44 protein-coding genes and 1 pseudogene (1 of these 45 running past the window's edge) are annotated in these 46998 nt (G+C 71.5%); 20 read left to right on the forward strand and 25 right to left on the reverse strand.

All coding sequences use genetic code 11. From position 1 onward, the window contains the following. A protein-coding gene (locus AC6EI4_RS17725) for a flavin reductase family protein (RefSeq protein WP_498424735.1) crosses the window boundary here: on the forward strand, positions 1-297 show its final stretch. 324 nt of this gene lie to the left of the window's left edge; only the last 297 of its 621 coding nucleotides appear in the window; the start codon falls outside the window, past its left edge; its stop codon occupies positions 295-297. 352 nt (positions 298-649) lie between these two features. Beyond that, complete coding sequence (locus AC6EI4_RS17730; protein WP_498452263.1) at positions 650-1609, forward strand: type IV toxin-antitoxin system AbiEi family antitoxin; 960 nt, start codon at positions 650-652, stop codon at positions 1607-1609. Between the two features lie 267 nt (positions 1610-1876). Here the strand turns inward: AC6EI4_RS17730 and AC6EI4_RS17735 are convergent. Both AC6EI4_RS17735 and AC6EI4_RS17740 read right to left on the reverse strand, forming a co-directional pair. Beyond that, positions 1877-2251: pseudogene (locus AC6EI4_RS17735) on the reverse strand (RNA polymerase sigma factor); the annotation flags it as partial. 257 nt (positions 2252-2508) lie between these two features. Next, positions 2509-3087, reverse strand: coding sequence for a TetR/AcrR family transcriptional regulator (locus tag AC6EI4_RS17740; RefSeq protein ID WP_498424743.1), 579 nt, complete (start codon positions 3085-3087; stop codon positions 2509-2511). A 155-nt stretch (positions 3088-3242) separates the two neighbouring features. On the opposite strand from AC6EI4_RS17740, the gene AC6EI4_RS17745 reads away from it, so the two are divergent. Together AC6EI4_RS17745 and AC6EI4_RS17750 are read left to right on the forward strand one after the other, a co-directional pair. Further along, the gene (locus AC6EI4_RS17745; RefSeq protein WP_498452264.1) at positions 3243-4931 is read left to right on the forward strand and encodes an FAD-dependent oxidoreductase; all 1689 of its coding nucleotides are present in this window, start codon (positions 3243-3245) and stop codon (positions 4929-4931) included. Between the two features lie 76 nt (positions 4932-5007). After that, the gene (locus AC6EI4_RS17750) at positions 5008-6621 is read left to right on the forward strand and encodes an ABC transporter substrate-binding protein (RefSeq protein ID WP_498452265.1); all 1614 of its coding nucleotides are present in this window, start codon (positions 5008-5010) and stop codon (positions 6619-6621) included. Positions 6622-7259: 638 nt separating this feature from the next. On the opposite strand, the gene AC6EI4_RS17755 is transcribed toward AC6EI4_RS17750, so the two are convergent. The 5 genes from AC6EI4_RS17755 to AC6EI4_RS17775 are packed head-to-tail and all read right to left on the reverse strand — an operon-like array spanning position 7260 to position 13029. Then, positions 7260-8327, reverse strand: coding sequence for an acyl-CoA dehydrogenase family protein (locus tag AC6EI4_RS17755; RefSeq protein ID WP_498452266.1), 1068 nt, complete (start codon positions 8325-8327; stop codon positions 7260-7262). 1 nt (position 8328) lies between these two features. Next, entirely contained in the window at positions 8329-9345 is a 1017-nt protein-coding gene (locus AC6EI4_RS17760) for an acyl-CoA dehydrogenase family protein (RefSeq protein ID WP_498452267.1), read from the reverse strand. Beyond that, the gene (locus AC6EI4_RS17765) at positions 9342-10523 is read right to left on the reverse strand and encodes an acyl-CoA dehydrogenase family protein (protein WP_498452268.1); all 1182 of its coding nucleotides are present in this window, start codon (positions 10521-10523) and stop codon (positions 9342-9344) included. Before AC6EI4_RS17765 ends, AC6EI4_RS17760 begins: the two co-directional genes overlap by 4 nt. Then, on the reverse strand, positions 10523-11416 hold the full coding sequence (locus AC6EI4_RS17770; RefSeq protein ID WP_498452269.1) for an enoyl-CoA hydratase: 894 nt from the start codon (positions 11414-11416) through the stop codon (positions 10523-10525). Before AC6EI4_RS17770 ends, AC6EI4_RS17765 begins: the two co-directional genes overlap by 1 nt. After that, positions 11413-13029 (reverse strand): FadD3 family acyl-CoA ligase, encoded by a 1617-nt coding sequence (locus AC6EI4_RS17775; RefSeq protein WP_498452270.1) that lies wholly within the window; start codon positions 13027-13029, stop codon positions 11413-11415. The genes AC6EI4_RS17770 and AC6EI4_RS17775 overlap by 4 nt, the downstream gene beginning before the upstream one ends. Before the next feature lie 101 nt (positions 13030-13130). On the opposite strand from AC6EI4_RS17775, the gene AC6EI4_RS17780 reads away from it, so the two are divergent. From AC6EI4_RS17780 to AC6EI4_RS17795, 4 genes are read left to right on the forward strand one after another with little or no spacing between them, the layout of a single operon-like run. Next, complete coding sequence (locus AC6EI4_RS17780) at positions 13131-14348, forward strand: acyl-CoA dehydrogenase family protein (protein WP_498452271.1); 1218 nt, start codon at positions 13131-13133, stop codon at positions 14346-14348. Next, entirely contained in the window at positions 14345-15148 is an 804-nt protein-coding gene (locus AC6EI4_RS17785; RefSeq protein ID WP_498424759.1) for an SDR family oxidoreductase, read from the forward strand. The genes AC6EI4_RS17780 and AC6EI4_RS17785 overlap by 4 nt, the downstream gene beginning before the upstream one ends. Positions 15149-15168: 20 nt before the next feature. After that, the gene (locus AC6EI4_RS17790; protein ID WP_498452272.1) at positions 15169-15765 is read left to right on the forward strand and encodes a TetR/AcrR family transcriptional regulator; all 597 of its coding nucleotides are present in this window, start codon (positions 15169-15171) and stop codon (positions 15763-15765) included. A 28-nt stretch (positions 15766-15793) separates the two neighbouring features. Further along, positions 15794-16957, forward strand: coding sequence for an acetyl-CoA C-acetyltransferase (locus AC6EI4_RS17795; protein ID WP_498424764.1), 1164 nt, complete (start codon positions 15794-15796; stop codon positions 16955-16957). A gap of 140 nt (positions 16958-17097) precedes the next feature. Here AC6EI4_RS17795 and AC6EI4_RS17800 read toward each other — a convergent pair whose 3' ends face one another. From AC6EI4_RS17800 to AC6EI4_RS17820, 5 genes are all read right to left on the reverse strand, one after another. Continuing rightward, positions 17098-17643: a hypothetical protein gene (locus AC6EI4_RS17800; protein WP_498452273.1), complete on the reverse strand. Its 546-nt coding sequence runs from the start codon at positions 17641-17643 to the stop codon at positions 17098-17100. A 157-nt stretch (positions 17644-17800) separates the two neighbouring features. Next, on the reverse strand, positions 17801-19465 hold the full coding sequence (locus AC6EI4_RS17805; RefSeq protein WP_498452274.1) for a hypothetical protein: 1665 nt from the start codon (positions 19463-19465) through the stop codon (positions 17801-17803). Between the two features lie 84 nt (positions 19466-19549). Continuing rightward, positions 19550-20521: a YihY/virulence factor BrkB family protein gene (locus AC6EI4_RS17810; protein ID WP_498452275.1), complete on the reverse strand. Its 972-nt coding sequence runs from the start codon at positions 20519-20521 to the stop codon at positions 19550-19552. Positions 20522-20564: 43 nt separating this feature from the next. After that, positions 20565-21521, reverse strand: a complete 957-nt coding sequence (locus tag AC6EI4_RS17815; protein WP_498452276.1) for a hypothetical protein — start codon at positions 21519-21521, stop codon at positions 20565-20567. A gap of 98 nt (positions 21522-21619) precedes the next feature. Next, on the reverse strand, positions 21620-22144 hold the full coding sequence (locus tag AC6EI4_RS17820; RefSeq protein WP_498452277.1) for a superinfection immunity protein: 525 nt from the start codon (positions 22142-22144) through the stop codon (positions 21620-21622). Between the two features lie 196 nt (positions 22145-22340). Here AC6EI4_RS17820 and AC6EI4_RS17825 point away from each other — a divergent pair, with 196 nt between their 5' ends. From AC6EI4_RS17825 to AC6EI4_RS17835, 3 genes are all read left to right on the forward strand, one after another. Beyond that, on the forward strand, positions 22341-22523 hold the full coding sequence (locus AC6EI4_RS17825) for a hypothetical protein (protein WP_498424774.1): 183 nt from the start codon (positions 22341-22343) through the stop codon (positions 22521-22523). Between the two features lie 88 nt (positions 22524-22611). Beyond that, positions 22612-23325 carry a hypothetical protein gene (locus AC6EI4_RS17830; protein WP_498452278.1) on the forward strand — a complete coding sequence of 238 codons (714 nt, stop codon included), beginning with the start codon at positions 22612-22614 and terminating at the stop codon, positions 23323-23325. 89 nt (positions 23326-23414) lie between these two features. Then, positions 23415-24500 carry an ABC transporter permease gene (locus AC6EI4_RS17835; RefSeq protein WP_498452279.1) on the forward strand — a complete coding sequence of 362 codons (1086 nt, stop codon included), beginning with the start codon at positions 23415-23417 and terminating at the stop codon, positions 24498-24500. Between the two features lie 37 nt (positions 24501-24537). Here AC6EI4_RS17835 and AC6EI4_RS17840 read toward each other — a convergent pair whose 3' ends face one another. Continuing rightward, positions 24538-26097 (reverse strand): peroxidase family protein, encoded by a 1560-nt coding sequence (locus tag AC6EI4_RS17840; RefSeq protein WP_498452280.1) that lies wholly within the window; start codon positions 26095-26097, stop codon positions 24538-24540. Positions 26098-26400: 303 nt separating this feature from the next. Beyond that, positions 26401-26787 (reverse strand): hypothetical protein, encoded by a 387-nt coding sequence (locus AC6EI4_RS17845; RefSeq protein WP_498452281.1) that lies wholly within the window; start codon positions 26785-26787, stop codon positions 26401-26403. Between the two features lie 814 nt (positions 26788-27601). On the opposite strand from AC6EI4_RS17845, the gene AC6EI4_RS17850 reads away from it, so the two are divergent. Then, positions 27602-29197, forward strand: coding sequence for an adenylate/guanylate cyclase domain-containing protein (locus AC6EI4_RS17850; protein WP_498452282.1), 1596 nt, complete (start codon positions 27602-27604; stop codon positions 29195-29197). A gap of 256 nt (positions 29198-29453) precedes the next feature. Here AC6EI4_RS17850 and AC6EI4_RS17855 read toward each other — a convergent pair whose 3' ends face one another. Next, the gene (locus tag AC6EI4_RS17855; protein WP_498452283.1) at positions 29454-29831 is read right to left on the reverse strand and encodes a hypothetical protein; all 378 of its coding nucleotides are present in this window, start codon (positions 29829-29831) and stop codon (positions 29454-29456) included. 126 nt (positions 29832-29957) lie between these two features. On the opposite strand from AC6EI4_RS17855, the gene AC6EI4_RS17860 reads away from it, so the two are divergent. After that, positions 29958-30359, forward strand: a complete 402-nt coding sequence (locus AC6EI4_RS17860) for a hypothetical protein (RefSeq protein ID WP_498424784.1) — start codon at positions 29958-29960, stop codon at positions 30357-30359. Between the two features lie 58 nt (positions 30360-30417). Here AC6EI4_RS17860 and AC6EI4_RS17865 read toward each other — a convergent pair whose 3' ends face one another. Beyond that, a complete protein-coding gene (locus AC6EI4_RS17865) occupies positions 30418-31131 on the reverse strand; it encodes a VOC family protein (protein ID WP_498452284.1) in 714 nt (237 codons plus the stop codon). Between the two features lie 271 nt (positions 31132-31402). Between AC6EI4_RS17865 and AC6EI4_RS17870 the strand changes: the two genes are divergently transcribed. Next, complete coding sequence (locus AC6EI4_RS17870) at positions 31403-31606, forward strand: cold-shock protein (protein ID WP_344150762.1); 204 nt, start codon at positions 31403-31405, stop codon at positions 31604-31606. A 73-nt stretch (positions 31607-31679) separates the two neighbouring features. On the opposite strand, the gene AC6EI4_RS17875 is transcribed toward AC6EI4_RS17870, so the two are convergent. Further along, the gene (locus AC6EI4_RS17875; protein WP_498452285.1) at positions 31680-32123 is read right to left on the reverse strand and encodes a VOC family protein; all 444 of its coding nucleotides are present in this window, start codon (positions 32121-32123) and stop codon (positions 31680-31682) included. 64 nt (positions 32124-32187) lie between these two features. Next, positions 32188-32541, reverse strand: coding sequence for an MmcQ/YjbR family DNA-binding protein (locus tag AC6EI4_RS17880; RefSeq protein WP_498452286.1), 354 nt, complete (start codon positions 32539-32541; stop codon positions 32188-32190). A gap of 89 nt (positions 32542-32630) precedes the next feature. Here AC6EI4_RS17880 and AC6EI4_RS17885 point away from each other — a divergent pair, with 89 nt between their 5' ends. Further along, a complete protein-coding gene (locus AC6EI4_RS17885; protein WP_498424793.1) occupies positions 32631-33617 on the forward strand; it encodes a GNAT family N-acetyltransferase in 987 nt (328 codons plus the stop codon). Between the two features lie 52 nt (positions 33618-33669). Beyond that, positions 33670-34056, forward strand: a complete 387-nt coding sequence (locus AC6EI4_RS17890) for a VOC family protein (protein ID WP_498424795.1) — start codon at positions 33670-33672, stop codon at positions 34054-34056. Between the two features lie 48 nt (positions 34057-34104). Here AC6EI4_RS17890 and AC6EI4_RS17895 read toward each other — a convergent pair whose 3' ends face one another. Genes AC6EI4_RS17895 through AC6EI4_RS17910 form a run of 4 tightly spaced genes read right to left on the reverse strand, consistent with a single transcriptional unit; the run spans position 34105 to position 37596 of the window. Beyond that, positions 34105-35175, reverse strand: coding sequence for an NAD(P)H-dependent flavin oxidoreductase (locus AC6EI4_RS17895; protein ID WP_498424797.1), 1071 nt, complete (start codon positions 35173-35175; stop codon positions 34105-34107). Then, positions 35172-35948: a CoA-transferase subunit beta gene (locus tag AC6EI4_RS17900; protein WP_498424799.1), complete on the reverse strand. Its 777-nt coding sequence runs from the start codon at positions 35946-35948 to the stop codon at positions 35172-35174. Before AC6EI4_RS17900 ends, AC6EI4_RS17895 begins: the two co-directional genes overlap by 4 nt. A gap of 2 nt (positions 35949-35950) precedes the next feature. Then, positions 35951-36841: a CoA transferase subunit A gene (locus tag AC6EI4_RS17905; RefSeq protein ID WP_498452287.1), complete on the reverse strand. Its 891-nt coding sequence runs from the start codon at positions 36839-36841 to the stop codon at positions 35951-35953. Next, a complete protein-coding gene (locus tag AC6EI4_RS17910; RefSeq protein ID WP_498452288.1) occupies positions 36838-37596 on the reverse strand; it encodes an enoyl-CoA hydratase family protein in 759 nt (252 codons plus the stop codon). Before AC6EI4_RS17910 ends, AC6EI4_RS17905 begins: the two co-directional genes overlap by 4 nt. Positions 37597-37697: 101 nt before the next feature. Between AC6EI4_RS17910 and AC6EI4_RS17915 the strand changes: the two genes are divergently transcribed. Both AC6EI4_RS17915 and AC6EI4_RS17920 read left to right on the forward strand, forming a co-directional pair. Then, positions 37698-38456: an SDR family oxidoreductase gene (locus tag AC6EI4_RS17915; protein WP_498452289.1), complete on the forward strand. Its 759-nt coding sequence runs from the start codon at positions 37698-37700 to the stop codon at positions 38454-38456. Next, positions 38453-39364 (forward strand): SDR family oxidoreductase, encoded by a 912-nt coding sequence (locus tag AC6EI4_RS17920; protein WP_498452290.1) that lies wholly within the window; start codon positions 38453-38455, stop codon positions 39362-39364. Before AC6EI4_RS17915 ends, AC6EI4_RS17920 begins: the two co-directional genes overlap by 4 nt. 94 nt (positions 39365-39458) lie before the next feature. On the opposite strand, the gene AC6EI4_RS17925 is transcribed toward AC6EI4_RS17920, so the two are convergent. From AC6EI4_RS17925 to AC6EI4_RS17935, 3 genes are all read right to left on the reverse strand, one after another. Further along, the gene (locus AC6EI4_RS17925) at positions 39459-40400 is read right to left on the reverse strand and encodes a type IV toxin-antitoxin system AbiEi family antitoxin domain-containing protein (protein ID WP_498452291.1); all 942 of its coding nucleotides are present in this window, start codon (positions 40398-40400) and stop codon (positions 39459-39461) included. Positions 40401-40621: 221 nt separating this feature from the next. After that, positions 40622-41842 (reverse strand): acyl-CoA dehydrogenase family protein, encoded by a 1221-nt coding sequence (locus AC6EI4_RS17930; RefSeq protein WP_498423125.1) that lies wholly within the window; start codon positions 41840-41842, stop codon positions 40622-40624. Beyond that, positions 41842-43005 carry a steroid 3-ketoacyl-CoA thiolase gene (locus AC6EI4_RS17935; RefSeq protein WP_498452292.1) on the reverse strand — a complete coding sequence of 388 codons (1164 nt, stop codon included), beginning with the start codon at positions 43003-43005 and terminating at the stop codon, positions 41842-41844. Before AC6EI4_RS17935 ends, AC6EI4_RS17930 begins: the two co-directional genes overlap by 1 nt. Positions 43006-43212: 207 nt before the next feature. On the opposite strand from AC6EI4_RS17935, the gene AC6EI4_RS17940 reads away from it, so the two are divergent. Further along, the gene (locus AC6EI4_RS17940) at positions 43213-44448 is read left to right on the forward strand and encodes a cytochrome P450 (protein WP_498452293.1); all 1236 of its coding nucleotides are present in this window, start codon (positions 43213-43215) and stop codon (positions 44446-44448) included. Positions 44449-44609: 161 nt separating this feature from the next. Further along, the gene (locus tag AC6EI4_RS17945) at positions 44610-46853 is read left to right on the forward strand and encodes a SpoIIE family protein phosphatase (RefSeq protein ID WP_498452294.1); all 2244 of its coding nucleotides are present in this window, start codon (positions 44610-44612) and stop codon (positions 46851-46853) included. Positions 46854-46998 lie beyond the last annotated feature (145 nt).

The raw sequence follows: 46998 nt of genomic DNA on the forward strand, positions 1-46998 counted from the left end.
GCGGCGATCCGCAACGCGGGCCGGTTCTGCGTGAACTTCCTGGCCGCCGACCAGGCCGAGGTCTCCAACGCGATGGCCAGCCGCGCCGAGGACAAGTTCGCCGGCGTCAGCTGGGCTCCGTCGCAGACGGGGTCGCCGCTGCTCGAGGGGATCGTCGGCTACGTCGACTGCACCGTGCACGCGATCCACGAGGCCGGCGACCACTACATCGTGGTCGGCCGCGTCCAGGACCTCGACGTCGCCGAAGCGCAGGACCCGCTGCTCTTCTACCAGGGCAAGTACCGCACCACCACCTGACCCGGGCCGGGCCCCAGGGGCAGGGGCCCAACCCTGCCCCAGGGGCAGGGGGCATAGCCCAGGGGCAGGGACAGGGGCACAACCCATGCCCCAGGGGCAGGGGACAGGGGCATAACCCATGCCCCAGGGGCAAGGACACAGCACAGGGGCAGGGCAGTGGACCACAGCCCAGGCCCAAGGGGAGGGCACAGCCCAGGCCCAAGGGCAGGGCAGGGCCCAGCCCAGCCCCAAAGCCTCGCGACCCGTCACTCCCTCGACCATTTCCGCGGTGTGTCGCGGCGGGAGTGACGGGTCGATCCGCGCCTGTGGATGAGCTCGGCGAGGTCCGCCTTGGGTCCGGCACGCTGCTGGGATGCACGCGTACGACGAGCTCCCGCTGGCGCTGCCGGACTCGCACCCTCGGCTGCCGCTGTCGCAGCCCTTCACCCTGGCGCAGGCGCGTGACGTCGGGGTCAGTCGCGATGAGCTCACCACGCTGTGTGCGCACGGCGTGCTGCGGCGACCGCTACTCGGTGTCTATGTCGACAATGCCGTGCCCGACACGACGCTGACGCGAGTCCAGGCGCTCTCGCTGGTGCTCCCCGAGGATGCGGTGGTGACCGAGGAGACGGCGTGCTGGGTCTACGGCCTCGACCTCGACCCACCGGGCGCACGCTGGGTGGCGGCGCCCCTTCGGGTCTTCCGGTCACCGGGCTCGACCCGCGTGCGGAAGCTCGGGTGCTCCGGGGGCGAGCGGACGCTGCGTCCCGACGACGTCGTGACGGTGGCCGGCATCCGGGTGCTGTCGCCGGTGCGGCTCGCGCTCGACCTGGCCCGCCTGAGACCGCGCGATCCGGCGCTGGCCGCGCTCGATCAGATCCGTCGCCACCTGGGAGTGCGGCTCGAGGAGCTGGTGGAGCGGCTGCCGGAGTTCAAGGGGGCGCGTGGCGTGGTCCAGGCGCGCGACCTGGTGCCGCTGTCGGACCCGCGCGCGGAGTCGCAGGCGGAGTCGTTCGTGCGGATCCGATGCCGAGACGCCGGGCTGGTCCTCGAACCGCAGTTGGAGGTGCGACGCCACGACGGCTGGCTGGAGCGGGCCTACCTCGACCTGGCGGATCGGGCGAGGCGCTTCGCGGTGGAGTACGACGGGCGCGCCTGGCACGAGAACGAGGACCAGCGGGCCCACGACCGGCGCCGGCGCGCCTGGGTCCGCGAGGAGCACGGCTTCGGCATTTGCGTGCTCACCGACGCCGACGTGTACGGCGTGCCGCGCGAACGCACCGCGCACGTCGTACGCCAGGCCCTGGAGAGGCATCTGAGAGGCCACCCCTGACCGCCGACCCGTCACTGGCTCGACCAGACACGCCGGGTACGGCGGCGCGAGTGACGGGTCGAGCCGGGCCCTAGTCCGCGCACCAAGCGGGCGCGCTGTAGCCGCCCCCGTCGTCACCCACTGCGGTGCACGAGCGCGCGGCGCGGCAGCTCGTCGACGGCCCCATCGGTCTCCTCCGTTGTGGTCGCTGTCCCGGGCGCCGAGATCATCCCTCAATCGGCCGCGGGCTCGGTGCAGGCGGGACTTGACCGTCCCCACCGGAATGCCCAGCGCGGTGGACACCTCGTTCTGATTTGGGCCGGCCCACGCCGTCAGCAGCAGTACGTCGCGGTCCCCGGTCGTGAGGGCGGCGAGCGCGCCGGCGAGACGTCGTACGGCGCAGCCGGCGTCGACCCGCGCGGCCGCTGCCTCCTCGAACCGGGCCCCGTCGGTCCGCTCGCCTCGCTCAAGGGTGCGCAGATGCCGCGTCTCGTCGCGGTGGCGGCGCGCGACCAGGTTGCTGGCGATGCCGAACAGCCAGGGGCGGGCGCTGGCGGCGGCGCCCGCATCGAAGGTCGCCCGGCGCTCGAGGACGACCACGAACACGTCGTTGAGCAGATCCTCCGCGTCCGCGGCGCGGATTCGCCTCGTCAGATAGCGCAACAGCCGCCGGGGTGAGGATCGCGTCGAGTGAAGTCACACTGGTAGTGGTCCGATCGGGCCCATGGGGTTCACGCGTGTCAGGGCACGGTAGGGCATCGGTCTCCTGCGGATGCGGGTTCGCGGTGCCGGGCTGCCGCGGCGCGACCCGTCGATGGCGCCGACGAGTACGGCGTGTCTGGTCGAGGGAGTGACGGGTCGGCGGGCTTGGGGGCTGGGCTGGGCTGGACTGGGGAGGGCTGGGCTTGGGGGGAGGGGGCTCAGGGGTGGGGGCGGGTGGCGTCGAGGACTAGATCCACCAGCTGGTCGACGAGGGCGGGGGAGAGGGGTTCGCCGCCGGTGAGGGGGGCCAGGAACAGCGGGGAGACCAGGGTGTGGATCACCGTCCGAGGGTCGTGGGTGGTGCTCGCCTCGCCACGGGCGATGGCGCGGGCGAGCATCTCGTACCACCCGGCCATCACCGGATCGAAGTGCTCGACCACGGCGGCGTTGAAGGCCGGGTGCAGCCCTGAGGCCATGATCCGCGACAGCGTCAGGTCCACGGGGTCGGCCGCGAACACCGCGATCCGATGGGCGAACTGGCGCACGTCCGCGGCCCAGCTGCCGGTGTCGGGGACGGCGACGGTTCGCACGTGGTGGGGCAGCGCCTCGGCGAGCAGGTCGTCCTGAGTGGGCCACCACCGGTAGATGGTCCGCCGGTTGACCGCGGCCCGCTCGGCAACCTCGACGGTGGTGAACGGGTAGCGCCCCTCCGTGAGCAGATCGAGCACGGCGCGGCCGACGGCGAGGCGCACCTGCTCGCTGCGGCCGCCGCTGCGCTGACGTGTCTGGACGCTCATGGTCGGGCCAGCCTAGGCCAGACGGTCCGCGGTGCTGTCTAGACGTCCGCCGCCCGCGCGCCCGGTCCTTGACCCTTAAAGCAACAAAGTGTTGCTTTAAGCCGGCAGGCCATGGATGCTGTGGCTCCGCCTTCCCCTCGTTCCCGGAGACGCCTGTGCCCGACCCCCTCGACGCCCCTGACGCCCCCGACCCCACGCCGTACGACCTCGCCGTGATCGGGGCCGGCCCGCTCGGTACGGCGACCGCGCGCCACGCCGCCGAGTCCGGGGCGCGGGTGCTGCTGATCGGACCCGAGGAGCCGGAGGACACCGCGTCGCACGAGGGCACCTGGGCGGGCTACTACGACCAGGGTCGGCTGTGCCACGTCCTCGAGGTGCCGCTGGCGACCTCGCTGCTCACGATGCGCAGCCGGCGCCGGTTCGATGGGCTGATCGCGCGCACGGGGGTCGACTTCCTGACGCCCACGCACTCGGTGACGGTGCTGCCGGACGGCGCCACCTCCTCGCTCTGGTTCGACCGTGAGCTGCTGGCCCGCAACGCGGCCGACCTGGGCGTCGCCGTCGACCACCTCGACGCCGATCAGCTCGCCGCGGCGTACCCGAGCCTGGCCTTCCCGCCCGGCCACGTCGCGCTGCGCGAGCAGGACGCCTTCATCCTCAACCCGCGCGCGCTGGTCCGCGCGGAGCTGACGGCGGCCCTCGCGGCCGGTGCCGAGCTGGTGCGCGACGAGGTGGTCGCCACCACCCGCGTCGCCGGCGGCGTCCGGGTGACCTCGCGCGGCGGGGCCTCGTGGACCGCCGACCGGGTGGTCCTGGCCACCGGCGCCGCGACGAACGCGACCGGGCTGCTGGAGCGATCGCTGAGGACGACCACCTACGGGGCCACCGTGGTGCTGGCCGAGGTCAGCGGACCCGACGCCGTCCAGATGCCGACGATGATGATGATGAAGGTCCGCGAGGGCGCGATGGCCTACGGCGGCATCGTGATGGCGCCCGTGCAGTACCCCGACGGCCGCTGGTACCTGAAGACCTCCGGGAGCAGCCTGCTGGCCAACCCGCTGACCGGCCGCGACGAGATCGCCGCCTGGGTGCGCACCGGCGGTCGGGCCGCGGACGTCGAGGAGGCGCGCGAGCTGCTGAGCGAGCTGCTGCCCGGCGTGGAGATCCTCTCCATGCGGACGCGGCCGTGCCTGGTCTGCGCCACCCACTCCGACCGCCCCTACATCGACTGGGCCGACGACCGGACCGTGGTGCTCGTCGAGGGCGAGCGCGGCGCCATGGCCGCCGACGAGATCGGCCGGCTGGGCGCCGAACTGGTTCTGTCGGGGCAGTGGCGCGACTCGATCCCGCACGAAGTCTTCGCGGCGGCGTGGGACGAGGCCGCCCCGACGACCTCCGAGGCTCCCGCCGTCGAGAGCCGGTACGACGAGGGCTCGGCCCCCGCGGCGTTCGTCCCGGTGATCCCCGCGGGCCAGGAGGAGACCTACGCCACCTGGCACCTGGCGCCGGCCGTGCGCGCCGGGGACACGCTGCACTGCTCCGGCGTCCTGGGCACCCGCGCCGACGGCTCGGTGCCCGACGACCTGGCCGAGGAGATCGACCTGGCCTTCACCAACCTGGCCCAGGTCCTCGAGGCCGGTGGCGCGCGCCTGGCCGACGTGGTGGACCTGTTGACCTTCCACCTGGACATGGCCTCGCAGGTACAGACGTTCATGCGCGTGCGCGACCTGCGCCTCAGCGCGCCCTGGCCCGCGTGGACCGCGATCGGCGCGGCCCAGATCGGCGGCGGCCGGCCCGGTCCGCGCCTGGAGATCAAGGCCACCGCACGCGTCGTACCCGACTGAGCACGCATCACCCCCCGCTTGCCTGTCTGACTGTCTGACTGTCTACCTGTCTGAATCCTGACCTGGAGGAACCCCCGTGAACTCGACCCCTGGCGTCCGTCTCGCCGTCGCTGCCGTCGTCAGCGCCCTGTTGTTGTCCGCATGCGCGTCGTCGGAGGACGACGACGCCGACGAGAAGAAGGGCGCCTCGGTGGACCGCGGGCGCTACTCGTTCGGCGTGATCGGCGAGCAGCCCGAGGCCGGCGACCCGGTCGACGGCGGGACGCTGAACTTCGCCGACTACGGCGAGATCCGCAGCCTCAGCCCCGCCGCCAGCTACGCCACCGGAGCCTCCGGCGGCGGCGCGATGGTCGCGGTCTACGACACCCTGATGACCCTCGACACCGAGACGCAGCAGTTCGAGCCGAAGCTGGCCGAGTCGCTGGAGAGCAGCGAGGACCTGAAGACCTGGACGCTGACCCTGCGCGAGGGCGTGAAGTTCTCCGACGGCACGCCGCTGGACGCCAAGGCCGTGGTCGGCAGCATCAACTGGTACATGAAGAACCAGGGCGTGGACACCGCGATGCTCGCGCCGAACCTGGCCGGGATGGACGTGAAGGACGAGCACACGGTCGTCTTCAACCTCAACAACGCCTGGGCGCGGTTCCCGGCCATGCTGTCCCAGGCGGTGGGGATGATCGTCGCCCCGGCGTCGTACGCGGGCGCGGAGTTCAAGCCGATCGGCGCCGGCGCGTTCATGCTCGACGAGTACAAGCCGGCCGAGGAGCTCACCCTGGTCGCTAACAAGGACTACTGGGACGGCGCCCCGCACCTCGACGGCATCCGGATCTTCTGGCCGCTCGCCGACGAGGCCAAGCTGGACGCGCTCGAGGACGGCAGCGCGGACGTGGCGTTCATCCGTGACCCGAAGGTGGTCCACGAGGTGGTCGATGCCGACATGGCCGGCCATCTGACGCTGACCAGCCTGGGCAACAACCTCTCGATCAATCACCGCGAGGGCTACCCGGGCTCCGACCCGCGCGTGCGCAAGGCGATCGCACTGGCCTACGACCCCGAGCTCGACTACAAGCGCTCTTACGACGGCAAGGGCATGGCGGGCACGGAGATGTTCCCGCCGGAGTCCAAGTGGGACACCAGCGACGCCGCGCTCGAGGGTGACCTGGAGGAGGCCAAGAAGCTGGTCGAAGAGGCCAAGGCCGACGGCTTCGACGGTGTGATCAGCTACCTCGACGGCACCGACCCGACCTCGCGCACCCAGGCGGTGGCGATGAAGGCGATGCTTGAGCGGGTCGGCTTCACCGTGAAGACCGACCTGGTCGCCTCGATCGCCGACCAGACAAACCGGGTCTTCGTCGACCACGACTTCGACATCGCCCGCGGCGCGCTCAGCGTCTCGGAGTCCGACCCCTACCACCGTCTGGTCGGCAGCCTGAGCTCGACGAGCTACGGCAACGAGACCGGCTACGCCTCCGAGGAGATGGACGCCGCGCTCGCGGATCTGCAGGCCGCCGACACCGACGAGGAGATCCAGGCCGTCCTCGACGAGATCCAGGACCTCTTCAACCAGGACGTGCCGCTCGTCGTCACCGGCGCCAATGCGGCCGTGCACGCCTGGAACGAGAACGTGCACGGCGTGGAGCTGGGCGCGGAGTACATGCCTGACTTCGCCGACGCCTGGCTCGCCAAGTAACCAGCCCAGCCCCCAGCCCAGCCCCCAGCCCAGCCCCCAGCCCAGCCCCCAGCCCAGCCCCCAGCCTCAGCCCCAGCCCCCAGGGCCCGCCCACCCCGCCCCACGCCGACCCGTCACTCCCTCGACCAAACACGCCGAGCTCGGCGGAGCGAGTGACGGGTCGGCGCGGGCGGATGCGGGCGGATGGGGTGGCGCCCGTCCGTCGCTGCGTGGCGGGACCCAGCTCTCCGCGAAACGGGCGTGGGGCGCGGAGCCTCTATCGGATGAGGGCCGGCGCCGTCCGGCCAGCGGAAACTCGTGGTGACCGGCAGGTAACTGGAGCATCCCAGGCACCAGGTGCGTGAGGATCTCCAGTTACCTGCCACTTGGGACGTGCGCGCCGCCATACCGGGGGAGTTGGCGTCGTGTGAGGTCTGTCGGGCGACGACGATCAGCGAGGGAATCTCAGGCGCCGTGCCAGCCGCGTCGACGCATCGGAGTCCCGGTACGGCGCGCCGCGGCGTGCGTCGTACGAACCGGGATGAGCCGTCCCCCACCCGCCGACCCGTCACTGGCTCCGCCGTACACGGCGTGTCTGGTCGAGCGAGTGACGGGTCGGCAAGCGGGGGGGAGGGGAGAGGGGGTGGAGATGGGTGGGGTTAGAGGGGGAGGAGGGCGCGGTGCTGGTGGGGGCGGCCGTAGAGCTGGGTGAGGGCGTGGGCGCGCTTGAAGACCAGCTGCGCGTCGTGCTCCCAGGTGATCGCGATCCCGCCGTGCAGCTGCACGGTCTCGGCGGCGATGCGGCCCACCGCATCCCCCGTGTACGACGCGGCGACAGCCGCGAGGCGAGCGGAGTCCTCCGAGCCGAGCGAGACGGCGTGCCCGGCGGCCAGCGAGGCCGAGCGGGACATCTCCAGCAGCATCAGCATGTCGGCCATCCGGTGCTTGAGCGCCTGGAAGGACCCGATCGGGCGGCCGAACTGCTCGCGCTCCTTGGCGTAGGCCACGGTCATCTCCAGCGCCCGCTGGCCGCAGCCGACGGCGAGCACCGAGACCGCCGCGGCGCCGACCACGTGCGCGCGGGCGAGCGCGGCGTCGGCCGAGCCGCCCAGGCGGACAGCCGGGGTCTCCTCGAAGGTCAGCGTGGCCAGCCGCACGGTGGTGTCCATCGCCTGGGTGCGGGTCCGGGTCACCGCCGCCGGGTCGACCTCGAACAGCGCGACGCCGTCCTCGGCCTGGGCCGCGACCACCAGCACAGTGGCGACGTCCCCGTCGAGGACGCAGGGGACGCTCCCGCTCAGCAGGTCACCCGTGGCCCGCACCGGCTCCGCGCCGGGCAGGCTCGCGGTCCCCGACCAGGCCAGCGTGGCCGGCTCGCCGGCCGCGACCCGCGGCAGCAGCCGCGCGCAGGCGTCGGCGTCGCCGGTGGCCAGCAGCGCCTCCGCGGCGACCAGCGAGGCCAGCAGGGGGGAGGGCGCCAGCGCCCGGCCCAGCTCCTCGAGCACCACGAACGTCTCGAACAGCGAGAACCCGGCGCCGTCGTACTCCTCGGGGATGCCCAGCGCTACGGCGCCGATCTGCTCGCACAGCGTCGCCCACAGCGCCTCGTCGTACCCGCTCGGCGACTCGGCCGCCGACCGGACGGCCTGGCTGTCGGCGCGCCGCTCCAGCAGCGACCGCACGGTCGAGGCCAGCTCCTGCTGCTCCTCGGAGAGCCCGAACTCCATCTCAGGCCCCCTGCCCAACGGACGAAGCGGACGAAGCGGACGAGGCGGACGAAGCGGCCGAAGCCGACGAGGCGACCAGCGAGTCCAGGATCCGCGCCCGGTGGTACGCCGTGGTGCCCCAGGCGGCGACCAGCGCGCGCACCTTGGTGATCCACAGGCTCAGGTCGAACTCAGAGGTGTAGCCGATCGCGCCGTGCACCTGCAGCGCGGTGCGCGAGGCGCGGTAGGCGGCGTCCGCGGCGGCGACCTTCGCCGCCGACACGTCGCGCGAGAAGTCCTCCGAGCCGTCCGACAGCGCGGCCCCGAAGACCAGCGGCCGGGCGAAGTCCAGCGCGATCCGGACGTCGGCGAGCTGGTGCTTGATGGCCTGGTAGGACCCGATCTCGCGCCCGAACTGCTTGCGCTGCTTGACGTAGGAGACGCTGTCGGCGAGCAGCCGCTCCCCGGCGCCGAGCAGCTGCGCGGCGCAGGCCAGCACGGCGAGGTCGAAGGCCCGCTCGAGGTCGCCACCGGCGACCGAGGCGTCCGGCGTCACCGAGAACAGCCGCCGCGTCCCGTCCACCGAGCGGTGCAGCTCACCGGCGCTCGCGCCCGCGGGCGCGCCGTCGGTGACGGCGTACAGGTGCTCGGCGACGTCCGCGTCCAGCGCGTACGGCGTGTGCGGCGCGACCGCGACGCTCCCGACCGCGCCCTCGGCGAGCGCGGCCACGACCGATTCGTCAGCCAGCGCGACCGGCAGGTACGCCGCGGACTCCACCCAGGGACCGGGCACGGCGTGGCGGCCCAGCGTCTCCAGGGCGATCGCCAGCTCGACGGCGCTGGCCCCCATGCCGCCGGACTCCTCGGGCACCAGCAGCGCGTTCACGCCCTGCTCGGCCAGCCGCGACCACAGCTTGAGCCCGGGCGCGGTGTCGTCGGCGGCCCAGGCGCGGGCCACCGCGACGGTGTCGGACGCGTTCAGCAGCGCGTCGAGGGAGGAGGCGAAGTCCTCCTGGTCGGACGTGAGCACGAACCTCATCGGGTCGCTCCCTTCGACTCGCTCTTCACGGTGCTTCCCTTCGGCTCGCGGGGCAGACCCAGGATCCGCTCCGCCACGATGTTGCGTTGGATCTCGTTGGTCCCGGCGTAGATCGGCCCGGACAGCGAGAACAGGTACCCGTCGGTCCATGCCGACTCGAGCTCGGACTCCGCGCCCAGCAGGTCGAGCGCGGTCTCGTGCAGCGCGATGTCGAGCTCGGACCAGAAGACCTTGTTGACCGACCCGGCCGCGCCCATCTCGCCGCCGCCGGCGAGCCGGGTGACGGTGCCCCAGGTGTAGAAGCGGTAGGCCTGCGCCTTGAGCCACGCGTCCACCACCCCGTCGGCGGCCGACGGCACCGACGATCCGTGCGTCTGCCACAGCGACACCAGCCGGTCCGCGGCGGCGCAGAAGCGGCCCGGGGAGCGCAGCGAGAGCCCGCGCTCGTTGCCGGCGGTGCTCATCGCCACCCGCCAGCCGTCGCCGGGCGCGCCGAGCACGTCGGCGTCGGGCACGAAGACGTCCTCGAAGAAGATCTCCGCGAACCCGGCCTCGCCGTCGAGCTGGGCGATCGGGCGCACGGTGATGCCGGGCGCGTCGAGCGGGAAGAGGAAGTAGGTGAGCCCGTTGTGGCGCGCCGCCTCGGGGTCGGAGCGGAACAGCCCGAAGCCCCAGTCGGCGTACGACGCCCGCGAGGACCAGGTCTTCTGCCCGTTCAGCACCCAGCCGCCGCGCGCCTCGTCGCGGCGCGCGGTCGAGCGCAGCGACGCCAGGTCGGAGCCCGCCTCGGGCTCGGACCAGGCCTGCGCCCAGACCTTCTCGCCGGTGGCCATCGAGGGCAGGAAGCGGTCCTGCTGCTCGGGGGTGCCGTGGTCGAAGATGATCGGGGCGAGCAGGAAGATGCCGTTCTGGGAGACCCGGCCGGGCGCGCCGGCGCGGTAGTACTCCTCCTCGAAGATCACCCACTCGACCAGCGAGGCCTCACGGCCGTGGTAGGCCTTCGGCCAGGAGACCACCGACCAGCGGGCCTCGGCCAGCTTGGCCTCCCACTCCTGGTGGGCGCGGAAGCCGGCCTCGGTGTCCATCGAGGGCAGCGGCGTGCTGGGCACGTTGGCGGCCAGCCAGGCGCGGGCCTCGGCCTGGAACTCGAGCTCGGCGGGGGAGAGGGTCAGATCCATCAGCGGGTGCCTGCCTGCTTCGTGTCGTCGTCTGCGTGCGTCCTGTTGTGCGCGGCCATCGCCTTGGCGTCGAGGCCACCGAGGGAGTCGCGTGACACCTCGGCGTTGTGGGCGTGGGCGAAGTGGTGCAGCCCGAACACCGAGTCCATCCCGGCGCGCAGGCCCTGGAGGTCCTCGGCCTGGTTGACCGCCTTCTTGGTCAGCGCCAGCCCGAACCGCGGCATCGCCGCGATCCGCTCGGCCATCGCCAGCACGGTCTCCTCGAGCTCCGCGCGGGCCACCACCTGGTTGACCATGCCGAGCTCGCGGGCGCGCTCGGCGCTGAACCGGTCGCCGGTGTAGAGCAGCTCCTTGGCGGCGCGCGGGTTCATCACCCACGGGTGCGCGAAGTACTCCACCCCGGGGATCCCCATCCGCACCACCGGGTCGGCGAAGAACGCGTCGTCGGAGGCGACGATGAAGTCGCACGACCAGGCCAGCATCAGCCCGCCGGCGATACAGGCGCCGTGCACCATCGCGATCACCGGCTTGGGGATCTCGCGCCAGCGCCGGCACATGCCGAGGTAGACCTCGGACTCGCGGGCGAAGCGGGAGTCGCCGCCCTCCTTGTCGGTGTGGTCCCACCAGATCACCGCGCGGCGCTCGAAGCTCTGGTCGACGTCACGCCCCGGGGTGCCGATGTCGTGGCCGGCGGAGAAGTGCTCGCCGTTGCCGGACAGCACGATCACCTTGACCGTGTCGTCGTCGACGGCGCGGGTGAACGCCGCGTCGAGGGCGTAGGTCATCGCGCTGTTCTGCGCGTTGCGGTACTCGGGCCGGTTCAGCCGGATCCGCGCGACCGCGCCCTCGACGTCGTAGGTGACGACCTCGGGGGCCGTGGGGGTGGCGCTCAACTGCCGCTCCTCAGCTCGTTCTTCAGGATCTTGCCGGACAGGTTGCGCGGCAGCTCGTCGACGAAGACGACCTCGCGCGGCACCTTGAACTTGGCCAGCCGCTCGCGCAGCCCGTCCAGGACCTGCCCGGCGGTGAGGGTGCTGCCCGGGCGGCGTACGACGTGGGCCAGGCCCACCTCGCCCATCCGCTCGTCGGGCACACCGACCACGGCGGCGTCCAGGACGCCCTCGACGCGGGTCAGCGCCTGCTCGATCTCGGCCGGGTAGACGTTGAAGCCGCCGGAGATGTACATGTCCTTGAGCCGGTCGGTGATCGCGAGGTAGCCGCGCTCGTCGACCTTGCCGACGTCGCCGGTGCGCAGCCAGCCGTCGGGGTCGATGGCCTCGGCGGTCGCCTTCGGGTCGTCGAGGTAGCCCTGCATCACCATCGGGCCGCGCAGCTGGACCTCGCCCTCCTCGCCCGGGCCGCGCTGGACACCGCTCTCGGGGTCGACGATGCGCAGCTCGAGACTCTCGACCGGCAGGCCGCAGGTCGCGGCGACCAGCTCGGCGGGGTCGCCGGGGCGGCACATGGTGGCCACGACGCACTCGGTCATCCCGAAGGCGGTGACCACGGTCTCGATGGCGAGGTCGCGCTGCATCATCTCGATCACCGAGACCGGAACCGTCGCGGCGCCGGTGACCGCGACCCGCAGCGAGCTCAGGTCGCGCCGGCCGATGCCGGGGGAGGTGCCGATCGAGTGGAAGATCGTCGGTGCTCCGGCCAGGACGGTGATCCGCTCCTCCTCGATGAGCCGGATGGTCTCGGCGACGTCGAAGGTGGCCTGCGGGTGCATGGTCGCGCCGTTGAGCAGGCAGACCAGGATCCCGGCCTTGTAGCCGAACGAGTGGAAGAACGGGTTCACCAGCAGGTAGCTGTCGCCCTCGGTGACGGCGACGGTCTCGCCCCACACCTGGGCGGCGCTGATCGTCTGGCGGTGCGCGGTGAGCACGCCCTTGGAGCGGCCGGTGGTGCCGGAGGTGAACAGGATGTCGGCGATGTCGTCGGGGGAGACCGCCCCCGCGCGCTCGTCTACGGCGGCGAGGTCGCCGGCGAGCCCGGCCAGCGCGTCGTACGGCGTGATGTGGGCGGGTGTGGCGCCCTCGCCGATCCGCACGACCGCGCGCAGGTGGGGCAGGCCGGGGACGAGGTCCTCGTCGGCGTGGGCGCGGTGGGCGTTCGGCAGCGCCTCGGCGGCCCGGACGACCTCGCGGAGCTGCCCGCGCCCGAGGAACCCGTCGGCCAGCACCAGCAGCGAGGCGCGCGTGCGCTCGGCGATCTCGACGACCTCGTGGCCGGTGTAGCGGGTGTTGGCGGGCACCAGCGTGGCGCCGGCGTAGCTGACGGCCAGCGCGGCGACGATCCACTCGCGGCTGTTCGGCGCCCAGACCACCACCCGGTCGCCGGGGCGCACGCCGAGCGCGACGTACCCGCCGGCGGTGGCGCGGACCTGGTCGAGCAGCTCGGCGTACGACGTGCGGTCGCCGGCGTCGACCACCGCCGCGCGGGCGCCGAAGGACTGCGCGGCTCGGCGCAGAGCGGCGGGCAGCGTGAGTGGCTGGTCCGATGACATCGCGGTCCTCCCTGGTCGGGCCGGGGACCGACGACACGGTTCCCAAGCAAGTGCTTGGTAGGCTACCTTAGCCCGACCCGATGCCGAGAGGAACCCATGCCGTGGATCTGAGCTACTCCGCCGAGGACCAGGCCTTCCGGGCCGAGGTCCGGGCGTGGCTGGACGAGCACCTGGTCGGTGACTTCGCCGCCCTGAAGGGACTGGGCGGCCCCGGCCGCGACCACGAGGCCCACGAGGAGCGACTCGCCTGGAACCGGCACCTGGCCGCGCACGGCTGGACCGCGCTGGGCTGGCCCACCGAGTACGGCGGGCGCGGGCTGAGCCTGATGCAGCAGGTGATCTTCTACGAGGAGTACGCCCGCGCTGACGCGCCGGCCACCGTGAACCACCTGGGCGAGCAGCTGCTCGGCCCCACCCTGATCGCGTTCGGCACCGAGGAGCAGAAGAAGCGCTTCCTGCCCGGCATCGTCGCGGTCGAGGAGCTGTGGTGCCAGGGCTACTCCGAGCCCGGCGCCGGCTCCGACCTGGCCGCGGTGGCCACCCGGGCCCGCCTCGACGGCGAGGAGTGGGTCGTCGACGGGCAGAAGGTGTGGACCTCGCTGGCCCACCTGTCCGACTGGTGCTTCGTGATCGCGCGCACCGAGCCCGGCTCGCAGCGCCACGCCGGGCTGTCGTTCCTGCTGGTGCCGATGGACCAGGACGGCGTCGAGGTCCGCCCGATCGAGCAGCTCACCGGCGGCTCGGAGTTCAACGAGGTCTTCTTCACCGGCGCCCGCACCGGCGCCGACATGGTGGTCGGGGAGCCCGGCAAGGGCTGGGGCGTGGCGATGGGGCTGCTCGGCTTCGAGCGCGGCGTCTCCACCCTGGGCCAGCAGGTCGGCTTCGCCCGCGAGTTCGAGGGCGTCGTCGAGCTGGCGCGGCGCACCGGCGCGCTCGAGGACCCGGTGCTGCGCGACCGGCTGGCGACCGCGAAGGTCGAGCTCGAGGTGATGCGGCTCAACGCGATGCGCGGGCTCTCCGCGGTCACCGGCGGCTCGGACTCCTCCGCCGGCGGGGGAGCGGCCTCGATCGCGAAGCTGGTCTGGGGCAACTGGCACCGCCGCCTCGGCGAGCTGGCGATGGAGGTCGCCGGCCCGGCCGGGCTGACCGCCAAGGCCGAGGGCGCCTACGAGCTCGACCAGTGGCAACGACTTTTCCTGTTCTCGCGCGCCGACACCATCTACGGCGGCAGCGACGAGGTCCAGCGCAACATCCTCGCCGAGCGTGTGCTCGGCCTTCCCCGTGAGCCGAAGGCTCCCACCCGAGAGGCACGTGCATGAGCGTCCAGCGTCCCGAGCAGCCCACCCCCGCCTACGTCGCGGGCCACGACCTGCTGGCCGGCAAGGTGGTCGTGGTGACCGCCGCCGCCGGCGCCGGCATCGGCGCCTCCGTCGTACGACGCGCGCTGGAGGAGGGCGCCAAGGCGGTGATCTTCTCCGACACCCACGCGCGCCGGCTCGCCGAGGCCGAGACCGCGCTGGGTGAGGAGTTCGGGGCCGAGCGGGTGCGCAGCCTGGTCTGCGACGTCACCGACGAGGCCCAGGTGGCTGCGCTGCTCGACGCCGCGGACGAGTTCGGCGGCGTCGACATCATGATCAACAACGCCGGCCTGGGCGGTACCGTCAACGTGATGGAGATGACCGACGAGCAGTGGTCGCGGGTCCTCGACATCACGCTGACCGGCACCTTCCGCTGCGTGCGCGCGGCCAGCAACAAGATGGTCGCCGCCGGCAAGCGCGGCGTGATCGTCAACAACGCCTCGGTGATCGGCTGGCGCGCCCAGGAGGGCCAGGCCCACTACGCCGCCGCGAAGGCCGGGGTGATGGCGCTGACCCGCTGCGCCGCCCTGGACGTGGCCCCGCACGGGATCCGGATCAACGCGGTCTCGCCGAGCCTGGCCATGCACCCGTTCCTGGCCAAGGTGACCAGCGACGAGCTGCTCGCCGAGCTCAAGCAGCGCGAGGCGTTCGGCCGGGCCGCGGAGCCGTGGGAGGTCGCCAACGTGATGGTGTTCCTCGCCAGCGACTACGCGTCGTACATGACCGGCGAGGTCGTGTCCGTCAGCAGCCAGCACGCCTGAGACCCCGACAGGAGCCTGCCATGTCCCCCGCCGCCACCGGACCCTCCCGGCGCGCCGAGCTGCTCGCGATCGCCGCGCGGCTCTTCGCCGAGAAGGGCTTCAAGAACACCACGGTGCGCGACATCGCGGACGCGGCCGGCATCCTGTCGGGCAGCCTGTACCACCACTTCGACTCCAAGGAGTCGATGGTCGACGAGATCCTGCGCAGCTTCCAGGAGGAGCTGTTCGGCTCCTACGACGAGGTGCTGCGCAGCGACGACGACCCGCGCACCAAGATCGAGCGGGTGGTGCGGCTCTCGTTCGAGGCGATCGACCAGCACCGCCACGAGGTCGCGATCTACCAGAACGAGGCCGACTACCTCGGCGGGTTCGAGCGCTTCTCCTACCTCGCCGAGCGACAGGCGCAGCTGCGCCAGGTCTGGATGACGCTGCTCACCGAGGGCGTCGAGGCCGGCGTGCTGCGCGACGACCTGGACCTGGTGCTGGCCTACCGCTTCGTGCGCGACACCGTCTGGGTCGCCGTGCGCTGGTACCGCCCCGGCGGCGAGACCTCGCACCACGTGGTCGCCGACCAGTACCTCTCGATCCTGCTCGACGGCATCGCCGCCAAGTCCTGAACCTTCCCTGTCACCTGAGGAGACCCCCATGCCCGAGGCCTACATCGTCGACGCCGTCCGCACGCCCGTCGGCAAGCGGGGCGGCGCGCTCGCCGCGATGCACTCCGCCGACCTGGGCGCGCACTCGCTGTCCGCGCTGATGCGTCGTACCGGCGTCGACCCGGGTGCGGTGGACGACGTGATCATGGGCTGCTGCGACACGATCGGCTCCCAGGCCGGCGACGTGGCGCGTACGGCGTGGCTGGTCGCGGGGCTGCCCGACCACGTGCCCGGCGTGACCATCGACCGTCAGTGCGGCTCCTCGCAGCAGGCGGTGCACTTCGCCGCGCAGGGCGTGATGTCGGGGACCCAGGACCTGGTCGTCGCCGGCGGCCTGCAGAACATGTCCGCGATCCCGATCTCCGCGGCGATGCTGGTCGCCGACCAGTACGGCTTCACCACCCCGTTCGCGCAGTCGCCGGGCTGGCAGGCGCGCTTCGGCGACGTCGAGGTGTCCCAGTTCAACTCCGCGGAGATGATCGCGGAGAAGTGGGACATCTCGCGCGAGGAGATGGAGGAGTTCGCGCTCGCCTCGCACACCCGGGCGCGTACGGCGATCGCCGAGGGCCGCTTCGCCGGCGAGATCGAGGCCGTCACCCTCGCCGACGGCACCGTGTTCGACACCGACCAGTGCCCGCGCGAGACCTCGCTGGAGAAGATGGCCGGGCTGCAGCCGCTGGCTCCGGGCGGGCGGATCACCGCGGGGGTCGCCTCGCAGATCTGCGACGCCTCCTCGGCGATGCTGATCGCCTCCGAGCAGGCGGTGAAGGACCACGGCCTGACCCCGCGGGCGCGGATCCACCACCTCTCGGTGCGCGGCGACGACCCGATCTGGATGCTCACCGGCCCGATCCGCGCGACCGCGCACGCGCTGGAGAAGACCGGCATGTCCATCGACGACTTCGACCTCTTCGAGTGCAACGAGGCCTTCGCCTCGGTCGTGCTGGCCTGGATGAAGGAGACCGGCGCGCCGCACGAGAAGGTCAACGTCAACGGCGGCGGCATCGCCCTGGGCCACCCGATCGGCGCCACCGGGACGCGCCTGATGACGACGATGCTCAACGAGCTCGAGCGCACCGGCGGCCGGTTCGGGCTGCAGACGATGTGCGAGGGCGGCGGGCAGGCGAACGTGACGATCATCGAGCGTCTCTGAAGGGCCCGGACCTCGTCGTAAGTGGAACGAGCCCGCCCGCCGCATTGTGCGGCGGGCGGGCTCGTGTCGTCGGGGTCGGGACCAGTCAGGCCGGTGATTCCTGAGCCGCTGCCCAAGCACCTGCCAGATGCTCGGTAATCTCAACCTCTCCGAAGGTTGGAGACGTACGCCGAATCGCCCTGGGGGTTACCGTGGTCCGCGCCCTTCACCTGAGACCAGGCCAGGAACGACGCTCGACGGCCGTAGAGCAGTTCGTCGTCGAGTGAGATCCGAACACTGTCCCTCCTGAAGTCCCATTCCGCCGTGGCATACCGGGACGGCAGTGACTTGAACGAGTCTGTGGAGCTGCTGACGATGACCCGTTTCTCTCCGCGGACGTACTTCGTCACGACCTGGATAGTGGTCCCATCGCGCCGCATGTACTTGCAGACCAGCACCGTTTTCTTCCTGCTGAGACGCTCCATGTTGATTCGGATCACGACGGAGTCTTCTCGATAGGAGAACGACGCACTCTTCAGGTTCTGGGTTGGCACTGAACGGTTGTAGTCGTCACGGACCATCTCGGACGCGCTGTGGGCAGGGGGAGTCACAAACAGTGAACTGGCGAGCAGCAGCGGGACCAGGACAACACTTCGAGCCATGGGCGAATCATCCTTTGCGGTTCGTTTGTCTTGGTTGAAGTTCACGAGGATGCCGCTGTGCCGCCCTGCCCCGGACTCGAAGCGAGATGCGATGCCAGACCGAGCGGTCGCGGCGCTCAGCGTACGAAGGTGAGGCGGATCGTTCTAGGGCACAGCGATGTTGCCAGGAGCCCAGGTCACGCCCGAGGGCCGCACTTCCCAGTCAGCCTCCGGTGCTGTGGAAGCGCCACTGCCCGCCCACGCGGTGCAGCTCTCCGTCGATGCTGCCGTTGCGGCCGTCGAGGACCGCGGCGACTCGGATGACCTGGCCCGGGCGCGAGGATCCGTAGTTGTCCGCTTGATCGATGATGACGCCGTAGCACTCGTTCGCAGGGGCGGCCCAGGCGGGGATCGGGGTGATCGGGGAGGCGGGTCCCCAACGGCGGGCCGTGACCTGGGCGACGCTCCAGGTCGGGCGGCACCTTGCTTGGTCGTCGGGATTGCCTGTGACCCGGATCGCGGTGTCCCCGAAGATGGCGACCGCGTCGACCGTGGGCTCGGCCAGCGGCAGGTCGACGACCTGGAACTCCTCGGCCCCGGCGCGCCAGACCAGCGTGCGGTCGCGGCCACTGGCCAGCACCAGCGCCGCGCTCGTCTGCGACTGTGTGTCGTAGGCCGGCTCGGTCAGGGACTCGGCAACCCACGTGTTGCCGTCGGCGCTCGCCAGCGCGACGCCGGTGCTGGGCGGGGGAGCGTCGTCGTACTGGGTGCCCCACGCCGAGCCACGCGGCCAGCACAGCACCAGGTACATCACGTCGGTGTGCTCGTAGACGGTGTCGGGCTCGGCGTACTGGCACGCCTGTCCGGGCTCGGCTCGCGCCACCGTCCGCGGGGGTGACCAGGTCTCCTCGCCGGCGGGGCGTCGCTGGGCGACGATGCGGCGCTGGTCCGGTGAGCCGACCGCGACGGTGGACCCGTCCTCGAGGTCGGTGAGCAGCATCGGGAACCCGTCGTCGGTGCCGAGGGCCAGCAGTCCGCCGGCGTCCGGCAGGTCGTCGACCCAGCGACCGCCCTCGAGGGCGAAGGTGACCTCGGCGTCGATGGGCCGGTCGTAGAACGAGACCTTCTTGTCGTCCGTCTCCAGCAGTTCCGCGCTGCAGGCACCCTGCTCCCGCGGCGCGGTGGAGGCGGCGACCTCCAGCTCGGTCCGGTGCGGTTCAGCGATCCAGAGGTCGAACACACAGACGCCGCCGTCGTCTCGCCCCACGACCGTCGCGAGGCTGCCGTCGGCGAGCAGACGCACGTCCGGCACCCCGAGCACCTCCTCGGGTGCGATGGGCGGCCCGGTGAGGACGACGTCCTCCCAGGCGTCAGCCCCGTCGCGCCAGATCGCGAAGGCCAGGGAGTCCTCGTCGGTGGGCACCGCGGCGAACTCGCCGTCCGCGTCCACCATCGGGAGGCCGGCGACGTCTTGGCGCACCGTCTCGCACGAGAAGTCTCGGCAGACTGCGGCGTCGAGACGTGCGTGCGTCTCGCGCTCGTCGTCGTCGTAGGCGTACCAGGCGGTGTGCACGACGGCGGTGTCACCGGCTGCCTGCAGGGTGACCGTGGAGGCCTCCAGCCCAGGGCCCTCCACCAGGCGCTTCGGCTCGGTCCATCCGGAGCCGTCTGCCTCGCGCCACTGGAGGAGGAACTTCTCGCCGTCGCCTCCGACGGCGAGCTCGACACCGTCCTCCAGCGTGACCCGCTCGGCCGCCACCCCCGCATGCTCGACGAGGTCCTCGGTGAAGGCCGGTGTGGGCGGGGTGCTCGCGCATGCCGCGACGAGGAGCGCCGCCGCCGCGACCGTCGCTGCTGCCCGGATGCCGACGAGGGAGGACAGGCACATGACACATCAGTCCTTGCACAGGAGGGAGCCGGCGGTAGGTCGGTGGAGGATGTCTAGCAGAGCGAACGCAGGAGTGGCGACGCCTCAGGGGCGGTTGAGGCGCGTCGGCGTGCTATCGGCGACGACCGCGCCCCGCTGGCCGGCCGGACGGTCCGGACCGGTCGTGGAGTCGTAGGAGGTCTGCCGCTCCGACTCGCCGTTGACGGCTGCGCCCACGACGACGAGCAGGACGGTGAGCCAGAGCCAGAGCATGCTGATCGCCACGCCCGCGAGCGAGCCGTAGGTGGTCCCGTAGGTGCCGAGGTTCTGCACGTAGGCGAACAGCGCAGCGGTGGTGGCGGCCCAGAGCACGGTGGCGCCGGTGGCTCCCCAGGTCGTCCACCGCCACTGTGGGCTCTTGCGGTCGGGGGCGAACCGGTAGAGCACGGCCAGCATCGCACCCATCAGCACCGCCAGCGCCGGCCAGACGGCCACCGCCGCCACGGCACGCACGTCGCCCGGAGCATCGTCGATGGCCCGGGAGATCGTGCCGGCGAGGGCGATCACTGCGCCCAGCACGAGCGCGCCGCCGAGGACGAACAGCAGACCGAGGAGGGTCCGGCGCAGAAAGCCCCGGGTCTCCGTCTCGTGGTAGGCCACGGTCAGCGTGTCGATGAGAGCCACCATGGCAGTGGTGGCCGTCCACAGCGCGAGTCCGAGCCCGACGAGGCCACGCACGGTCAGCACCTCCGTCGAGGCGGTCGTGATGCTGGTCAGCTGCTCGGTGACGAGCGACTGGACCTGCGGCGGAAGCACCTCGGCCATCCGGGAGAGCTGGCTGCGGGCCTGCGCAGGCGTGTTGAGGGCGCCGTAGACCGACAGCGCGGTGACCAGCACGGGTGCGATCGACAGGACCGCGAAGAATGCGACCCCGGCGCTGAGGAAGGCAAGACGCGCCTCCACCACGTGCGCCCCGGCGCGCCGCATCAGCTGGCGCCAGCTCTGGGCAGACAGCTGTGCCGGGGCGACAGCCTCGTCGCCCCCCGCGCCTGTGCCGTTGTGCGAGCTCCTCGTCACGGGCCTCATCATTCGCCCTGGCGGCGCGGGTGTCGATGCTTGCTCACGGGGCCGGGCAGGGGCCGAACTGCTCGGTGGCCCAGACCTCCAGCTCGTCGTCGTAGGGCCCTTCCGAGACCGGCGAGCAGATGTAGCGGTCGATCTCGGCCAGGTAGGCGCCGCGGGGCCCGCGCAGGGTGTAGATCCACTCGCCGTCGCCCAGTGCCCGCAGCTGCGGGTGGGTGATCCGGTCGAGCGCACGGCGTTCGGCGGGGTCTTCGACGTCGTACGTCCTGCTCAACCGGCCGTCGGCCATCAGCGCGCCGTCCTTGAAGGCCCGCACAGCGAGGGGAAGGTCGGCGCGCTGCAGCTTCTCCCACCGGCCGAGGACCTCGGCCGGGGGGAAGCCGCTGTCGTAGCTCAGCGACGAGCCATCGGCGGCCGCGCCGCCCCAGCCTATCCGCGGGTTGTCGGGGTGGTTCGCCGCCAGCGAGGTCAACAGCCCCGGCACCTGGACGAACGTCGACCCGGCGGGGAGCGCGACCAGGTAGGTGCCGGCCACGTGATCGCCTTGGGAGACGTCCTGGGTGGTGAGCTCGACGGCGACCGACCCGCCCTCGGGGGCGGCCATGAGCCCGGTCCGGACGGCGTCGCTGACCGCGCCCGTCGAGGCGTCCGGCTCGAAGGACCGCAGCGCGACGGTGGTGCCCCCGGCGCGGACCACGAGGTCCGCCTCCTCGCCGTGGTGGGTGGAGCTGAAGGCCCGGTAGGCGGTCTCGGCCACCTCGACGACCTGGTCGGTGTCGGCGGCCCCGCTCATCTCGACGTCCAGCCTGAGCTTGCCGGAGTCCAGCGGCAGCGGCTTGGCGTAGTCCAGCTTCACCGAGGTGACATCGGGCAGGTCGGCGACGTCGGCGCGGAGCTCGTCGGCCTGCGAGCCGTGGCTGGGGTCGGCGCACCCCGCGGACAGGCTCACGACGGCGACGGCGGCGAGGATGCATGACCAGCTGATCGTTCTCATGCGAGCCAGCCTGTCTGCAGAACCGGACGGCCCGCCTGAGCCGACGTACTCAGATTGAGCCGATGCTCGCACTCAGCGCAGGCGTGCGGCTGCCCCGCTCAGTTGCGGTGGTGGACGTAGGCGACCTGGTGCGCCGTGCACGCCATCACCAGCGAGACGAGCCAGCCGACGAGGGTCCAGCCGAGCAGGAAGTTGACCAGTCCCACGGCCCAGCTGTTCGATTTGCCACGGGTCGCGGCGATGGCCCAGGGGAGCAGGTAGCCGACGCTGAGCAAGGTGAGGATCCAGGCGATGGCCACCTCCGCGCCGTTGGTCCGCGCGTCGGTCACGATCAGCGGTGCCTGGTAGACCGGCCGATAGACGGGGACGGCGGCCGGCGCCCGGTGCTCGGTCCACCTCAGCCCGTCCCAGTACCGCAGTTCGCCGTAGAGCGGGTACCAGCCGGCAGGGGGCATCGTCGCCGGAGCCACATGCGGCGCGACCGCCGGCAGCGCTGACGGCGAGGTGAGGGGCTTGGTGACGTTGAGGCGCGGTACGACGTCGTCGCTGGGCGGCGACGATCCGGGAAAGGTCGAGGCGATGGGTGCCGTCTCGTCATCCTGGAAGCCGCCGTGCTGGGTCATGGGCCCATCCTGACCCTCGGCGGGGTCTGGCGCGAGAGGACGTGGAAAACAACGGGAGCGATGCCGGAAACTGGGTATCGCCTCGATGTCGTTGGCGTCCTCGAGAGCCTCCGGGCCGTTCCGATCCGTACGCCGCTGGTGAAAAGGCGGGGTGAAAGGACGAAACAATGACCGCAGAGAGCCGTAGGCTGGTGCCATGAAGCTCTTCCGACGGCGGGCCGTCGCTGCCCCGAAAGCAGAGGCTCTGGCCGAGGCGCGGGAGGCCACCGCTAGGGCACGCCGGGAGAAGGAGAAGCTCGAGCGCTACCGGGCGAAGAAGCAGGCTGACCCCGCTGACCGGATGACCATCAACCAGTGGATGGGGACCGGCGCAACATAGCAACCTGATCGCCGGCCGGCCGCGACCAGACGCGGCCGCTTCCACGAGGACGGGGGAGACCATGGTGCTGCGGTGGTACAGAGTCGGAGTGGCAGCACTGCTGGCTGTGTCCGGGGCGCTGATGTTCGCCGCCTCCTGGCAGCGCTGGTCGGGTGCCTGTGGATGGGGCGGGGCGGAGAGCTCCCGCTGCCTCGCCCGCCAGGACCACCGCTACGACATCGTCGCTCCTGCTGCGCCCTGGGAGCCGCTCGGCGAATCGGCGCAGCTGGCGGGGTGCTCGTTATTGGTCCTCTCGGTCGTCTTCGCGCTGTTGCCCAGGCTCGTGACCGGCCGGCGCCCGGGCGTCGTCATGGCTGCGGCGACGGCCGTGGTCGTGCTGGCGCAGGCGGTGGTGGGCGCCGCCACCTTGAGCTCCGGACTCACCGGCGGCGTCGTACAGCCGTTCGCCTACGCCCCAGTCGTCTCCGTGTGGCTCGTCGGCCCTCCGGTCCTCCTGGTGGGGCTCGCCGTGGTTGCCCGCGGGTGGGCGCGCGCCACCGTCGTCTGGCTGGTGCTGGCGACTCCGCTGGTGGCGGCGTTCTCCTATGCGGTGGGGCCCTACGACGCGCAGCCGTGGTGGGAGGCGATCTCCGGTCTCCTCACCGCCACCGCCGGGTTGTGCCTGCTGGCAGCCGTGGCGTTCGGCAGTCGCTCCCGTTCTGGGACGGGGGCCCGCCGCACCCACGACAGGCCCTCGTTGGCGTGGCTCAGGTCCGGGCACCGGACGGGTGCCACCGACGGAGAATCGCCCTACAGTGGATAGCCAGGGCGCTCGGGCCCCGGCAGCTGCTTTCGCCGTACGGCGTCCGCGCCACGGTCGCGCGGAACCGCCACAACGGCAAGGGAGACGCCATGACATCCCAACGGGCCTCGCAGGACACCGAGCCGTCCGGCCCCACCAGCAGCGGGGGATCCACGCCGTCCCTGGCGATCGACTCGCGGGGCTCGATGATCCGGGCCGTGGCCTGGGTCCTCGGCGTGCTGTTCCTGCAGTTCGCGTTCATCTACAGCTACGTCGGCGCGTTCCATGACCCCAAGCCGCACCAGCTTGAGGTGCAGGTGGTCGTGCCCCCGGGGGCGAGCAGCCAGGGCCAGCAGCTGGTCGACCAGCTCAACGGGCTCTCCGGGGACCCCCTGGACGCCTCGCTCGCCGACTCGGAGTCGGCGGCCCGCGCCGACGTCCGCGACGGGGACGACGTCGCGGCCCTGGTGCTGCGCCCGGACCAGAGCAGCGACCTGCTGCTGGTCGCCTCCGGCGGCGGTGTCTCGGTGGAGGAGGCCGCCTCGGGGGTCCTCACCCGGGTGGTCGAGGAGCAGCAGCGGACCGTGGAGAAGGAGGACCTGGTCCCGCTGCAGAGCGGCGACGCCCGCGGACTCACCGGCTTCTACCTCGTGGTCGGCTGGGCGGTCGGTGCCTACCTGTTCCCCACGGTGGTCGCGCTGGCGCGCGGGGACCGGCCCCGGTCGGTGCGCCTCGCGGTGATCCGGCTGGCCGCGCTGGTGCCGTACGCCTTGGCCTCCGGGTTCGGGGGCGCGCTGATCGTCGGCCCGCTGCTGGACGCCCAGAGTGGCCATCTCTGGCAGTTGGGCCTGCTCGGGGCCGCGGTGTCGTTCTCGATCGCCGCACTGGCGATCGGGCTCGAGGCGCTCCTCGGGGTGATCGGGATCGGGGTGACGCTGTTGCTGATCGTGATCATCGGCAACCCGAGCGCGGGTGGGGCGTTCCAGGCGGGGGTGATGCCGACCTTCTGGCGGGTGGTCGGTGACTGGATCCCCACCGGTGCCGGCGTGGACGGGGTACGCCAGATCGTCTACTTCGACTCCGCTGCGATGACCCGCCCGCTCCTGGTCCTGGCGGCGTACGCCGTGGTGGGCATCGTCCTCACGTTGCTCGTCTCCGGGCGGGGTCGCCGCCCGGAGCTCTTGATGAGCGCCTGAGCCAGTAGGCCCGCAGTGTGCCTCGGTGGTCGCAGCCCTACCGGCCGGGCAGGTTGGTGACCTCCAAGCCGTGTCCGGACGCCGTGACCAGATCCGGCATCGAGAAGCTCTCGGTCTTCGACTCCAGGAAGGGCGTCCACGTCGGCTCGTTGCGCAGATAGGAGGAGGGATCCTTCACGAGCAGCCCGAGGAAGACCTCGGCCACGATGCGGCCACCCACCGGCCCGAGGTGGTGTCCCTCGGCGCGCACCATCGCCTCGCGCAAGACGTAGTACCACAGCGGAGCCGGTCCGCCGTCGGGCAGCTCGAGCTCGTCATCGGTGAGCGGGGTGACGCCCATCGCGGCGGCGACGTCCTGTCCGGACGGCAGGGCCAGCCGCGCGCCCCTGGTCAGGTTGCGGTCGATGAGCGAGGGGCGGTCGCCGCCGATCTCGACCGGCAGCTGGGCCAGTGGGTCGGACAGCTTGGTGTCGATGAGTCGGGTGAGCTGCAGTTCGCCGTCGCCGGCTCCGTCCACCTCGAAGAACCGTCGCCACTCGATCGTCCAGAACGGGGGCAGGACCCGGAATCCCCCGAACTGCTGCAGGGCGAGCGCCGGGTCGTTGGTGGCCCCGGGCAGGAAGGTCGACAGGTCCTGGACCAGGGTGTTGAGCGAGTACTTGCCGCGGATCTGGGAGTGGCCGAAGCGATACGCCGCGACCGCGAACTCGACAGGCATGTACGGCGCGGCGCTTCGCGGTTGGTAGAACTCCAGGTTCACCTTCGGGACGGCGGCGGTCTCGTCGAAGACCTCGTCGAGCATCTCCTGTCCGACGGTGCGACGCAGGTAGTCATGGACGACGACCCACTGGTAGTGCCAGCGGACCACTCGCTGGGCGGTCTCGAAGATGCTCTCGCTGCCTCGGCGGAGGCCGGGCTCGGCGTGGACCCGCTCGACCATCTTGTTGTGGAACTTCAGCATCGTCAGCTGCAGTTGGCTGACGAAGGTGTTCTCGTCGTTGCGCGGGTCGCCGATCAGGGCGGTGTTCTGGCTGTTGCGGGGCAGGTCGTCCTCGTCGTCGTGGCGGCCGATGAGCAGCATGTCCTCGAAGTCGGGGCGCTTGTCGTACATGAAGGCGTCGTCGGCCGGGCCGCGGCCGTAGATGCAGTCGAGGTCGAAGCGTGGGGAGCGGAAGTTCGTCAGCGCGTCCGGGTCGTTCTGCCGGGTCAGGCTGGAGACCGGGTCGAAGGTGAGATCGTGGTCGATGAACTGACCGAGATAGGTGTAGCCCGCGGGGATGGTGGGGTTGTTCAGCGCGGGGTCACCGCTGGCGTCGCCCTCGGTCATGGCCGCGCCGATCGCGGCGATGCGGTCCCTGCCCGGCACGAAGGGCGGAAGGCGGAACATCCGGCCGAAGCGGCCCTCGAACAGCTGTGAGACCGGCAGGTACGCGAGGCCGCGCTGCTCGTAGCCGTGACCGCGCGCCGGGCGGTGTGGTGATCCGAAGCCGCGCGCCGACGCGGCTTGGTTGACCAGCTCCTCGGTGGGCCGGCCGTCGCTGTTCTGGAAGAGGGTTGCGGGCTCGTTCGTGGTGCTCGCGGATTCGATGGGGCACATGCGCGCTCCCGGAGGTCGGGTGGCGGAGTTGCAGGTACGCCCGCCGGGCCGACGGCCCGTGGGGCGTGGGCGCCCGCGCGGGCGCATCGGGTCTGCTCGTGAAGACACCGCAACCTGAGTGCGCTACGGCGTCGAGGCGCGTCCATGTTTCCACCGGGGCTCGGCGGGAGCAATAGGCAGATGTGGTGATAGCCGGGGCAGCCGGCTGGAGGTACGCCCTGTCAGGCAGAGAGAGGACCGGCTCTGTCGCCGGCGTTGGGTGAGTCCACAACCCATCTGGTGGGGATGCCTGCGCGGTGAGGGTCAGCGCATCCGGATGGTGCGCGACTTGCCGGCGCCTCCCACCTTCGTGACCCGCACCTGGAAAGTATCCGTGCCCCTGGTGTTGCGACGGTTCTTGTCGATGTTGATGTCCCCGGCCCTGTTTGCGCGGTGCACCTTGTTGTGGAAGCGCTTGCCGTCGTGCCGCAGGACGACTCGCCACGTACTGCCGGGCCTGGCATCGTCGATGTCCACCTCGACCTCGAAACGGCCGTCGTCCTTGTCCACCGAGAAGTCGACCTCAGCACCCGCGACGCGGAACTCCCTCTCCTTGCGGGGGCCGTCGGCGTGGGCCGGGCTGGCGATCAAGGGAGCGGCGAAGAGGGCGGTGGCGCCGATGGTGCCGATGATCTTGCGGCTGTACGTCATGGCGTGCTCCTTTTCGTTGCTGCTGCAACTCTTGGGCCCGAGAACGCCGGGCACCTGGCCGTACCCAGTCGAACCTTTCCCATGCTCCGCGCAGGATCCCGGCGCGGGGCGGGGCGTGGCGGGGGTGCACCGGCGGATGCGGGGCGTACGGCGTGCGCCGGGGCCCGAGGGGCGCCAGTCCGTGATGGCGCGGATGCGCGGCCCGCGAGTGGCTGGGCGTGACCCGCAGGTGAGCGGATGGGGTGACTCGCGGGTAACTGGAGGATCCCGTGCACCTGGTGCGTGCGATCCTCCAGTTACCTGAGGGTAGGCGCGCGGCGCGGGGCATTGCGGGGATGCGCCGGCGGGATGCGGGGGCTACGGCGCGCGCCGGGGCCCGTGGGGCGACGTCCGCGATGGCGCGGCTCAGCGCGGCCCGCAGGCAAGCGGCTCAGCGCGGCCCGCAGGCAAGCGGCTGGGCGTGACCCGCGGGTGAGCGGATGCGGGGTGACTCGCGGGTAACTGGAGGATCCCGTGCACCTGGTGCGTGCGATCCTCCAGTTACCCGTGGGTAGGCGCGCGTGGCGGGGGTGCACCGGCGGATGCGGGGCGTACGGCGTGCGCCGGGGGCCGAGGGGCGCCAGGCCGATGGTGCGGATGAGGCGGGTGCGGCTTAGCGGGCGGTGTGACGCCTGCTGCCTTGGGCTGACGCCGAGACCGCAAGCGATCAGAACAACAGGACATGCGGCGTCGGCGGCGCGGTGAGCGACGAGCACGCGTCCATCGACGCGGCGAAAGCCCCGGTCGATCGCGGCGAGGCAGCAGACTGTCCCGCGTGACCACCACCGCGGCCAGCCCCCGGCGCGAAAAGCGCGAACGCAAGCCCTTCGGCGCCCGCATCCTCGGGCGACCCGACCAGTCGACCCGGGCGCTGCGGGTGCGCGTGCAGCTGCTGTTGACCGGGCTGCTCGTCGTGACCAACGTGGTCGGGGCCGCGGTCGTCGTACTGATCTCCGCGGTCATCATCCCGGCGCCCGAGGCCAACCGGGCGACGGTGCTGACGCTGGCGATCGGCGCGCCGGTCTACGTCGTGTGCGCGGTGGTGCTCGGAGCGCTCTTCGGCACGATGACGACCCTGCGTGCGCTGCGCTGGACACTCCAGGACGACGTGGTGCCCGACGCCCGGGGCCGGGCGCGGGTGTTCAAGGTGCCGTTCCGGCTGACGGTGCTCCAGTTCGTGCTGTGGGCCGGCGCGACCGTGGTGTTCACGGTGCTCTCGGTGCTGGTGCAGCCCGAGCGCGCGCTCGCGACCGGTCTGACGGTCGGCACTGCGGCGATCGTGGTGTGCGGGGTCGCCTACCTGCTCACCGAGTTCGCGATGCGCCCGGTCGCCGCCCGGGCCCTGCTCGAGGCGCGATCGAGCGATCGGCGCCGCGGCATGGGCATCCGCTCGCGGATGATCATCTTCTGGTGCATCGGCACCGGCGCACCCGTGGTGACCCTCGTCGTCGCCGGGATCCTCACCCTCACCGGCGTCTCCGAACGCGCTCGGCTGCCGGTCATCACGATCATCCTCGGCGGCGTGCTGCTGGTCTTCGGAATGCTGATCACCGTGCTCGGCGCGCGCGCCGTGGAGGCGCCGGTGCGCTCGGTGCGCCTGGCCATGCGCAAGGTCGAGGACGGAGAGCTCGACGCGGAGGTGGTGGTCTACGACGGCACCGAGCTCGGCCTGCTCCAGGCCGGCTTCAACCACATGGCCGGAGGGCTGCGCGAGCGTGAGCGGATCCGCGACCTGTTCGGGCGCCACGTCGGGCACGAGGTCGCCCAGCTGGCCGCCTCCGACCTCGGGGAGATCGAGCTGGGCGGCGAGACTCGCGAGGTCTCGGTGCTGTTCGTCGACCTGGTCGGCTCCACGACGTACGCCGAGCAGCACGGGCCCACGGCGGTGGTGGCCATCCTCAACCGGTTCTTCGGCGTCATCGTCGAGGAGGTCGACGAGCACGGGGGACTGGTCAACAAGTTCATGGGCGACGCCGTGCTGGCCGTCTTCGGCGCACCCGTCACCCAAGAGGATCACGCCACCTCGGCGCTCGCCGCCGCGCGGCGGATCGCCCAGCGGCTGGCCCAGGAGGTCCCCGAGGTGGGTGCCGGCCTCGGCGTCGCCACCGGGGAGGTGGTGGTCGGCAACGTCGGTCACGCGGAGCGCTTCGAGTACACGGTGATCGGCGACACGGTGAACGCCGCCGCCCGCCTGACCGAGCTCGCCAAGAAGGTGCCCGGCGGCGTACTGGCGCTGGGGGAGTCGCTGGACGCTGCCACCGACACCGAGCAGGAGCACTGGCGCGAGGGCGAGTCCACGATTCTGCGCGGTCGCAGCACCGCCACCCGACTGGCCGGGCTGCGTCGTGCGGTCGACCCCTCGCCCAGCTGACCCGGTGCCGCGGAACGACGGTGCCCGCGCGTGCGGTCGGGGGCCGCGATGACTTCCGCGAGCCGAGGCGGTCCACAGCACCGGTGAGTGGCGGCGGACGCCACTGGACACGCAGGAGTGGCGACGGCGCGGTCGGGGCTGGCGAGCGGCAGGTGGGCGGGTTCTCGGTCGTCGACGTCTCCTCGCACCCAGGAGGCGCTCGAGTGGGCCAAGAGGATCGCCGTCAGCTGCCGTTGCGCTCAGGAGGTGCGCGAGATCATGCCGGATACGGACGTCTGAGCCGCTCGACGTTCCCTTCCCTCTCCAGGGTCACCCAGTGCCCTCCTTGTCCGGAGGGCCAGTCGGCGTCCTCGGGCAGCTCGCGCGTGGGCGACGGCACCAGGTCGACGCCCCGGTCGCACACGAGGAACGGCTGGTCCTCCTCGAGGGCGAGGATCTTCTCCCGCACGGTGCCGGGGGTGTCACGCCCGATGGTGTTGGCGAGCTCGTCCCAGTCTTCGGCGGTGATGATCAGCTCCACGGTGCGGTGGCCGCCGGATGCCCTCCTGAAGGTCACCTCGATGCCCCCGGTGACCTCGCGCGCGTCCGCCCATCCGTTCAGGGAGTTGACGAGGATCTTCCAGGTGGAGTGCATGTCCCGAGTGTGACGGCCTGGACGCCGGCCCGCACCAAGGTTGCCTCAGGAGCACGCGCTCGGCGCGTCGGATCGACCGGCGTCAGCCAGGCGACGGATCGGCTCCGTCGCCGTATCGTGGCTGGGGTGAGTGAGCCGCTCGCGAACCCCCACGTCCTCGTCATCGGCCTGGACCCCTTCCGGGTGCCCGGCCCGTGGGACCCGCAGCCGATCGCCGAGGTGATCGAGGCGGGCATGGCCGAGCTCGCCGAGCGTGGCTACGCCGCCGAGTCATGCCTGGTCGCGCTCGACGGCAGCGACGACATCGAGGCCAGGATCACCACCGCCCTGCAGTCCCGGCCCTGGGACTGCGCCCTCATCGGCGCCGGGATCCGCCGGCCCGAGGAGCTGCTGGAGCTGTTCGAGTCGATCATCAACCTGGTCCGAGGCCACGCCCCGCAGGCGGTGATCGCCTTCAACGGAAAGCCCCACGAGCTGGCCGATGCTGTGACGCGAGGCCTGGACAAGGTGCGGCAGAGCCGCGCATGAGCGCCTGACCGGGGGAGGACTGCCCCTTGCGCGGGCGGTGGCTGCGCCCGGCAGGGAGCTACCGCACCTCCGGGCCGTCCGCCACGAGCAGGAACTCGTTGCCGTCCGGGTCAGCCAGCTCGACACCGCCCTCGCGGTCACCGAGCCGCGCGGCGCCCAGCGCGACCACCCGCGCCACCTCGGCGTCGAGGTCCACGGCAGCCAGCTGGAACCGCTGGCTGTTCCTGCCGCGCTTGGGCACCACGGGCGGGCCGCCCCACGCGATCTTGGTCCCGCCGAGCGGCGACTGGACGGCCGTCTCCTCGTCCTGGTCCCACACCATCGGCCAGCCGAGTGCCTCGGCCCAGAACACCCCGACACTCCGGGGGCCGTCGCAGGCGAGCTCGCCGAGGCGCCCGCACCCGGCCAGGTAGCGGTTGCCCGGTTCGATCACGCAGAACGCGTTGCCGCCCGGGTCGGCGAGCACGACGTGGCCCTCCTCGGGCAGCTGGCCCACGTCGAGGTGGCGCCCGCCCCGGGCGAGCGCGTCGGTGATCGTCTGCTGCTGGTCGGCGGCGCTCGCGCTGGTGACATGCAGGTGCAGGTGACGACTGGTGCCCGGCCGGTCCGGGGAGCCGGCGACGAAGCGCAGTCCCACCTGGGTGTCGTCGCCCGGCAGCAGCGCGCCGTCCGCCTGCGCGACGACCTCCCGGCCGAGCAGCCCGCTCCAGAACGCCGCCAGCCCGGCTGGGTCCTCGGCGTCGCACGCCACGGCTACGAATCGCAGGCTCATCACCGCACGGTAGAGGCAGTCCGTGGCCCTCCGCATGCCGTTTTCGTACGCCGCCGCGGTGGCCCGGGCGCCGCCGATATGGGGATTCCGCTCTCCATGGCGTATGGTTCATCTTGTTGAAGGGATGGCCTGCAAGGCCTCCTGGCCGCACACGATGCGCGGCTTGTATCTCGTATTCCTGGTTTTCGGTTCGCTGGATATCAGCACGATGTGGATGTCTTCAGCAACCTCGAGGGCACGTAGCTCTCGGTACCGAACAAAGGAACAGATCATGGCTCAGGGCACCGTTAAGTGGTTCAACGCCGAAAAGGGCTTCGGCTTCATTGCTCAGGATGGCGGCGGCGAGGACGTGTTCGTCCACTACTCCGCGATCCAGTCCGGCGGCTACAAGTCGCTCGACGAGAACCAGAAGGTCGAGTTCGACCTCGCCCAGGGCCCCAAGGGTCCCCAGGCTGAGAACGTTCGCGTTTCCTGATCTCACCTCGAAGGGCCCCGACCGCATCTGCGGTCGGGGCCCTTCGTGCGTCGGGAGCCGAAGCGCCCCGGTGCTAGAAGACGTCGAACTCGTTCCCCTCCGGATCCATCATCGCCACCGCATAGTGGTCCAGGCCCTCCTCCGCGATCGTGCGCAGTCGGGTGGCCCCGAGCGCGACCAGGCGTGCCGCCTCGGCCTCGACCCGCTCGCGCCGTACCGGTAGCTCGTTGGCGCGGCCACCGCTGGCGTCGACGTCGATGTGGAACCGGTTCTTGACCGACTTCGGTTCCGGGACGACCTGGAACCAGATGGGCGGGCCCTCGCCGTTCGGGTCCTGGATGCGGTCGGCCTCGCCGCCGAGCTCCTCCGCGGAGACACCGAGGGACAGATAGAAGTCTTCCCATGAGGCGAAGCCGGCCGGCGGCGGCGCGGGCACGTAGTGCAGCGCCTCGGCCCAGAACCGCGCGAGCGGCCCGGGCGACGCGCAGTCGATCACCAGCTGGTAGGACACTGCCATCTGACACCTCCGGGAGCGGGAGGACCCAGCGTGACACGCGCCACCGGCGCCCGGCCACGACCGCTCAGCGGGGAAGCCGCTCGCCGCGTCGCTCGACCAGCCCCGCGGGGGCGGTCAGCCGCCACGCCTCGAAGGTGAGCTCGGCCAGCTCGTCGCGCTCGACGCCGCCCAGGTGCACCACCACCCAGCCGAAGCCGCCCGAGGTGTACTGGACCTCGAAGGTCTCGGGGCGCTCGGCCACCAGCGACAGCTGCTCGGCGATGGTCTGCTTCAGGCCGACCGTGAGCGTCGGCTCCCACAGGTAGCCGAAGGTCGCCTCACCCACCGAGATCCGCCAGTACCGGCCGTTGTCCACCCGGGCGACCTCCGGGAGCTGGTCCGTCAGGTCGAAGAAGTCCGAGACGCCGCATCCGCTCACCTCGTCATCCTGGCACCCGAGTCCGACACCCCGGCCCCGACAGGCGAAAACCAGTGGCCCTCACCGCGGGCGCGGCGGATGCTCGGAGGATGGACATCACGCAGGTCGACCTCGACTCCAGCGAGGCCGTGGCGGACTTCGTCACCGTCACCAACGCGGTACGGCGCGCGGACTCGCCGTGGATGCACCCGATGACCGAGCGCGGCTGCGTGGGGTGGCTGCGCCACGGCTGGGACGAGGAGCCGCCGATCGGGTTCCTCGGGTACGACGCCGGCGAGCCGGTGGCGACGGGGGAGTGTGCCGTCAGCGAGTGGGACAACCTCCACCTGGCCTGGCTGGCGGTGAGCGTCACCCCGCAGCGGCGCCGCACCGGCCTGGGCACGGACATGCTCGACGCGGTGGTGGCGCGCACCAAGGAGCTGGGCCGCACCTCCGTCGGCATCGACGGCTGGGAGTCCGACGCGACGCGGGGCTTCGCCGAGCGCCACGGGCTCGAGTACAAGGGGCGCGAGGTGAACCGGCGCCAGCTGGTCGCCGACCTGGACGCGGGCGTCGCCCAGCGCCTCTACGACGAGGCGCGCACGGCGGCAGCGTCGTACGAGCTGGTGCGCTGGCGGGGCCACACCCCGGAGGACCAGATCGACGCGGTGGCCGAGATGACCGCGGCCATCAACGACGCGCCCACCGACGACCTCGAGATCGAGGACGAGGTGTTCGCGCCGCAGCGGATCCGCAACTACGAGGCCGCGCAGCATGCGCAGGGCCAGCTGTTGCACCGGGTGGTGGCCCGGCACCGCGACACCGGGGAGCTGGCCGGGCAGAGTGTGGTGGCCGTCGACCTGGAGCGCCCCGCGCTCGCCGAGCAGCACGACACCTCCGTGGTGCGCGCCCACCGCGGGCACCGGCTGGGGCTGCTGCTCAAGCTCGAGGTGCTGCGCTGGCTGGACGAGACCCAGCCGCAGGTGATCTCCGTCGACACCTGGAACGCGGAGTCCAACGACCACATGATCGGCGTCAACGAGCTGCTCGGCTACCGGGTGCTGGGGAAGACCCCGCTCTTCCAACGCTCGGTGTGAAAAGCGCCCGGCAACTGGTGACCTGTGCGCCGCGGATCCCTAGTGTCGGTCCATGACACGGACACTGAGCCTGGGCATGATCACGATCGACACCAGCGAGGTCGACTCGCTCGCACGATGGTGGGCCGAGCAGACCGGAGCCGAGGTGACCCACCTGAGCGAGGGCGAGTTCCTGGTCCTCGGGGGCGGGAGCCTGCCGGTGATGCTGGCCTTCCAGCGCGTCGAGGACCCCACCCCGGGCAAGAACCGGATCCATCTCGACTTCAACGCCGACGACCTCGACGCCGCCGTCGACGCGCTGGTCGCGGCCGGGGCGACCCTGATCGGGCGGCGCGGCGACGACAGCTTCCGGTGGGTCACCCTCGCCGACCCGCAGGGCAACGAGTTCGACGTCGCCCAGCACGAGCAGGCTGAGGACGCGCTGCGGCCCGGTGACTGAGCCACGCAGGCTCAGCCACCGGGCCGCGGGCAGCGGTCCCGTCCGGACTCAGACCAGGTAGGTCCGGGTCCGCTCCAGGCAGGCCGCCGCCTCGGTGACCACGCGATCGATCAGCGCCTCGCAGGTCGGCAGGTCGTCGAGTACGCCGACCACCTGACCCGAGGCGAGCACGCCGGCGTTGGTGTCGCCCTCGACGAGCCCGGCCTTGAGCATCATCGGGGTGTTGGCGGCGAGGGTCATCTGGGCCAGCGAGCGGCCCTGGTTCTTCTTCATCTCGCGGCCGTCGCGGGCCAGGTCGAGCCAGGACAGCCCGCTCATCTTCTTGAACTCCAGGGTGCGGCGCACCGTCGGCGCGAGGCGCTTGAGCGAGCCGGTCTCCTCGATCTCCTCGACCAGCTTGGTGCGCAGCATCCGGTGCGGCATGCCGTCGACCTTGGCGGTGACGACCGTGCCGTTGACGTCGTGGGAGAGGTAGAGCTCCTTGACCGCCTGCGGCACCGCGCTGTCCTGGGTGAGCAGGAAGCGGGTGCCCATGCCGATGCCGGCCGCGCCGTACGACAGGGCAGCCGCGAGGCCGCGTCCGTCGAAGAAGCCACCCGCCGCGACGACCGGGATGTCGACGGCGTCGAGCACGCTCGGCAGCAGCAGCGTGGTCGGCACCGAGCCGGTGTGCCCGCCGCCCTCGCCGCCCTGGATCATCACCGCGTCGGCGCCCCAGCCGGCGACCTTCTCCGCGTGGCGCGGCAGGCCGACCGAGGGCATCACCACGATGCCGTGGTCCTTGAGCTTGGCGATCAGCTCCTTCTTCGGAGCCAGCGCGAAGGAGGCGACCTTGACGCCGTGCTTGATCAGCAGGTCGCAGCGGTCGGCGGCGTCGCCGGCGTCGGCGCGCAGGTTGACCCCGAACGGCTGGTCGGTACGGCCCTTGACCTCGACGATCGCGTGCTCGAGCTCCTCGTAGGTCATCGTGGCGCTGGCCAGGATGCCCAGCCCGCCGGCGTTCGCCGTACCGCTGACCAGGCGCGGGCCGGCGACCCAGCCCATCCCGGTCTGCACGACCGGGTGGCGGACCCCGACCAGCTCGGTGAGCGGGGTGGAGAGCAGCTGCGGCGTGCTCACGTGGTGGCTCCGGCCTCGACGGGCGGGACCTCGCGGTCGCGCAGCCTCTTGGGGTCGAGCACCTCGCGGATGAGGATCAGCTCCTCCATCGTCGGCATCCGGGTCTCGGGCACGTCGCCCTCGACCGCCAGCTCGAAGCCGGTGGCGGCGCGCACGTCGTCGACGCTCACGCCCGGGTGCACCGAGAGCAGCCGGACGGTGTCGTCGGCGCCCTTGACGTCGAAGACGGCCAGGTTGGTGACGATGCGGTGGATGTCGTTGTAGCGCGACGCCCCGCTGCCGGCCTGCTTGGCGGCCTTCGGCCCGACGCCGGAGACGATGTCGACCTTCTCCACGAACACCCGCGGGGAGTGCTTGGGCACCCAGTACGAGGTGCGGTTGTTGACGGTGTTGCCCGGCGCGCCGCGCGAGCCCAGCAGCTGGCGCTTGGGCTGGGCGAAGTCGCCGATCGCGGAGATGTTCTGGTTGCCGTGCTTGTCGACCTGGGTGGCGCCCATCATCACGTGGCGCTTGCCGTAGGCGACCACGTCGAAGACGCGGCGGAACGGGATCCAGCCCTCGACGACGTCGGCCTTGGCGAACAGCGGCGGCACGCCGCCGAGGAACAGCGACTCGCCGTCGGAGATGACCAGGTCGGGGTTGGAGGTGAGCTTGGCCAGGCGCACGCCCAGCATCGGCAGCATTCCCATCGGGCTGCCGAAGATCTCGCCGTCCTCGGCGAAGGCGTCGGCGATGGCGGCGGCGCAGACCTCCGCGCGTGTGGCGTCAGTCATCGTCACTTCTCCTCTGCGTGGAAGGCCTGGACGGCCGCCTGGTAGTCGTCCTCGGTGCCGGACAGGAACCGCGCCTCGAAGGCCGCCCACTCCTCCGGGTCGCCTGCGGCCTTGGCGTAGGCCTTCTGGAACTTCTCGTCGCGCTCGTAGTCGGGCGTGCAGGTGGTGAAGTGCGCGCCGTTGGGGGTCTCCACGACGCCGGTGACCATCATCCGGCTGAGCAGCAGCCGCTGCACCGGGGTGTCGACGGTCAGCCCGGCGGTGTCGATGACCTGCTCGACGGAGACGAACGCCTTGTCGGCGGCCATGCAGAACAGGTCGTCGAAGTACGGGTCCGGGCCCAGGTACGACGCGTTGCCGTGCGCGTCGGCGCGGTTGAGGTGGACCAGCGCGACGTCCAGGCGCAGCGCGGGGACCGCGACCAGCTCGTCGTACTCCCCGTCCTCGGCGGCGTAGGGGCTCGTCACCGTCTTGATGTCGGGGTTGTTGACCAGCACGTCGGAGCCGAGGCCGGCGCGCATCGGCAGGAACGGCAGTCGCTCGGCCGCGGCCTTGAGGCCGGTCTGGAACATGCCCTCGTCGAGCTCGACGACCTCGGGGATCGTCCGGTTCTGGCGCGCCTGCTGGAAGTTGGGCTCCAACGGGACGCTGTCGAGGGAGACGAACGCGTAGACCAGCTTGCGGATCTTGCCGGCCCGGGCCAGCAGGCCGACGTCGGCGCCGCCCCAGGAGACGATGGTCAGGTCCTTGAGGTCGGTGCGCAGGATCGCGCGGACCAGTGCCATCGGCTTGCGCCGCGGGCCCCAGCCGCCGATACCGATGGTCATCCCGTCCTCGAGCTGGGCGACGACCTCGTCGATGCTCATGCGCTTGTCGCGCGGCTTCAGGCTCACTTCTTGCTCGCTTTCTCGGTGCCGGCGAACTCGTCGCGCAGCTCGTCGGCCACCCCGGCCAGGTTGAGCTCCATGGTGAAGCCCTGCTCGAAGCGGTAGCTCTTGTTCACGTCGATGGGGTCGATGCCGTTGAGGGCCTCCTTGGCGGCCCGGATCACCCGGGTGTCCTTGGCGGCGATCTCGCTCGCGACCTTGAGGGCCGCGTCGTCGAGCTGGTCGCGGGGGACCACCTCGAGCACCGAGCCGTGCTGGATCAGGTCGGCGGCCTTGATGGTGCGCGCGGTGAAGTACAGGGTGCGCATCAGGTGCTGGGGGACCAGGCGGGCCATGTGGGTCGCGGCGCCGAGCGCGCCCTGGTTGACCTCGGGGACGCCGAAGAACGCGTCGTCGCTGGCCACCACGCAGTCGGCGTTGCCGACCAGGCCGACGCCGCCGCCGACGCAGAAGCCGTTGACCGCGGCGATCACCGGGACCGCGCACTCATAGACGGCCTTGAAGGCGGCGAAGCAGCCCTTGTTGGCGCCGATCAGCGCACCGAAGCCCTCGGTGTTCTGCATCTCCTTGATGTCGACGCCGGCGTTGAAGCCCTTGCCCTCGGCGCGCAGCACGACGACCTTGGTCGCCATGTCCCGGCTGGCCTCGTCCAGGGCCGCCGCGACGTCGAACCAGCCCTGGACGGGCAGCGCGTTGACCGGCGGATAGTCCATCGTGACGACGCGGATCCCGTCGTCGCGCAGGTGTGAGGAGATGCCCATGTTCCGCCTTCCGGTATCCAAACCTAACGTTTGCTTGGTAGCCTAACAGTTGCTTGGTTCGAACGTCGATCATCGGAGGCGCAGTGGCGGTACAGGTGGACATGACCGGTCGGGTCGTGCTCGTCACGGGCGGCACCAAGGGGATCGGCGCAGGCATCGCCCGGGTCTTCGTCGAGGCCGGTGCCCACGTGGTCACGTGCGCGCGCTCGGCGGTCGAGGCCCCGGCCCCGGGCACCACGCACCTGCAGTGCGACGTGCGCGAACCGGCCTCGGTGACCGCGCTGGTGGAGGCCGTGGTGGCCGAGCACGGGCGCCTCGACGTGGCCGTCAACAACGCCGGCGGCGCGCCGTACGTGCCGGCGGCCGAGGCCTCGCCGCGGCTGCACGCCAAGGTGATGGACCTGAACTTCTTCGGCCCGCTGCTCGTCGCGCAGGCCGCCAACGCGGTGATGCAGCGCCAGGAGAGCGGCGGCGCGATCGTCAACATCTCCTCGATCAGCGGTATCCGGCCCTCGCCCGGCACCGCGGTGTACGGCGCGGCGAAGGCCGGCATCGACTCGCTGACCACCTCGCTGGCGATGGAGTGGGCGCCCAAGGTTCGGCTGAACTCGATCAACGTCGGCCTGTGCCGCACCGAGCTCACCGGCGAGCACTACGGCGGCGACGACACCGTCGCCGCGATCGAACGCACCATCCCGCTGGGCCGGATGGCCCGGCCCGAGGAGGTCGGCCACGTGGCGCTCTTCCTGGCCTCCGACCTCGCCTCCTACGTCAGCGGCGCCAGCGTCGCCTGCCACGGCGGGGGAGAGCCGCCGGTCTTCCTCTCGGTCACCCAGAACCCCACGAAGGAGCAGCAGTGAGCAGCAGGATCCTCGAAGGACGCGTCGCGATCGTCACCGGCGCAGGACGCGGCATCGGCCGCGAGCACGCGCTGGAGCTGGCCCGCCAGGGCGCGAAGGTCGTGGTGAACGACCTCGGCGCCTCACTCGACGGCCAGGGCGCCTCCGACGGCCCGGCCCACGAGGTGGTCGCCGCGATCCGCGAGATGGGGGGCGAGGCGGTCGCCAACGGCGCGGACGTCGCCGACTTCGAGCAGGCCGCGGCGATGGTGCAGCAGGCCATCGACACCTTCGGCGGGCTCGACATCCTCGTCAACAACGCCGGCTTCGTGCGCGACCGGATGCTGGTGAACACCTCCGAGGAGGAGTGGGACGCCGTCATCCGCGTGCACCTCAAGGGCCACTTCGCGCCGCTGCGCCACGCCGGCGCCTACTGGCGCGCGGAGTCCAAGGCCGGGCGCACCCGCGCCGCTCGCGTCATCAACACCTCCTCGGGCGCCGGCCTGCAGGGCTCGATCGGGCAGACCACCTACTCCGCGGCCAAGGCGGGCATCGCCGCGATGACGCTCGTCGCCGCCTCCGAGATGGGCCGCTACGGGGTCACCGTCAACGCGATCGCGCCGGTCGCGCGCACCCGGATGACCGAGGGGGCCTTCCCCGAGATGATGGCCGAGTCCGCCGACGCCTTCGACGCGATGGACCCCGCCAACAACTCCCCGATCGTCGCCTGGCTCGCCTCCGAGGACGCCGCCGACGTCACCGGCCGCGTGATCGAGATCGAGGGCGGCCAGATCTGCCTCGAGCAGGGCTGGACCCACGGCCCCAAGAAGGACATCGCCCGCCGCTGGGAGACCCCCGAGGTCGGCCCCGCCCTGCGGGAGCTGATCGCGGCGGGGGCGGTGCCGGAGGCGGTGTACGGGACTGCGTGAGGCTGTGGCTTTCACGAGTTAACTCGTGAAACCCGCACTTCCCACGTGTTGCAACGTGTGGGAAGTGCGGGTTTCACGTGGCCAGTACGACGGATCAGGCCGCCTGGCGCATCATCTGTCGGATCCGGGCCGCAGTCGCCTCGGGGTGGTAGAGGTCGGCCCAGATCAACCGGATCATCGGCCACCCGGTCGCCTCGCGGATCCGGTCCTCGCGGATCTTCTCGCGGACCACGGCATCGGCGGCGTTCTCCCCGGGTCGCAGGAAGCGCTCATACTTCACCCGCCCGTCGAACTCCACCAGCAGCCTGTGCTGCGGCCAGGCCATGTCGGTGATCGCGAACAGGCGTCCCCGGGCGTCCCGGACTTCGAACTGGAGCACCGGCTCGGGCAGGTGCTGACGCCAGCACAGGTGTCGGCCCCGTGACTCGAGGATCGACTCCGCGCCCTCGCGCACCAGGCGCACGGAAAGCTGGAGCCGCTGGCTGCCCGGCCAGCGCACGCGCGCGGCGTGCGCGGCCACGATCTCGTCCGTGGTGGCGTGCCCGAGATCGACGACCGAGTCGAGCATGACGACTCCCTGCTCCACGCCGCTGATAGCTGCGTAGTCCAACCCGCAGCGCAGGGGTGTCATCGCCAGGTGACCGCCGACGCTGAGGAGCACGTCGTCGGGAGTCCACGACCCGGCGTGGTAGACGACGTCGCCGATGATGCGTGCCGGCCCACCGTCGAGGCGCGTGACGTGGATGCGTCGCAGCTCGGGATCCCAGGCACGCAACCCGTGGGCCAGGGCGCCGGAGGTGTGGCTCAGCGCCACCGCCTTGCCGTGCGAGTGCAGTACCGCATATGCCCGCAGCAGGTGGCGGCCGAACTCGTCGGCGGCCTCCCACTTCGGGCGGGACGTGTAGGCGCCGTGACGCACGCGCACGATGCGCTTGGCGCGCCGGGCGTTGGCCAGGTCGCGGTCGGAATACCCGCGCTCCAGTGCCTCACGGGTCAGGAAGACGCTGTCGGGGTGCAGGTTGAAGAGCTCGTCCATGCGCAGAGCCTGCGCTGGCCCGGTACGACCCGGGCCGCGGCGCGTCGCACCTGTGGACGCCGGAGGCCCGTGCCGCCTCTGTGGAGAGTCGGTGGCCCCGCCCACGTCGTACTGACGACGTGAAACCCGCACTTCCCACACGTTGCAACACGTGGGAAGTGCGGGTTTCACGAGTTAACTCGTGAACGCCGCAGGCGCAGGGAGAGGCAGGGCCCCAGCCCCTACCGCCGCAACAACCCCTTCGCCACGTGCGTCACCTGCACCTCGTTGGAGCCGGCGTAGATCATCAGGCTCTTGGCGTCGCGGGCCAGCTGCTCGACGCGGTACTCGGCCATGTAGCCGTTGCCGCCGAAGAGCTGGACAGCCTCCATCGCGACGTCGCAGGCGGCGCGCGAGGAGTAGAGCTTGATCGCGGAGGCCTCGGCGAGGTCCATCACCACGCCGGCGCGGCGCATCTCCACGGCCCGGAAGACCATGTTCTGCACGTTGACCCGGGCCACCTCCATCTCGGCGAGCTTGAGCTGGATCAGCTGCAGCTGGGAGATCGGTTTGTCCCACAGCGTGCGCTGCTTGGCGTAGTCGATGCTGAGGCGCTGGCACTCCTCGATGATCCCGAGCGAGAACGTCGCGAGGCCGACGCGCTCGTTGACGAAGTTGGCGCGCGCGGACTCGCGGCCGTCGGCGCCCGGCGTGCCCTCGAGCAGCCGGTCGCGCCCGACCGCGACGTTCTCGAAGAACAGCTGGCCGGTGGGGGAGGAGGCCATCCCCATCTTCTTCAGCGGCTTGGAGCGGGTCAGCCCGGGCATGTCCGCGTCGAGCACGAAGGTCAGCACCGGCTGCTCGCGCCGAGCCACCCCCGAGCCGTCGTCGAGCTTGGCGTAGACCACGATCGTGTCGGCGTACGGGCCGTTGGTGATGAACGTCTTCTGGCCGTTGAGGATCCAGCCGTCGCCGTCCGGCTTCACGGTCGTGCGCATCCCGCCGAAGGCGTCCGAGCCGGCGTCGGGCTCGGTGATCGCCCAGCTGCCGATCGTGGTGAAGCTCAGCAGGTCCGGCACCCAGCGCTTGCGCTGCTCGAGGGAGCCCAGCGCGTTGATGGTCAGCGCGGCCATCCCGGTGGAGACGCCCATCGCGGCCGGGATGCCCATCCCGACCTTGACCAGCTCGATGTTCGCGATCACCTGCTGGGCGGGGTCGGCCGCCTCCGGCGCCGGCTCGTCGAACGCCGTCCCGGCGGCGGCCGCGGTGTCGCGCCGCAGCTCCCACTCGAAGCGCTCGAGGGAGGCCTCGCCCACGCCGAACGCCGCGGAGTACTTGCGGACCAGGTCGTACGGCGCGAGCCCCTCGAACTCGAGCTCGTCCTGGAGCGGGCGGATCTCGCGGTCGACGAACTGCCGGACGGCGTCGCGCACGGCGAGGTCGTCCTCGCTCCAGGCGAACATCAGATGCGCTCGAGGATGGTGCCCGTGGCCATCGCGCCACCGGCGCACATCGAGATCAGCGCCGTGCTCTGGTCGCGACGCTCGAGCTCGTGCAGCGCGGTGGTGATCAGCCGGACGCCGGTGGAGCCGACCGGGTGGCCCAGCGCGATCGCGCCGCCGTTGACGTTGACCTTGTCCAGGTCGACGCCGTGCACCTGGGCCCAGGAGAGCACGACCGAGGCGAACGCCTCGTTGACCTCGAACAGGTCGAAGTCCGAGATCGCCATCCCGGTGCGCTCGAGCAGCCGCTGGGTCGCGTCGACGGGGCCGTCGAGGTGGTAGTACGGGTCGGAGCCGACCAGGCAGTGCGTGGTGATCCGGGCCTTGGGGCGCAGCCCGAGCGCGCGGGCGCGGTCCTCGTCCATGATCACCATCGCCGAGGCGCCGTCGGAGATCTGCGAGGACGTGCCGGCGGTGTGCAGGCCCCCCTCGAGGACCGGCTTGAGCCGGGCCAGGCCCTCGGCGGTGGTGTCGCGCAGCCCTTGGTCGGTGTCGACCAGGCGGGTCTCGCCGGTCGGCTTGCCCTCGTCGTCGAGGACGGGCGCCTCGATCGGCGCGATCTCGCGCTTGAAGCGGCCCTCGTCGACGGCGGTGCGCGCCTTGAGCTGCGAGGCCAGGCCGAACGCGTCGAGGTCCTCGCGGGTGATCCCGCGGTTGCGCGCGATCCGGTCCGCGCCGGTGAACTGGTCGGGCATGTCGATGGTCCAGCTCGCCGGGCGCGGGTCGCCGGTGCCGGCGGGCACGCTGGCGCCCAGCGGGATCCGGCTCATCGACTCCACGCCGCAGGCGATCCCGGCGCTGATGGAGCCGGCCCGGACCAGGTCGTTGATCAGGTGCGCGGACTGCTGGCCAGAGCCGCACTGGGCGTCGATCGTGGTGCCGCCGGCGCCCTGGGGCAACCCGGCGTGCAGCCACGCGCGGCGGACCATGTCGTTGGACTGCTCGCCGGCCTGGGTGACCACGCCGCCGATCACCTGCTCGATCTCGGCGGCGTCCACGCCGGAGCGCGCCAGCACCTGGGTCAGCGCGTGACCGAGCAGCTCGCCGGGGTGGATCCCGGCCAGCCAGCCCCGCCGCTTGCCGAGGGGCAGACGCAGGGTTTCGACGATGACGGGGTTGCCCATTTTTCAAGCCTCACTGCAGATGTGGAGGTGCGACGCCCGGGCGCCGCGGTGATCTCTCGGAAAGTAGAACAGGTTCCGCGCAGCGGCAAGGAGGGGTCCCGCCCAGCAGGTGTCGGGCCGGGATTCTGTGTGGTTCCCCTTCCGTAACCTACCGAGAGTATGTAAGCATCGTCACTAGAACGTGTTCCAGTATCGAGAGGCTGAGCTGTGACCGCTAGCGATGTGCTGCCCGCAGGGTTCGACCCCACCGACCCGGCCATCTACGAGAGCCACGTGCCCCATGAGGAGTTCCTCGCTCTGCGCCGCCGGGCCCCGGTCTTCTGGGTCGAGCAGGACGAGGCGGCCGCGGCCGGGATGCTCGGCGACCAGGGCTACTGGGCGGTGAGCAAGCACGCCGACGTGGCCGCGGTGTCCAAGAACAGCAAGGACTTCTCCACCCACGAGAACGGCGCGATCATCCGCTTCGCCCCGGACATGACCCGCGAGCAGGTCGAGTTCCAGCGGGTGATGCTGATCAACCAGGACCCGCCGGACCACACCAAGAGCCGCCGGGTGATCTCGCGGGGCTTCACGCCGCGGGCGATCAACGCCATGCACGACGTGATGGTGGAGCGCGCCGAGCTGATCGTGAAGGAGGCGCTGGCCCGCGGGGAGGGCGACTTCGTCGAGGAGGTCGCCGCCGAGCTGCCGCTGCAGGCCATCGCCGACCTGCTCGGCGTACCGCAGGAGGACCGCAAGAAGCTCTTCGAGTGGTCCAACCAGATGCTGTCCTACGACGACCCCACGATCGGCGGCGACCCGCAGGCCGCCTCCATCGAGATCCTGACCTACGCGATGGCGATGGCCGAGGAGCGTCGCCGCGAACCCAAGGACGACATCGTCACCAAGCTCATCACCGCCGACGTCGACGGCGAGGGGCTCAACGACGACGAGTTCGGGTTCTTCGTGATCCTGCTCGCGGTCGCCGGCAACGAGACCACCCGCAACGCGATCACGCACGGGATGAACGCCTTCCTCGAGCACCCCGAGCAGTGGGAGCTCTACAAGAAGGAGCGCCCCGAGTCGATGGTGGACGAGGTGATCCGCTGGGCGACGCCGGTGACGGTCTTCCAGCGCACCGCGCTCGACGACGTCGAGGTCGGCGGCGTGCAGGTGCGCAAGGGCCAGCGCGTCGGGCTGTTCTACGCCAGCGCCAACCACGACGAGGACGTCTTCGACGACGCCGACACCTTCGACATCATGCGCGATCCCAACCCGCACCTCGCGTTCGGCGGGCACGGCGCGCACTACTGCATCGGCGCCAACCTGGCCCGGCTCGAGGTGAAGGTGATGTTCGAGGCCCTGGCCGAGCACTGCCCGAACATCTCCAAGGTCGAGGAGCCGGTCCGGCTGCGCTCGGGCTGGATCAACGGCATCAAGCAGCTGCGCGTCAAGTACGCCTGACCCGAGGTCGCCCGAGTCGCGACGCCCCGGCCGCCTTCCCTCCGGAGGCCGGGGCGTCGTCGTGGCTGAAGAGGAACGGTGCGGACCCCGCACACGGTAAGGTCAGCCTGCTCACCCACCGCCGGTTGCTCGACGCCGTGGGCTCAGGGAGGGAGACCGCGATGGACGCACGCTCGGCGCACACTCCGGCGTACGCCCCGGCCGACCTGACCACCTGCGAGCGCGAGCCGATCCACATCCCCGGCGCCATCCAGCCGCACGGCGTGCTGCTCGCGCTCGACGTCGAGCTGATGACGATGGTGATGGTCTCGGCCAACTGCGCCGCGATGCTGGGCGTCGGCGCCGATGAGGCACTGGGCCGACCGCTGCGCGAGATCGCCGGCGCCGAGGTGGAGAAGGTGGTCGCCGAGCAGGCGCGGATCGACTTCCCCGGCGAGTCGCTCGTCCTGCGGCTGCACGAGGTGCACCAGGGCAGCCTGGCCGGGCGCGAGGTGGACGTCCGCGTGCACCGCTCGGGGCAACGGATCGTGGTCGAGATCGAGGACCGGGGCCGCGACACCTCGATGATGTCGCTGCGCTCGGCCCGGACGGTGATCGGCCGGCTGGCCGGCGCCGGCTCGGCCCAGGACCTCGCGGATCGGCTGACCCGCGAGATCCGCGAGCTGACCGGCTTCGACCGGGTGATGGTCTACCGCTTCGACCGGGACTGGAACGGCGAGGTGTTCGCCGAGGCGCTGCGCCCGGACCTGAACTCCTTCCACGGGCTGCACTACCCGGCCAGCGACATCCCCGCGCAGGCGCGCCAGCTGTACACGCTGAACTGGACCCGGCTGATCGCGGACATCTCGTATCAGCCGGTGCCGCTGCGACCGGTCTTCGACCCGGCGACCGAGGCGCCGCTGGACCTGTCGCACGCGTCGCTGCGCAGCGTCTCGCCGATCCATCTGGAGTACCTGACCAACATGGGCGTGACCGCCTCGATGTCGGTCTCGCTGGTCGTCGACGGAACGCTGTGGGGGCTGGTGGCCTGCCACCACTACTCCGGGCCGCACCGCCCGAGCCAGGACGCCCGCTCGGCCGCGGAGTTCATCGGGCAGGTCACCTCGCAGATGATCGTCGACCGCGAGCGCGCCGACGAGCGGGAGGCCGCACTGGCCACCCAGCAGGTGCTCGCGGCGATCACCTCGCGGCTGTCCTCGGAGCAGGGCACGGTGCTGGAGAGAGGCGTCAGCGACCCCGCGACGCTGGAGCTGGTCGGCGCCCACGGGGTGGCGCTGATGTACGACGGTGTGCTGCTCACCGCCGGCCGGGTCCCCGAGCGCCACCTCCTCGAGCGGATCGCCGAGGTCCTGGAGCGCCCCGAGCACTACGTGTCGTGGTCCGACAACCTCGGCGAGCGCGATCCGGCGCTGGCCGGGATCGCCGAGCTCGCCGCCGGGGCGCTGCGCCTGGGCACCACGCCGGGGCGCTGGCTGCTCTGGGTGCGTCCCGAGCTGCAGCAGGTGGTGGACTGGGGCGGCGACCCCACCAACAAGCTGATCGCCGCGCAGGAGGGGCCCGAGGTGCGGCTCAGCCCGCGCAAGTCCTTTGAGAAGTGGCGCCAGCGGGTGCGGGGCCGCAGCGCCGAGTGGCAGCCGTGGCAGCTCTCCGCGGGGGAGGCGCTGGGCCGGCACATGGCCGGGCTGCTGCTGGCCGGCTCGCGCGAGCAGATCGCGATGGCCGAGTCCCTGCAGCGCAGCGTGGTGCTCGACCGGGCGCCGCGCTTCGCGGGCGTCGACCTGGTGGCGCGCTACCTGCCGGCGTCGGCCTACCAGCTCGGCGGCGACTGGTGGGACGCCTTCGAGCTCCTCGACGGTCGTCTCGCGCTGGTGGTGGGCGACGCCGCGGGCCACGGCGTCTCCGCGGCGTCGGCGATGACGCAGCTGCGCACCGCGCTGCGCGCCTACCTCTACGAGGGGCACTCGCCGGCGCAGTGCCTGGACCACCTCGACCTGCTGATGGACGGGCTGCTCGACCAGCGGGTCGCCACCGCGATCGTCGTCGTCGTCGACCCGGCCACCGGTCGCGCCGAGATCTCGTCGGCCGGCCACCCGGCGCCGATGCTGGTCGACGCTGCCGGGGCGCGCGAGCTGCACGTCGACTCCCGCCCGCTGCTGGGCGTCGGACTGGTCTCGGCGCGGCAGCTGCACCTCCAGCTCGCGCCCGAGCAGACGCTGCTGCTCTTCTCCGACGGCCTCGTCGAGCGCCGCGGCGAGGACATCAACGCCGGTACCGAACGGCTCCGCGAGCTGGCCGCCCAGACCCGCCCCGACGGCGACCTCGAAGAATGGGTGACCGGCCTGCTCGTCGACCAGGCCGGCACCGACGACGACACCACGGTGCTCGCCGTGCGCCTGCGGCCCTGACGCGCCGGCGCTCGCCGTACACTCCGCCGCCCCGCTGGCTGTAACGCGGGGTTATGCCCACTGGGACAGCGGGCTGGGTCCATCGGTGGAAGCAACGGGTCAGGTTGCTGGCGTTGTTGTCAGCAGCGCGGCCAGCGCTTGGGCT

Source organism: Nocardioides sp. Z43_10 (genome assembly GCF_059766615.1).

What these genes read in the sequence shown, in the direction of transcription:
- AC6EI4_RS17845 (WP_498452281.1), bottom strand. Translation starts at nt 26,787, where the DNA reads ATGACGTACAGCCGCAAGATCATCGGCACCATCGGCGCCACCGCCCTC.
- AC6EI4_RS17795 (WP_498424764.1), top strand. Translation starts at nt 15,794, where the DNA reads ATGCCCGAGGCCTACATCGTCGACGCCGTCCGCACGCCCGTCGGCAAG.
- AC6EI4_RS17740 (WP_498424743.1), bottom strand. Translation starts at nt 3,087, where the DNA reads ATGAGCGTCCAGACACGTCAGCGCAGCGGCGGCCGCAGCGAGCAGGTG.
- AC6EI4_RS17865 (WP_498452284.1), bottom strand. Translation starts at nt 31,131, where the DNA reads ATGAGCCTGCGATTCGTAGCCGTGGCGTGCGACGCCGAGGACCCAGCC.
- AC6EI4_RS17730 (WP_498452263.1), top strand. Translation starts at nt 650, where the DNA reads ATGCACGCGTACGACGAGCTCCCGCTGGCGCTGCCGGACTCGCACCCT.
- AC6EI4_RS17820 (WP_498452277.1), bottom strand. Translation starts at nt 22,144, where the DNA reads ATGACCCAGCACGGCGGCTTCCAGGATGACGAGACGGCACCCATCGCC.
- AC6EI4_RS17815 (WP_498452276.1), bottom strand. Translation starts at nt 21,521, where the DNA reads ATGAGAACGATCAGCTGGTCATGCATCCTCGCCGCCGTCGCCGTCGTG.
- AC6EI4_RS17885 (WP_498424793.1), top strand. Translation starts at nt 32,631, where the DNA reads ATGGACATCACGCAGGTCGACCTCGACTCCAGCGAGGCCGTGGCGGAC.
- AC6EI4_RS17840 (WP_498452280.1), bottom strand. Translation starts at nt 26,097, where the DNA reads ATGTGCCCCATCGAATCCGCGAGCACCACGAACGAGCCCGCAACCCTC.
- AC6EI4_RS17775 (WP_498452270.1), bottom strand. Translation starts at nt 13,029, where the DNA reads ATGTCATCGGACCAGCCACTCACGCTGCCCGCCGCTCTGCGCCGAGCC.
- AC6EI4_RS17805 (WP_498452274.1), bottom strand. Translation starts at nt 19,465, where the DNA reads ATGTGCCTGTCCTCCCTCGTCGGCATCCGGGCAGCAGCGACGGTCGCG.
- AC6EI4_RS17935 (WP_498452292.1), bottom strand. Translation starts at nt 43,005, where the DNA reads ATGGGCAACCCCGTCATCGTCGAAACCCTGCGTCTGCCCCTCGGCAAG.
- AC6EI4_RS17825 (WP_498424774.1), top strand. Translation starts at nt 22,341, where the DNA reads ATGAAGCTCTTCCGACGGCGGGCCGTCGCTGCCCCGAAAGCAGAGGCT.
- AC6EI4_RS17765 (WP_498452268.1), bottom strand. Translation starts at nt 10,523, where the DNA reads ATGGATCTGACCCTCTCCCCCGCCGAGCTCGAGTTCCAGGCCGAGGCC.
- AC6EI4_RS17785 (WP_498424759.1), top strand. Translation starts at nt 14,345, where the DNA reads ATGAGCGTCCAGCGTCCCGAGCAGCCCACCCCCGCCTACGTCGCGGGC.
- AC6EI4_RS17930 (WP_498423125.1), bottom strand. Translation starts at nt 41,842, where the DNA reads ATGTTCGCCTGGAGCGAGGACGACCTCGCCGTGCGCGACGCCGTCCGG.
- AC6EI4_RS17855 (WP_498452283.1), bottom strand. Translation starts at nt 29,831, where the DNA reads ATGCACTCCACCTGGAAGATCCTCGTCAACTCCCTGAACGGATGGGCG.
- AC6EI4_RS17875 (WP_498452285.1), bottom strand. Translation starts at nt 32,123, where the DNA reads ATGGCAGTGTCCTACCAGCTGGTGATCGACTGCGCGTCGCCCGGGCCG.
- AC6EI4_RS17760 (WP_498452267.1), bottom strand. Translation starts at nt 9,345, where the DNA reads ATGAGGTTCGTGCTCACGTCCGACCAGGAGGACTTCGCCTCCTCCCTC.
- AC6EI4_RS17915 (WP_498452289.1), top strand. Translation starts at nt 37,698, where the DNA reads ATGACCGGTCGGGTCGTGCTCGTCACGGGCGGCACCAAGGGGATCGGC.
- AC6EI4_RS17890 (WP_498424795.1), top strand. Translation starts at nt 33,670, where the DNA reads ATGACACGGACACTGAGCCTGGGCATGATCACGATCGACACCAGCGAG.
- AC6EI4_RS17945 (WP_498452294.1), top strand. Translation starts at nt 44,610, where the DNA reads ATGGACGCACGCTCGGCGCACACTCCGGCGTACGCCCCGGCCGACCTG.
- AC6EI4_RS17910 (WP_498452288.1), bottom strand. Translation starts at nt 37,596, where the DNA reads ATGGGCATCTCCTCACACCTGCGCGACGACGGGATCCGCGTCGTCACG.
- AC6EI4_RS17755 (WP_498452266.1), bottom strand. Translation starts at nt 8,327, where the DNA reads ATGGAGTTCGGGCTCTCCGAGGAGCAGCAGGAGCTGGCCTCGACCGTG.
- AC6EI4_RS17790 (WP_498452272.1), top strand. Translation starts at nt 15,169, where the DNA reads ATGTCCCCCGCCGCCACCGGACCCTCCCGGCGCGCCGAGCTGCTCGCG.
- AC6EI4_RS17900 (WP_498424799.1), bottom strand. Translation starts at nt 35,948, where the DNA reads ATGACTGACGCCACACGCGCGGAGGTCTGCGCCGCCGCCATCGCCGAC.
- AC6EI4_RS17925 (WP_498452291.1), bottom strand. Translation starts at nt 40,400, where the DNA reads ATGGACGAGCTCTTCAACCTGCACCCCGACAGCGTCTTCCTGACCCGT.
- AC6EI4_RS17870 (WP_344150762.1), top strand. Translation starts at nt 31,403, where the DNA reads ATGGCTCAGGGCACCGTTAAGTGGTTCAACGCCGAAAAGGGCTTCGGC.
- AC6EI4_RS17835 (WP_498452279.1), top strand. Translation starts at nt 23,415, where the DNA reads ATGACATCCCAACGGGCCTCGCAGGACACCGAGCCGTCCGGCCCCACC.